55 protein-coding genes, 1 other RNA gene and 2 pseudogenes (1 of these 58 only partly in view) are annotated in these 57365 nt (G+C 46.7%); 26 read left to right on the forward strand and 32 right to left on the reverse strand.

What is annotated here, in order from left to right:
• Positions 1-497: the 3' portion of a nucleotide 5'-monophosphate nucleosidase PpnN gene (gene ppnN / locus D908_RS01595; RefSeq protein ID WP_005527408.1), read on the forward strand. 862 nt of this gene lie to the left of the window's left edge; only the last 497 of its 1359 coding nucleotides appear in the window; the start codon falls outside the window, past its left edge; its stop codon occupies positions 495-497.
• A gap of 123 nt (positions 498-620) precedes the next feature.
• A complete protein-coding gene (gene xni, locus D908_RS01590; RefSeq protein WP_005527410.1) occupies positions 621-1400 on the forward strand; it encodes a flap endonuclease Xni in 780 nt (259 codons plus the stop codon).
• A gap of 31 nt (positions 1401-1431) precedes the next feature.
• On the opposite strand, the gene D908_RS01585 is transcribed toward xni, so the two are convergent.
• From D908_RS01585 to pomA, 6 genes are all read right to left on the reverse strand, one after another.
• Positions 1432-1818 (reverse strand): DUF423 domain-containing protein, encoded by a 387-nt coding sequence (locus D908_RS01585; RefSeq protein ID WP_005527413.1) that lies wholly within the window; start codon positions 1816-1818, stop codon positions 1432-1434.
• A gap of 13 nt (positions 1819-1831) precedes the next feature.
• Positions 1832-2761: a transcriptional regulator GcvA gene (locus tag D908_RS01580; RefSeq protein ID WP_005527415.1), complete on the reverse strand. Its 930-nt coding sequence runs from the start codon at positions 2759-2761 to the stop codon at positions 1832-1834.
• Between the two features lie 188 nt (positions 2762-2949).
• The gene (locus D908_RS22360; RefSeq protein WP_167733116.1) at positions 2950-3123 is read right to left on the reverse strand and encodes a hypothetical protein; all 174 of its coding nucleotides are present in this window, start codon (positions 3121-3123) and stop codon (positions 2950-2952) included.
• A 36-nt stretch (positions 3124-3159) separates the two neighbouring features.
• Positions 3160-4611 carry a tRNA uracil 4-sulfurtransferase ThiI gene (gene thiI, locus D908_RS01575; protein ID WP_000668910.1) on the reverse strand — a complete coding sequence of 484 codons (1452 nt, stop codon included), beginning with the start codon at positions 4609-4611 and terminating at the stop codon, positions 3160-3162.
• A gap of 188 nt (positions 4612-4799) precedes the next feature.
• Positions 4800-5759, reverse strand: coding sequence for a flagellar motor protein MotB (locus tag D908_RS01570; RefSeq protein ID WP_000340818.1), 960 nt, complete (start codon positions 5757-5759; stop codon positions 4800-4802).
• Between the two features lie 11 nt (positions 5760-5770).
• A complete protein-coding gene (gene pomA / locus D908_RS01565; RefSeq protein ID WP_261799699.1) occupies positions 5771-6484 on the reverse strand; it encodes a flagellar motor protein PomA in 714 nt (237 codons plus the stop codon).
• On the opposite strand from pomA, the gene D908_RS23105 reads away from it, so the two are divergent.
• The 4 genes from D908_RS23105 to dxs all read left to right on the forward strand — a co-directional run bounded on the left by D908_RS23105 (position 6393) and on the right by dxs (position 9926).
• Positions 6393-6602 carry a hypothetical protein gene (locus D908_RS23105; RefSeq protein ID WP_315972153.1) on the forward strand — a complete coding sequence of 70 codons (210 nt, stop codon included), beginning with the start codon at positions 6393-6395 and terminating at the stop codon, positions 6600-6602. The two genes, pomA and D908_RS23105, sit on opposite strands and share 92 nt — an antisense overlap.
• Positions 6603-6849: 247 nt before the next feature.
• Complete coding sequence (gene xseB / locus D908_RS01560; RefSeq protein WP_000157118.1) at positions 6850-7092, forward strand: exodeoxyribonuclease VII small subunit; 243 nt, start codon at positions 6850-6852, stop codon at positions 7090-7092.
• Positions 7093-7141: 49 nt separating this feature from the next.
• A complete protein-coding gene (gene ispA, locus D908_RS01555) occupies positions 7142-8026 on the forward strand; it encodes a (2E,6E)-farnesyl diphosphate synthase (protein WP_005527419.1) in 885 nt (294 codons plus the stop codon).
• A gap of 19 nt (positions 8027-8045) precedes the next feature.
• Positions 8046-9926, forward strand: coding sequence for a 1-deoxy-D-xylulose-5-phosphate synthase (dxs, locus tag D908_RS01550; protein WP_005527421.1), 1881 nt, complete (start codon positions 8046-8048; stop codon positions 9924-9926).
• A 100-nt stretch (positions 9927-10026) separates the two neighbouring features.
• Here dxs and truC read toward each other — a convergent pair whose 3' ends face one another.
• On the reverse strand, positions 10027-10761 hold the full coding sequence (truC, locus tag D908_RS01545; protein WP_005527423.1) for a tRNA pseudouridine(65) synthase TruC: 735 nt from the start codon (positions 10759-10761) through the stop codon (positions 10027-10029).
• Positions 10762-11073: a YqcC family protein gene (locus tag D908_RS01540; RefSeq protein WP_000898504.1), complete on the reverse strand. Its 312-nt coding sequence runs from the start codon at positions 11071-11073 to the stop codon at positions 10762-10764. It lies immediately after the preceding gene.
• Between the two features lie 88 nt (positions 11074-11161).
• On the opposite strand from D908_RS01540, the gene D908_RS01535 reads away from it, so the two are divergent.
• Complete coding sequence (locus D908_RS01535) at positions 11162-12199, forward strand: DUF3549 family protein (protein WP_005527425.1); 1038 nt, start codon at positions 11162-11164, stop codon at positions 12197-12199.
• Between the two features lie 3 nt (positions 12200-12202).
• Entirely contained in the window at positions 12203-12505 is a 303-nt protein-coding gene (locus tag D908_RS0120010; protein ID WP_000578709.1) for a DUF3301 domain-containing protein, read from the forward strand.
• On the opposite strand, the gene D908_RS01530 is transcribed toward D908_RS0120010, so the two are convergent.
• Positions 12462-12989, reverse strand: coding sequence for a GNAT family N-acetyltransferase (locus tag D908_RS01530; RefSeq protein ID WP_000150760.1), 528 nt, complete (start codon positions 12987-12989; stop codon positions 12462-12464). The genes D908_RS0120010 and D908_RS01530 overlap by 44 nt on opposite strands.
• Positions 12990-13848: 859 nt before the next feature.
• On the opposite strand from D908_RS01530, the gene D908_RS01525 reads away from it, so the two are divergent.
• Together D908_RS01525 and D908_RS01520 are read left to right on the forward strand one after the other, a co-directional pair.
• Complete coding sequence (locus D908_RS01525) at positions 13849-14148, forward strand: hypothetical protein (RefSeq protein WP_005527428.1); 300 nt, start codon at positions 13849-13851, stop codon at positions 14146-14148.
• Positions 14145-14594, forward strand: coding sequence for a YaiI/YqxD family protein (locus D908_RS01520; RefSeq protein ID WP_000708223.1), 450 nt, complete (start codon positions 14145-14147; stop codon positions 14592-14594). The genes D908_RS01525 and D908_RS01520 overlap by 4 nt, the downstream gene beginning before the upstream one ends.
• A gap of 75 nt (positions 14595-14669) precedes the next feature.
• Here the strand turns inward: D908_RS01520 and D908_RS01515 are convergent, their stop codons facing one another.
• The 3 genes from D908_RS01515 to D908_RS01505 form a co-directional block, all read right to left on the reverse strand.
• On the reverse strand, positions 14670-16256 hold the full coding sequence (locus D908_RS01515; RefSeq protein ID WP_000098857.1) for an AbgT family transporter: 1587 nt from the start codon (positions 16254-16256) through the stop codon (positions 14670-14672).
• Positions 16257-16479: 223 nt separating this feature from the next.
• Positions 16480-16605 (reverse strand): type B 50S ribosomal protein L36, encoded by a 126-nt coding sequence (ykgO, locus tag D908_RS01510; protein ID WP_000866542.1) that lies wholly within the window; start codon positions 16603-16605, stop codon positions 16480-16482.
• Positions 16602-16859 (reverse strand): type B 50S ribosomal protein L31, encoded by a 258-nt coding sequence (locus D908_RS01505; RefSeq protein WP_000643439.1) that lies wholly within the window; start codon positions 16857-16859, stop codon positions 16602-16604. Before D908_RS01505 ends, ykgO begins: the two co-directional genes overlap by 4 nt.
• Positions 16860-16991: 132 nt before the next feature.
• Here D908_RS01505 and tsaA point away from each other — a divergent pair, with 132 nt between their 5' ends.
• The 5 genes and pseudogenes from tsaA (at position 16992) to D908_RS01480 (ending at position 20893) form a co-directional block, all read left to right on the forward strand.
• Positions 16992-17687: a tRNA (N6-threonylcarbamoyladenosine(37)-N6)-methyltransferase TrmO gene (gene tsaA, locus D908_RS01500; protein ID WP_005527436.1), complete on the forward strand. Its 696-nt coding sequence runs from the start codon at positions 16992-16994 to the stop codon at positions 17685-17687.
• A 225-nt stretch (positions 17688-17912) separates the two neighbouring features.
• The gene (locus D908_RS01495; protein ID WP_005527439.1) at positions 17913-19628 is read left to right on the forward strand and encodes a proline--tRNA ligase; all 1716 of its coding nucleotides are present in this window, start codon (positions 17913-17915) and stop codon (positions 19626-19628) included.
• A gap of 116 nt (positions 19629-19744) precedes the next feature.
• Positions 19745-20390 (forward strand): annotated as a pseudogene (locus tag D908_RS01490) (tellurite resistance TerB family protein).
• Between the two features lie 102 nt (positions 20391-20492).
• On the forward strand, positions 20493-20696 hold the full coding sequence (locus tag D908_RS01485) for a YaeP family protein (protein ID WP_001267018.1): 204 nt from the start codon (positions 20493-20495) through the stop codon (positions 20694-20696).
• Positions 20697-20701: 5 nt separating this feature from the next.
• Positions 20702-20893, forward strand: coding sequence for a DUF4250 domain-containing protein (locus D908_RS01480; protein WP_001046697.1), 192 nt, complete (start codon positions 20702-20704; stop codon positions 20891-20893).
• 103 nt (positions 20894-20996) lie between these two features.
• On the opposite strand, the gene purL is transcribed toward D908_RS01480, so the two are convergent.
• Positions 20997-24890 (reverse strand): phosphoribosylformylglycinamidine synthase, encoded by a 3894-nt coding sequence (gene purL, locus D908_RS01475; protein WP_005527446.1) that lies wholly within the window; start codon positions 24888-24890, stop codon positions 20997-20999.
• A gap of 308 nt (positions 24891-25198) precedes the next feature.
• Between purL and mltF the strand changes: the two genes are divergently transcribed.
• The gene (gene mltF / locus D908_RS01470) at positions 25199-26779 is read left to right on the forward strand and encodes a membrane-bound lytic murein transglycosylase MltF (RefSeq protein WP_000200279.1); all 1581 of its coding nucleotides are present in this window, start codon (positions 25199-25201) and stop codon (positions 26777-26779) included.
• Positions 26780-26955: 176 nt separating this feature from the next.
• The gene (locus D908_RS22970; RefSeq protein WP_000946178.1) at positions 26956-27090 is read left to right on the forward strand and encodes a hypothetical protein; all 135 of its coding nucleotides are present in this window, start codon (positions 26956-26958) and stop codon (positions 27088-27090) included.
• Positions 27091-27132: 42 nt separating this feature from the next.
• On the opposite strand, the gene tadA is transcribed toward D908_RS22970, so the two are convergent.
• The gene (gene tadA / locus D908_RS01460; RefSeq protein WP_005527448.1) at positions 27133-27645 is read right to left on the reverse strand and encodes a tRNA adenosine(34) deaminase TadA; all 513 of its coding nucleotides are present in this window, start codon (positions 27643-27645) and stop codon (positions 27133-27135) included.
• 44 nt (positions 27646-27689) lie between these two features.
• Between tadA and D908_RS23250 the strand changes: the two genes are divergently transcribed.
• Positions 27690-27779, forward strand: a complete 90-nt coding sequence (locus tag D908_RS23250; protein WP_390622366.1) for a flagellar motor protein MotB — start codon at positions 27690-27692, stop codon at positions 27777-27779.
• On the opposite strand, the gene D908_RS01455 is transcribed toward D908_RS23250, so the two are convergent.
• From D908_RS01455 to D908_RS01435, 5 genes are all read right to left on the reverse strand, one after another.
• Positions 27767-29326, reverse strand: a complete 1560-nt coding sequence (locus tag D908_RS01455) for an AbgT family transporter (RefSeq protein WP_000070918.1) — start codon at positions 29324-29326, stop codon at positions 27767-27769. The genes D908_RS23250 and D908_RS01455 overlap by 13 nt on opposite strands.
• Before the next feature lie 445 nt (positions 29327-29771).
• Complete coding sequence (locus tag D908_RS01450) at positions 29772-30185, reverse strand: type IV pilus modification PilV family protein (RefSeq protein WP_005527450.1); 414 nt, start codon at positions 30183-30185, stop codon at positions 29772-29774.
• Positions 30175-31512: a hypothetical protein gene (locus D908_RS01445; protein WP_005527452.1), complete on the reverse strand. Its 1338-nt coding sequence runs from the start codon at positions 31510-31512 to the stop codon at positions 30175-30177. The genes D908_RS01450 and D908_RS01445 overlap by 11 nt, the downstream gene beginning before the upstream one ends.
• On the reverse strand, positions 31509-32099 hold the full coding sequence (locus D908_RS01440) for a PilW family protein (RefSeq protein WP_005527454.1): 591 nt from the start codon (positions 32097-32099) through the stop codon (positions 31509-31511). Before D908_RS01440 ends, D908_RS01445 begins: the two co-directional genes overlap by 4 nt.
• Complete coding sequence (locus D908_RS01435) at positions 32080-32592, reverse strand: pilus assembly FimT family protein (protein ID WP_000554589.1); 513 nt, start codon at positions 32590-32592, stop codon at positions 32080-32082. The genes D908_RS01440 and D908_RS01435 overlap by 20 nt, the downstream gene beginning before the upstream one ends.
• 96 nt (positions 32593-32688) lie before the next feature.
• Between D908_RS01435 and D908_RS01430 the strand changes: the two genes are divergently transcribed.
• Positions 32689-33132 carry a type IV pilin protein gene (locus D908_RS01430; protein ID WP_000425222.1) on the forward strand — a complete coding sequence of 148 codons (444 nt, stop codon included), beginning with the start codon at positions 32689-32691 and terminating at the stop codon, positions 33130-33132.
• Between the two features lie 94 nt (positions 33133-33226).
• Here D908_RS01430 and dnaJ read toward each other — a convergent pair whose 3' ends face one another.
• The 3 genes and pseudogenes from dnaJ to grpE all read right to left on the reverse strand — a co-directional run bounded on the left by dnaJ (position 33227) and on the right by grpE (position 37334).
• A complete protein-coding gene (gene dnaJ / locus D908_RS01425) occupies positions 33227-34372 on the reverse strand; it encodes a molecular chaperone DnaJ (RefSeq protein WP_005527458.1) in 1146 nt (381 codons plus the stop codon).
• A 199-nt stretch (positions 34373-34571) separates the two neighbouring features.
• Positions 34572-36478: pseudogene (gene dnaK, locus D908_RS0120025) on the reverse strand (molecular chaperone DnaK).
• Between the two features lie 253 nt (positions 36479-36731).
• Positions 36732-37334: a nucleotide exchange factor GrpE gene (gene grpE / locus D908_RS01420; RefSeq protein ID WP_000064041.1), complete on the reverse strand. Its 603-nt coding sequence runs from the start codon at positions 37332-37334 to the stop codon at positions 36732-36734.
• Positions 37335-37479: 145 nt separating this feature from the next.
• Between grpE and nadK the strand changes: the two genes are divergently transcribed.
• The 3 genes from nadK to bamE all read left to right on the forward strand — a co-directional run bounded on the left by nadK (position 37480) and on the right by bamE (position 40675).
• Entirely contained in the window at positions 37480-38364 is an 885-nt protein-coding gene (gene nadK / locus D908_RS01415) for an NAD(+) kinase (protein ID WP_000742833.1), read from the forward strand.
• Between the two features lie 128 nt (positions 38365-38492).
• Entirely contained in the window at positions 38493-40157 is a 1665-nt protein-coding gene (gene recN / locus D908_RS01410) for a DNA repair protein RecN (protein ID WP_005527460.1), read from the forward strand.
• A 158-nt stretch (positions 40158-40315) separates the two neighbouring features.
• Positions 40316-40675: an outer membrane protein assembly factor BamE gene (bamE, locus tag D908_RS01405; protein WP_001160912.1), complete on the forward strand. Its 360-nt coding sequence runs from the start codon at positions 40316-40318 to the stop codon at positions 40673-40675.
• Between the two features lie 152 nt (positions 40676-40827).
• Here the strand turns inward: bamE and D908_RS01400 are convergent, their stop codons facing one another.
• The gene (locus D908_RS01400; protein ID WP_032467771.1) at positions 40828-41151 is read right to left on the reverse strand and encodes an RnfH family protein; all 324 of its coding nucleotides are present in this window, start codon (positions 41149-41151) and stop codon (positions 40828-40830) included.
• 2 nt (positions 41152-41153) lie between these two features.
• Positions 41154-41588, reverse strand: coding sequence for an SRPBCC family protein (locus tag D908_RS01395; protein WP_000815878.1), 435 nt, complete (start codon positions 41586-41588; stop codon positions 41154-41156).
• 183 nt (positions 41589-41771) lie between these two features.
• Here D908_RS01395 and smpB point away from each other — a divergent pair, with 183 nt between their 5' ends.
• Complete coding sequence (smpB, locus tag D908_RS01390) at positions 41772-42257, forward strand: SsrA-binding protein SmpB (protein WP_005527465.1); 486 nt, start codon at positions 41772-41774, stop codon at positions 42255-42257.
• A gap of 68 nt (positions 42258-42325) precedes the next feature.
• Positions 42326-42692: a transfer-messenger RNA gene (gene ssrA, locus D908_RS21135) on the forward strand.
• Between the two features lie 106 nt (positions 42693-42798).
• Here the strand turns inward: ssrA and D908_RS01385 are convergent.
• The 5 genes from D908_RS01385 to D908_RS01370 all read right to left on the reverse strand — a co-directional run bounded on the left by D908_RS01385 (position 42799) and on the right by D908_RS01370 (position 52612).
• Positions 42799-46071, reverse strand: coding sequence for a type I restriction endonuclease subunit R (locus D908_RS01385; RefSeq protein WP_005527468.1), 3273 nt, complete (start codon positions 46069-46071; stop codon positions 42799-42801).
• 70 nt (positions 46072-46141) lie between these two features.
• A complete protein-coding gene (locus D908_RS01380; protein ID WP_005527470.1) occupies positions 46142-46426 on the reverse strand; it encodes a restriction endonuclease subunit S in 285 nt (94 codons plus the stop codon).
• Positions 46414-47565, reverse strand: coding sequence for a restriction endonuclease subunit S (locus D908_RS0120030; RefSeq protein WP_005527472.1), 1152 nt, complete (start codon positions 47563-47565; stop codon positions 46414-46416). Before D908_RS0120030 ends, D908_RS01380 begins: the two co-directional genes overlap by 13 nt.
• On the reverse strand, positions 47555-49153 hold the full coding sequence (locus D908_RS01375) for a type I restriction-modification system subunit M (RefSeq protein ID WP_005527474.1): 1599 nt from the start codon (positions 49151-49153) through the stop codon (positions 47555-47557). The genes D908_RS0120030 and D908_RS01375 overlap by 11 nt, the downstream gene beginning before the upstream one ends.
• A gap of 147 nt (positions 49154-49300) precedes the next feature.
• Positions 49301-52612 (reverse strand): DEAD/DEAH box helicase, encoded by a 3312-nt coding sequence (locus D908_RS01370; RefSeq protein WP_005527476.1) that lies wholly within the window; start codon positions 52610-52612, stop codon positions 49301-49303.
• A gap of 348 nt (positions 52613-52960) precedes the next feature.
• On the opposite strand from D908_RS01370, the gene D908_RS01365 reads away from it, so the two are divergent.
• Positions 52961-53644: a VC0807 family protein gene (locus tag D908_RS01365; protein WP_005527478.1), complete on the forward strand. Its 684-nt coding sequence runs from the start codon at positions 52961-52963 to the stop codon at positions 53642-53644.
• A gap of 67 nt (positions 53645-53711) precedes the next feature.
• Here the strand turns inward: D908_RS01365 and D908_RS01360 are convergent, their stop codons facing one another.
• Complete coding sequence (locus tag D908_RS01360) at positions 53712-55328, reverse strand: NAD(P)/FAD-dependent oxidoreductase (protein WP_005527480.1); 1617 nt, start codon at positions 55326-55328, stop codon at positions 53712-53714.
• A gap of 238 nt (positions 55329-55566) precedes the next feature.
• Between D908_RS01360 and fdxA the strand changes: the two genes are divergently transcribed.
• Positions 55567-55890, forward strand: coding sequence for a ferredoxin FdxA (fdxA, locus tag D908_RS01355; protein WP_005527482.1), 324 nt, complete (start codon positions 55567-55569; stop codon positions 55888-55890).
• Positions 55891-56067: 177 nt separating this feature from the next.
• Here the strand turns inward: fdxA and D908_RS01350 are convergent, their stop codons facing one another.
• Both D908_RS01350 and D908_RS01345 read right to left on the reverse strand, forming a co-directional pair.
• The gene (locus tag D908_RS01350; RefSeq protein WP_005527483.1) at positions 56068-56802 is read right to left on the reverse strand and encodes an RNA methyltransferase; all 735 of its coding nucleotides are present in this window, start codon (positions 56800-56802) and stop codon (positions 56068-56070) included.
• A 136-nt stretch (positions 56803-56938) separates the two neighbouring features.
• Complete coding sequence (locus D908_RS01345; protein WP_005527485.1) at positions 56939-57337, reverse strand: ACT domain-containing protein; 399 nt, start codon at positions 57335-57337, stop codon at positions 56939-56941.
• Between the last annotated feature and the right edge of the window lie 28 nt (positions 57338-57365).

Consider the following 57365-nt stretch of genomic DNA (forward strand, 5'->3'; position numbering starts at 1 on the left):
AGAGTGAAGCTTACTTCCGTTCTTTGGATAAGTTTATCACGGATACTTTGGGTGAAGTCGCTCGCAAACACTACAGCATAGTGATCGATAATCCCGCAGAAGCGGCACGTATCATGAGTAATGCTATGCCATTGGTTCGCCAACATCGTAAAGATAAAGAAGATGCTTACAGCTTTAACTGGTCATTGAAAATTGAACCAGAGTTCCAGCTTCCCTTTGAACCAAACCATGAGAGCATGGCGAACTTAGATTTGCATTTGAACCAACGCCCAGAAGTGTTAGCCGCAAATCTGCGCAGAGCTTTCTCAGGTGTTGTCGCGGGTAACGTTAAAGCGGAAGGGATTCGAGAAATTGAACGCCACGGGCCTTTTGAAATGCATGGCGATCCCGTACTGATGAAAAAAATGGATCAACTGCTCAATGATTTCGTGGCACAAAACCGTATGAAACTTCCCGGCGGCAGTGCTTACGTTCCCTGCTATAAGATCGTTACCTAAGTCTAAACCAATCCCCAACCAACTTGATGTGTAGGTAAGATGGGGATCGCTTGGGTAGTAATCTTGTCGGATTTGATTACAATAAGGGCCTTACAAGCCCTTATTTTTTGCTGATTTTTGGTTATGTCTCTTCATCTTGTCATTATCGATGCACTTAATTTGATCCGCCGTGTTCATTCGGTGCAGCCTGATCCTAACGACATTGCCAGAACGGCAGAAACTACTACACGCACTCTGCAACGCATCATTAATGAAGCGCAACCCAGTCATATGATTGCGGTTTTTGATCACCATCTATCTGATCGTGGTTGGCGAGCTGAGTTACTCCCCACATACAAAGCCAATCGAAAACCCATGCCAGAGGTTTTGCAGCAAGGGCTAGAAACGATTCAAGATGCTTGGTGGCAATTGGGGATTGATTCACTGCTGTCAGAAGGTGATGAAGCGGATGATTTGGTCGCCACTCTGGCTTGTAAAGTAGCCGCTCATCAAGAGAAAGTCACGATTATCTCGACGGATAAGGGTTACTGTCAGTTGCTCTCCCCAACCCTACAAATCCGCGACTATTTTCAGCATCGCTGGTTAGATGAGCCCTTCATTACTCAAGAATTTGGAGTGACACCAGCACAATTAACCGACTATTGGGGATTAGCGGGCGTAAGTTCAAGCCAGATTCCCGGAGTTGCGGGTATTGGCCCTAAAGCGGCGAAAGAGATTTTGACCCAATTTGCCAATATCGAAGAAGCGTATGCAAGCCCTGAGCTACCCGAAAAATACCGGAAAAAACTCGAGCCACAGATTGAAATGGCGCGCATCTGTAAACAAGTCAGCGCCTTAAAAACGGACATCGAGCTGGGCTTTAACTTGCAAGATATCCGTTTTAACTCTCCATCGGCTGACTAAATCAGCGCCTTATTGGGTATAACCGAAAAGACTACTGACTTTTCAACGCCGCGTAACTAAACCAGCCCCAACCCAGCATAAACATCAGTCCCCCAAAAGGTGTGATGGGACCGAACCATTTCACACCAGTGAGTGCTAAGGCATACAAACTACCACTAAAGCAAATAATACCGACGAGAAAAAACAGTGCTGCACGGCAAAAGCCTTTTTGTGCAGCAGGTTGAATCGGCAGCAGCAATAACACACCACATAACAACAGTGCCAAGGCATGAATAAATTGGTACTGCACTCCGGTTTCAAACACACCGAGCAGATAAGGTGTCAGCGTCTTTTTTAGACCATGTGCGGCAAATGCACCTAGCCCCACCGCAATACCCGACAAAACACCACCGATAGTGAGTAAATACTTACTGTTCATCCTCTACCTCATGCTAGCTAACTGAATGATCATGCCCGTGCTGCAAGATATCCACTTGCTCACTGCGCGCCTTTTTCAGCATCCAATCACGGAAAGTAGCAATCCGCCCCATGTCTGCCTGCTTTTCGTGGCACACCACGTAAAAGGCGTTATTGGTCATTAACACTTCATCAAACGGAGCAATTAATCGCCCTGCATCAATTTCTGGTTGTGCTAAAACGTTATTGCCTAGTGCAACGCCTTGCCCGTGTGCGGCCGCTTGCAACACCATGGTTGAGTGGCTGAAAATCGGCCCGTGGTTCACATTCACATTATCCAGACCATTCTCTTTAGCAAATTGTTTCCAATCTTTACGAGAGGTATCGTGCAGCAAGGTATGGAAAGACAAATCTCGCAAAGTTTCCATCGGTTTGTTTCCGAGCAGCAAGGCTGGTGAACAAAGAGGGATCAAAAACTCCTGATACAACTTATCGGCACGTAAACCTGGCCAATTGCCTCGACCGTAATAGATCGCCACATCCACATCATCAGTCAGCGAGCCTTCATCCATATCCACTGCCTTGATACGCACATCAATATCCGGCTCTTGTTGGTTGAAATCAGCCAAACGCGGTACCAGCCATTGAATCGCAAAACTTGGCGGTAAACTAATGGTCAGCGCCCCTTTTTCACTGCGCTCAAGTAATTTATCCGTCGCCTCAGCTAATGAACTAAAAATATCTTTTATGTCGAGGAAGTAACTTTGTCCTTCTTCAGTCAGTAGCAAAGAGCGATTACGACGTCGAAATAATTTCAAGCCTAAAAACTCTTCTAAGGCTTTGATTTGATGGCTAACTGCGGCCTGTGTCACAAATAATTCTTCAGCGGCTCGGGTAAAACTCAAATGGCGAGCGGCCGCTTCAAACACTTTTAACGAATTGAGGGGGGGCAATCTTCTGGACATAGAGATACTCGGTTCAAGATTAGTTTTTTTAATCTGAAACATTATAATTTGTCCGTTGCTAACCGACCAGAGAAAATCTATATTTCACCGCGCAGCAGCGGCCTGAACGGCTTGATTTCTTTGTAAATCAATAGGCTTAGTTGTTGCGATGTTGTGTTTGCAAACTCGAAATTCGAGTTAGGTAGTTTCTACCATCTGTTTTGTGCAGTTATCCCTGCCACAAAACAAATACTTCCTGTATTTATTTTTGACCTGTCTGTCAAATTTTTAGCACCGCCTGTTGGCGGTGTTTTTTTATCTGCATTTTCTGGCTCGACCAAGTAACCGGAGAATGTGAAGCAAAAAAAACGCAGAGCCTGCATAACAAACTCTGCGTTTTCATCAACTCATGATCGCGCTTATGGGCGATAAACTTTCACGTTGCTAAAACCTTGCTCTTGCAGGTAGAGCGCTTGTAAGCGGCTCATCACACCACGCGAGCAGTACAGCAAGTAAGTTTTCGACTGATCCAAATCACCGAACTGGGTCGCAAGCTTGTAAAACGGCAGATGCTTCACTTCAACGCCTGCGATCTCAAGTGGACTTTCATCCTCTTCGTCTGGGCTACGAATATCCAGCACAACAGCGTTGCTCTCTTCAGCTGTGTTCACCAGCTCCACTTCAGGCGCTTTTTCGAGTGACTCTTTACCAATCTCACGAATGTCGATTTGGCGTGCGTTGTACACCACTTGATCAAGCAGAGCAAAATCGAATTTGGCTTCTTCTTCTTCCAGCTTCTCTTTAACTGCTTTCACGGTTGGACTTTTTGAAATCACACCACAGAACTCAGGCATAGTTTTCGCGAAATCTTCAGTACCGATTTCACGCGCCAGACGGATGATATCTTCTTTATCCCAGTTAATAAGTGGGCGCAGAATCAAAGTGTCAGTCACATTGTCGATATGGCGTAAGTTAGTCAGGGTTTGGCTAGACACCTGACCCAGCGCTTCACCAGTCACTAACGCCTGAATACCAAACTTCTCTGCCACCATACCTGCTGCGCGCATAAACATACGTTTCAGCACAACGCCCATTTGGCCATCATCGATTTTCTCTAAAATTTCAGCCACAACAGGCTCGAAATCGATCGCGATGAAACGTACTTTGGCGGATGACCCGTATTTTTGCCACAAGTAGTAAGCGGTTTGCTTAACGCCAATCTCGTGGGCTGGACCACCAAGATTGAAGAAGCAGTAATGCACTTTTGAGCCACGTTTGATGTGCAGATAGCTCGACACGCCTGAGTCGAAGCCACCAGAAATCAGGCTCAACACATCTTCTTGTGTGCCTAGAGGGAAACCGCCCAAACCTTTATGGCGTGCAATCACTTGGTTCAGCAGTTCATCAACTACTTCCACTTGCACAGTCACGTCAGGATTGGTCAATTTCACCTTAGCACTGGCTACGGCTTGATTGAGGCCACCACCAACATAACGCTCTAGCTCGATAGAGGTAAAATCATGCTTACCACGACGTTTCGCACGCACCACGAACGTTTTGTTTTCGATATTGGCGCGATTCAGCTCCAGCACTTGCTCATAGATGTTATGCAGATCGGTAAAGGTTGACTGCTGCACTTCCAAAATTTGCTGAATACCCGGTGTGGTGGTCAGAATTTCCAGCACTTCGGCATAGTACGTGTCGCTGTTTGCCGTCACTTCAATATGATCGCGACGATTGAATACCGCCACCCCTTGTGTGCGGGCTTTCACAATAATTCGAATATTGCTTTCAAGGATCTTTGTGAAACGCTTACGTACCGATTCACTTTTCACAAAAATTTCCGGATGGGGTTTGACGATAAATTTCATAAGCTTATTCGCAATCTAGATGAACGATGTGGCGTTTGGCTTCAACCAGCACTGAAATATCAAGCCGTTTGGGGCATTCACGCTAAAGGGGCGGCATTATACACGATTCAGCCGGAGAGAGAAAAGCCTGTAAAAAAGGCAAGTCATTCGACTTGCCTTTGTGAATCACTTCTCACCTAAGAAGCTCGCTATTGGTTCGCGGGTGCACCAAGCGAAGGCACTTCATCGCTGTACAGCGGATCACCTTGCAAAATACTGATTTCAACGCGGCGATTCAGCGCACGTTGTGCTTCGGTATCATTTGGACCAAGCGGTTGAGTATCCGCCATGCCTCGTACCTGCAAACGTTGGTGATCAAACCCTTTAACTTTTTCCATCTCCTGCGCCACAGAAACTGCGCGCTGCGCGGAAAGATCCCAGTTCGAGCGATAGAGCTCTGAATCCAGTTTTTGGTTATCCGTATGCCCTGTCACTCTTACTTTGCCGGGAATGTCTTTCACCAGATCAGCAATTTGACGCACCAGTGGGCGGAATTTCGGTTGCAGGAATGCAGAACCTTCAGGGAAAGCCCCTTTCTCTCGGATCCGGATATCAATCTGCTGCCCCAAGTTTTCCACTTCAATCGCGCCTTGTTCGATCTCTCGAGATAGGGCTTTTTTGATGCTTTCAGCTACCGTTTCCATCTGCTCAGACATGGCTTTGGCTTGCTGCTGTTGCATTTCCGATTGAGTGTTTTGGTTATCTTGAGTCGAACTCTCTGCCGATTGACCGCCCGTTAACTTACCGGAATCGCGTTGATTACCACCAGCGCGATCAGAATCCCCTTCTTGGAAATCAAGTGTCTGCTGGGTGATGTCAATCGTCTGCTGCATAATGACATCGATCGGCGTCGGCTCTGGGCGTCCTGGTCGAAACTCTTGCGCAATAATACTGGTACCCTTTGGAATATCTTTCACCTCCAAACGGTTTTGCACACCAAACGCAAACTTCATCGAACCCGCAATCTGCTTAAACTTCAGTACATCCATCTCTGAAAACGAGAGCAGAAGTACGAAGAAGCACATGAGAAGCGACATCAAATCGGCAAACGTCCCCAGCCAAGCCGGTAAGCCGGGAGGGGGGCATTTACATTGTTGTTCGTCATCCATAGTGGGCTCCGCTACTCTTTATCAACATCAAGAGCACGCTTACTCGCGTTGAGGTAGTTCTTCAAATAACTATCGATAACCCTTGGGTTTTGGCCATCCTGAATGGCTAGAACACCATCCATAATGAGACGGCGGTTTAGTGTTTCCTGATCGCGACGTAGCGCGAGCTTGTCCGCAATCGGGAAGAAAATCATGTTAGAAAGTACCGCACCATAGAGAGTGGTCAACAGAGCTACCGCCATCGCAGGGCCGATTGATTTCGGGTCATCCATGTTAGAAAGCATGGCTACCAGACCAACCAGTGTACCGATCATCCCCATCGCAGGTGCCACGTCACCAAAGGCGCGGAATACTTGGGTACCCTTACTATGACGCTCATCAGTCAAGGCAATATCTTTTTGCAAGGTCGCGCGTACCACATCAGCATCATGGCCATCCACCAGCAGGTCGATGCCTTTTTGCATAAATGGATTCGGGATTTCCATCTCTTCCAATGCCAAAAAGCCGCCTTTACGCGCCGCATCAGCCATTTCAACGATTTTTGCAATCAAATCTTCCGGTTCATCAGCCTTAAACATGAAGGCTTTGCTCGCAATTTTACCGGCACCAAAAAACTGCCCCATGGTGAACTTCATGAGTACAACGAAAACCGATCCCCCGACCACAATCAGGATCGAAACAACGTCAACGAACATCATCAAGCTGCCGCCCAGCACCATCGCCATAATAACGAAAGCTAAGCCACCAATAAGACCAATCAGCGTTGCTAAATCCACGAAGCACTCCTCAGGCTACACATTCGAGATAATGAAAAGCTTACCTTCATTATCGGCAACAGAATAAATTCTTTAATGAAATTGTCAGAATAGACGGCGAAAGCCTCACTCAAGTGTATACGTAAAACAGGCCAAGATGCACCTGCACCGCGCAGAGTTTTTACCCTTCTATTTATAACTTTGTGGGCTTTTTTCCATTTCGTTATCCAACACGGTAAAAAAGCGTTCTATTTCTGACAAAATCGCTTGGTTAAATTTGACCAGCCAAGCCCCCTGAGGTAACTTTCGTGCATCTTAAGTAAGGCATACAGACTATGGCGAGTAAGAAACCAGAAAACATGACCTTTGAGTCAACGATCGAAGAGCTGGAACAGTTGGTTGAACAACTGGAAAGTGGCGATCTAGCACTGGACGAAGCACTGAGAAAATTTGAACGCGGCATATCGTTAGCCAGAGCAGGCCAGCTAAAGCTGGATGATGCAGAGCAACGAGTGCGCATTTTACTCAGTAATAGTGATGATGCTCCGCTGAGTGACTTTAACGACTTACCGGAGTAAGCAACTCCCGGTAGCCATGGCCTGAATAACTGATAAAGACGAGTGCCCTATGATTGAGGCGTTATCCTCATACCAACAGCGAAATAATCAGCAACTGGATCTGTGGCTGAACCGTATCCCTTTTCAAACTTTGCCTTTAATCGAGGCAATGCGCTATGGGCTACTTCTCGGCGGCAAGCGAGCTCGGCCATATTTGGTTTACATTACAGGTCAGATGCTCGGCTGTGAGCTAAGCGAATTAGACACTCCTGCTTCTGCGGTTGAGTGCATTCACGCTTATTCACTGATCCATGACGACTTACCTGCGATGGATGATGATGAACTACGCCGCGGCAAACCAACTTGTCACATCGAATTTGATGAAGCGACGGCCATTTTAACGGGTGATGCCTTACAAACTCTGGCGTTTACCATTTTGGCAGAAGGCACTCTTTCTCCTGCTGGCGAAACACAGCGCGTAGCCATGATTCAAGCCCTCGCTGAAGCGTCGGGCGCACAAGGCATGTGCCTTGGACAAGCGTTAGATCTGGCTGCGGAAAATCGCTTAGTTTCACTGGAAGAACTGGAAACCATTCATCGCAATAAAACTGGTGCTTTGATGCGCTGTGCGATCCGTTTAGGCGCACTGTCTGCAGGCGAAAAAGGCCGAGCTATTTTGCCGCATTTGGATCGCTACGCCGAAGCAGTTGGGCTCGCTTTTCAGGTACTAGATGACATTCTCGATATCATCAGCGATACAGAAACCCTTGGTAAACCGCAAGGTTCTGACCAACAATTGAATAAAAGCACCTACCCTGCTCTCTTAGGCTTAGAAGGAGCACGGGAAAAAGCACATACTCTGTTACAAGAAGCGCTTCTGGCATTAGAAGCAATTCCCTACAATACTGAGCATCTGGAAGAGTTCGCCCGATATGTCGTCGAGCGCAAGAACTAAACAATAAGCGCGCATACTTATGACTCTTGATATTTCAAAATACCCAACACTGGCTCTGGCTAATACGCCAGACGAACTGCGCAGCCTTCCAAAAGAAGTGCTGCCTAAACTGTGTGACGAATTACGTACTTATTTGCTCAATTCAGTGAGTCAATCTAGTGGTCACTTGGCATCCGGCTTAGGCACCGTTGAGTTGACGGTTGCGCTGCATTACGTCTACCACACCCCTTTTGACCAATTGATTTGGGACGTGGGTCATCAAGCTTATCCACACAAAATTCTAACCGGTCGTCGTGATCAAATGCCGACCATTCGCCAAAAAGACGGGTTACACCCTTTCCCTTGGCGTGAAGAAAGCGAATACGACACCCTATCTGTCGGCCATTCTTCAACCTCGATCAGTGCAGCGCTTGGTATGGCGATCTGCGCGGGTAAAGAGGGACAAGACCGTAAAGTGGTCAGTGTGATTGGTGATGGTGCGATTACTGCCGGTATGGCGTTTGAAGCAATGAACCATGCTGGTGATGTTCACCCTAATATGCTGGTGATTCTCAATGACAATGAGATGTCGATTTCAGAGAATGTGGGCGCACTGAACAATCACTTAGCACAAGTGCTCTCTGGCAGCCTATACACCTCAATTCGTGAAGGTGGCAAAAAAGTGCTGTCTGGCATTCCACCGATCAAAGAGTTGGTTCGCCGCACTGAAGAACATTTGAAGGGAATGGTTGTACCAGGCACTTTGTTTGAAGAGTTTGGCTTTAATTATATCGGTCCTATTGATGGCCATGACGTACTGGAACTGATCAAAACCCTGAAAAACATGCGTGAGCTGAAAGGGCCACAGTTCCTCCACGTGATGACCAAAAAAGGCAAAGGCTATGCGCCAGCGGAGAAAGATCCGATTGGTTATCATGGCGTACCTAAATTTGACCCTAACCACCACAGCTTGCCAAAAAGCAACAACACGCAACCGACCTTCTCGAAAATCTTCGGCGATTTCCTGTGTGATATGGCTGCGCAAGATCCTAAGCTGATGGCGATTACACCTGCAATGCGTGAAGGGTCTGGCATGGTTCGTTTCTCAAAAGAGTACCCAAGCCAATACTTTGATGTGGCGATTGCTGAACAGCACGCGGTAACACTCGCGACAGGCATGGCGATTGCGGGCTATCACCCGATTGTGGCGATTTACTCCACCTTCTTGCAACGTGGTTACGATCAGCTGATCCACGATGTGGCGATCATGAACCTTCCGGTAATGTTTGCTATCGACCGCGCTGGAATTGTTGGTGCTGACGGCCAAACTCACCAAGGAGCGTTTGATTTGAGCTTTATGCGCTGCATTCCAAACATGCTGATCATGGCTCCGGCTGACGAAAACGAGTGCCGCCAAATGCTTTACACTGGCCACCAGCATCAAGGCCCAAGTGCAGTACGTTACCCTCGCGGCAATGGTATGGGCGTTGCTTTAGAAAGTGGCTTTGCTGCATTAGAAATCGGCAAAGGCCGCTTAATGCGTGAAAGCACAGCCAATGCTGGTGAAAAAGTCGCGATTCTAAGTTTCGGTACTCTATTGTCTAACGCTTTAGAAGCGGCAGAGAAACTCAATGCGACTGTGGCCGACATGCGTTTTGTCAAACCACTGGATGAAGCACTCATCAAACAACTCGCACAAACTCATGATGTACTGGTGACATTGGAAGAGAACGCAATTGCAGGCGGTGCAGGAGCTGGCGTGATTGAGTTTATGATGAAAGAAAAACTCATTAAGCCAGTACTCAATCTTGGTTTGCCTGATGAATTCGTTGTGCAAGGCTCACAAGAAGAGATGCATGCTGAGCTAGGGTTAGATGGTGCTGGTATCGAGCGCGCGATCCGCGACTATCTCGCCAAATAACGCTTGCGCCCTGCAACCCTAAGTTGCTTGGTATAAATCATAAAGAGAAAAAGCCTTCATGATGAAGGCTTTTTTATTGGCTTATTGAGATTAGAAATGGCTAAGTGTTGATAAGCAGCGACTCTTGCCAACCAAACTCACTAAGCAATCCTCGCCACACTTCATCCAAGCCTGAGCGAATGACTAAAGGCTGCTGAGTGTAAGGGTGAACAAATCGTAACTCACTCGCATGCAGCATCAGACGTTGCGCAGAGAAGTGTTCACGAAACAGTCTGTTATGAACTCCATCGCCATGGGTAGTATCACCCACAATCGGGTGACGCAGATGCGCCATGTGACGACGCAACTGATGTTTACGCCCAGTCTTCGGTTGCATCTCCATCAGGCAGTAACGCGTAGTGGCAAATTTTCCGGTCGAAATGGGCAGTTCCACTTTCGCCAGCGGGCGATAAGCCGTAATCGCCGACTGCGCCTCTTTATCTTGCTTGGCAAACTTATCTGCGATTTTGTCCAACTCTTCTTTGAGTGGGTAATCGAGTACATCCGCTTCTTCAATCCAACCACGCACAATCGCATGGTAGGTTTTTTCCATTTCATGATTGGCGAACATCGGCATCACTTCAGAAGCGATTTGGCTAGAGAGCGCAAACACCAACACACCGGAAGTTGGGCGATCCAAACGATGCAACGGAAAAACGTGCTGACCAATTTGATCTCGCAGGGTTTGCATCACAAATTGGGTTTCATGTTTGTCGAGCCATGAACGATGTACCAACATGCCTGCGGGTTTATTGACCGCCACCAAATATTCATCTTGATAAACAATTTCCAGCATTTATTGGCACACCTTGTCGATTTGCAGGATCACCGCGAGTACCGCTTGATGATTGGGTTGCGTTTTCCACACTTCAGAAAAATAAGGCTCTAGCGCAAAACCACGTGGTACCGCATTTTGTGCGATCGCCTGTTTCATCTTGGGCAAAAAAATCCACTGTAACCACTCATGAGGAAAGAGGGAATCAACAGCAAATGGCTCTTGGCTGGCGAGCGCTTGCGGTGCAGGAGGCGTCGTTTGCCACAATTGCGCATCACGCAATGTGGATTCCAACTCATCGAGTAACTTCACCAATTCGGAGTTGAACAACATAATTCGTCCGGTTTATTTCTATGATGGCCTTGAAAAAGTGCCATAGAGTACCATTTATTGGAGAAAGAAAGTTAGGATCAATTTCCGCATGGACACTATTCGTACCCTCACAGCACTGCTTCAAAATAGCGGCTGCCAATACCAAATTTTTGATCTCGGTCGCCGAGTGCAACCGATGGATAGTCGCCAATTTGCCCAAGTTGAACAGGGCCAACAAGCGTACCCTTTTCCTGTCCAGCGTCATGCACAGTTAGCCATTGTGTATTGGAATGAACAGCGTCAACCTTGGATCTGGATGCTCAAATTTGCCTTGGATGAACGTGGTTTATTGCAGCAAGCCGATGTGGGGCAATTTATTCAATATTTGCTCGAAGCGATGGGCAGTCGACTCAATCAATCTTTGACTGAGGAGCAGCAACAGAAGCTCGCCAATAATCCCTATACTTTCAAACCCAGTGAAGACAAGCTCGCGATGCTACATAGCCAGATCCGCGCGCAGCTCTCTCTCTCTTGCAGCCAATATTACGAACACGCTCAGCACTATTTCTCTGGCGGTTTGGGCTGGGACAAGTGGCACACAGTGGGATTACAAGGCATTACCGATATTTGTGCCCGTTTAGAGCAAGAGCAAAATGGTGTGTTGATCCGCAAAGCACTGACTCATTTACCTACTCAACCGCTCTACGCCGTGTTGGGTGCATTAGAGCATGTGAACTTACCGGAAAAACTCGCGGAACGCTTAAGTGAACTCGCTCGTGCCGAGATCAATGCCGACGATCCCGACCTATTTTTGCTCGCCGCTTTGCTGCGTGCCTTAGCTGGATCGCCATCAGATTTACTTGATGCTACATGCAATTCCATTCTCGCCTCGCCTGCGCTTTGCCACCAAGAAGTGTTAATTGCACTCGCGGGGCGCAGTTGGATGAGCTTGCAGAATGCAGGACGTGCACAACGTTTCTTGATCCGTTTAGCGCAAACTCAAAATCAATCGTTATTTAACCAACTCTTTGCGGATGTGGTCATGTTACCTGCGCTGCGTGGAGTGATGCTGCCTTTGCTGCATGCCAGCCCCTCACCGGAATTGGCACACGCACTGGAACAGTTACAACAGATGACGCGAGGATAAAGCATGATTGGCGATTTACTCTTGATACTGGCGCTCTGTTTTGCCGGATTTCTGTTTTGGCAGCAGCGCCATCAAGCCGAAATCGCCAAACAAGCGATTCAGCGCCACTGCGATCAGCTTGATTTGCAACTGCTCAACGTGGCATTCGGCCAGCATAAAGTGAGAACGCCTTCAGGAGGCTGGCGTTGGCACACCATTTATCTCTTTGAGTTTTCATCACTCGGGGATGATTGTTATCAAGGCAAGTTAGAAATGCAGGGATTTAGAACAGTACGTTTTGCTCTGCCACCTCATCGGATGGGTTAAGTACATCGGCCGTCCAGACAAACTGGCTGCAAGGGCCAAAAAACTCATCAATATCGGCACGGTGCTCAAAGCCCAACTTTTGCAAAATGGCTCGTGCCGCTTCATGTTGGGCTTTTATGGTAGCAACCACTCGTTGCAAGCCAAAGCGTTGGCACACATTAGGGAAAAAAGCATTCAGTGCTTCACTGGCTAATCCTTGCCCCCAATACGCTTTATCAAATAAGAAGCCGAGTTCAGCGCGTCCTTCACTCTCAAATTCAATAAAGACATGTCCCATGTACTCGCGGTTATAGTTGTCGAGTACCGCCATGGCGTACAAAGAAGAATCATGCAACACCCGTTGAAAAAGCTGCTTGGCTGCAGCTACCGTGGTGGGACCGTTCATCTGCGAACGGTTTTTGGCGCAGTAATTGAGCACGAGAAAATCAGACTCAAACGCCTCGGTATAAGGGATAAGTAGCGTTCTTCGCGTCGCTATGGTCACGGACATTCCTTGTAGAACAAAATCAATCGAAAGTGAAAAAGCGCCTTTCCCTATAAGAAAGGCGCTGTTTATTTTTCACCTGAACTCAATCAAGTTATCTCATCCAAATACTTGGTAATGTGAGATATAGCCTGCTGACATTGTTATATTAATTGTGTTTCTAGAGAACCCGTTGTGCGCTCATTTTATGGTTGGCAAACATTAGGTAAGCCTTGTTGACGCGGGTTCGAATACCCGAAAGGAAGATTAAGGAAAGCCCCGACAAAAGATGTCGGGGCTTAATCTTACTCGCAGCATCCGGCTACTTGAGCGTGCTCCTTGCATCATCCTTAACTGGCTGATCCTTTCAGCGAACTCCGAGCATCGCCGTCCTAGCGGTGTCCTCTCATCCTGATGCCGAATATCCTATTCAGCCTTCATCACTTGTTCCTTGAGCGGTGTCCTTGCCATCGTCCTGATGGTGTTCCTTCTCACGTCCCTAGAGTGTCCTGAATCTTCCTTACAGCTCACGTCTCTGTGGGCTGACGCTATCCTTGGCGTTTCCTGCTTCCTGCTCGTGGCTATCCTCGCCACTTCTCATCCTGAGAATCACAGTCCCTAGGTCATTTCCTTCGACAAGAGACAATTTACTCGTTTTGATTTTTCATGCAAGCCACCAAGAATGGAAGAGCATCTAAAGCTTGCCATCAAAATTAAATAATCCATTAAGTTCAACAACATAAATCGATTACATTGATATTCCCGCATCATTTTACTGCCTTGTCTTACATAAGATGTAAGCGATCTCTCACAAACGATTACCCCTTTTGCTCGCCTAACTTTCTCAGTAAGATGAGGCAAACCGTAAAAAGGAACCATTATGCTGACCAAAGACGTATCTCAAGAGCTGGAAGAGATCCTCAATAGCCTCAGCCAACAAGGCAAAGAGCCTTCCGTAGCGCTCGTAAAAGCACGCTTAAAAACGCCTGTGCCTATGCCTGCCATTATCGCCACCATAAAGAGCTGGAAAAATACGCAGCGCATCCCAAAAGTGGAAGTCGCCGCCATAAATACCAATAACAACCTTGAGCAACGTATTGAAGTGTTAGAGCAGACTATTTTGCAACTTACTGCACGTATTGAAGCGCTCGAAGCCACTACCAAAGGAACTCAACAATGAAAATTTGGGTTGATGCCGATGCATGTCCGAAAGTGATCCGTGAAACGCTGATCCGCGCAGCCGAGCGCACTGGAGTTGAATGTACTTTTGTGGCAAACCATCTCATCCCATTACCAAAACGAGACAATATTCGGGCGTTGCAAGTCTCTTCTGGGTTTGATATTGCCGACAACGAAATCGTAAGACGCACAGAAGCGGGCGATTTGGTGATCACCGCGGATATTCCCCTCGCCGATGAAGTGATCAGCAAAGGCGGTTTGGCGCTTAATCCACGCGGTGAGCTGTACACCAAAGAGACCATCAAAGCGCGCCTGAATATCCGTGATTTTATGGATACCATGCGCGCCAGCGGTATTCAAACTGGTGGCCCTGCCGCACTTTCGCAGACAGAACGCCGCGAGTTTGCCAATCATCTGGATCGGATTTTGGCTAAGCGTTCCGCTTGATCCCCCACAGCCCGAAACCATGCGCGATAAAAAAGCCTGCGATATTCGCAGGCTTTTTCGTATTCAGAGAAAACTCTATGGTGTGTAGTACGTGGCTGCGCCAGGGCCAACTGGCAGACCTAACACAAATACCCACACGTAGAACAGTAAACTCCAACCCACCATAAACACCACTGAATATGGCAACATGGTTGCGATCAGTGTACCGATACCAAGGTTTTTCATATAACGCGTCGCCACCGCCAGAATCAAGCCAAAGTAGCTCATCATCGGGGTAATGATGTTGGTCACTGAGTCACCGATACGGTATGCAGCTTGAATCACTTCTGGTGCGTAACCAACCAGCATCAGCATTGGTACGAAAATCGGTGCTGTTACTGCCCATTGTGCTGACGCAGAACCAATCATCAGGTTGATGTAACCACACATCAAAATGAAGGCGAAGAACAGCATTGGGCCAGTCAGTCCGATGTCTTTCAGGAAATCTGCTCCTAATACCGCCAGCACTTGGCCAAACTTAGTCCAGTTAAAGAAAGCCACAAACTGTGCTGCAAAGAAGACAAGTACAATGTACACGCCCATTGAAGACATGGATTTGGACATCGCATCGATCACATCGCGATCGGTTTTCATCGTACCTACCACACGGCCATACACATAGCCTGGGATAGCAAAAAACACGAAAATAAACGCGACGATACTCTTTAAGAAAGGCGAACCAGAAACTTGGCCATCTGCACCACGCAAAATGCCATCGGTAGGTACAATCGTCCAAGCCAGCAAACCGCTCACAACCAATATCGCAATACCGGCATAAGCTAATGCTTTTTTCTCAAGTGACGTCAAAACGCCCATTTTATCTTGGCTTAGATCGTCACTGGCTTCTGCCACATCGTATTTGCCCAGTTTTGGCTCAACGATTTTTTCAGTAACGAAAGCACCTAAAATTGCAATCACAAAGGTAGATGCAGCCATAAAGTACCAGTTGACTTCAGGACCTACGCTGTAGGTTGGATCAATCATGCGTGCTGCTGTTTCGGTAATACCCGATAGCAGAGGATCAACCGTACCAATCAGCAAGTTAGCCGAGTAACCACCGGAAACACCCGCAAACGCAGCAGCCAGACCCGCTAATGGGTGACGTCCTAACGAATGGAACAACATCGCTGCCAGTGGAATGAGTACGACGTAGCCTAATTCAGACGCGGTGTTAGAGATGATGCCTGCAAACACAACAGTGAAAGTCACCATGCGCTGTGAAGCACCCATAACCAAACCACGCATCGCTGCTGAGAGCAAACCAGAGTGCTCAGCAATCGCCACCCCCAGCATCGCGACCAACACTGTTCCTAAAGGAGCAAAGCCGACAAAGTTTTTCACTAAGTTGGTCACGATCAGTTCCAGACCGTCCGCATTTAATAAGCTGACAACGTAGATCATGCCATCTGCAGAGCGACCTTTCGCACCTTCCGGACGAGGGTCAACCACCGAGAGCTCAAAGTATCCAGCGATACCCGAGGCAACCAGCAGTACGACACAGAAAATGGCAAATAAAGTGATGGGATGGGGTAATAAGTTCCCCAAATATTCGACACCATCTAGAAAACGGGTAAATAAAGGTTTCTTAGGTGCGTTTTGATTTATTGAAGCAGATGAACTCATCTGTTCCCTCCTTGTCTTGATTCCTATGCATTTGTGACAAAAATGTCAAAAGCGCGCGAAGAGTACTCGACAAGAAAGGTAAATTAAAAAGCAAAGATGTTACAAAATTTGTCTAATTGAACAATATTTATCCGAAATTTAAAAAATAACCAGATGATCATATCAATGAACAAGCATCTGGTTAGAAAAATATCTCGCTACGAATCGTTTATCCAACAATCAATTAACGCTGAACCGCTTTAAAACGAGGGTTAGATTTGCAGATCACATACAAACGGCCACGACGTTTGACAATTTGGCAATCTGGATGACGATTTTTTGCGCTTTTTAGTGAACTGAGAACTTTCATTTGGATTCCTTAGCAAACTGGCCAAAACGACGAGCAAAGTTAGCAACGCGACCTTCTTTCTGTACCACGCGCTGTTTACCGGTATAAAACGGATGAGACTCAGAAGAAACTTCAATAGTGATATAAGGGTAGGTCTTACCTTCCCACTCAATAGTGCGATCCGTTTGCAAAGTAGAACCTACAACAAAGTAGTGATCGACGGTCGTATCGTGGAACACCACTTTACGATAATCAGGATGAATGCCTGCTTTCATCTTAAAACTTAACCTCAATTGTTATGTTATAACATATTAATTAATAATTATTCTCAAGGTTATTTGCAAGCGATTTTTACGCCTAGCTATGCTATTTTTGCGCTCTCAATACCCATGCTCACAGATAAAAACATGTATCTCATTGAACCAGTTGCCATTATTGAAAGTCCGTACCAAGAAAAATTTGCGGTACCACGACAGCCTCGTTTAGTGCCGAGCGCCACCGCTCGCCTCAAACTACTGGGTGAATGCAACTGCGCAGAGGCCATTCGCGGTATTGAGCAATTTAGCCATGTATGGCTGCTATTTTTGTTCGACCAAAACCTAGCCGCAGGTTGGAAACCCACTGTGCGTCCCCCTCGCCTCGGTGGTAATGAACGAGTGGGTGTTTTTGCCTCACGTGCCACCTTTCGTCCCAATGGCATAGGTATGTCAGCGGTTGAATTGCGTGGTGTGAGCAAAGAAGGCGATCAGTATTATCTCGAACTCGGCAGCGTTGATTTAGTCAATGGCACACCAATTATTGATATCAAACCTTACATCCCCTACTCCGATTCGATTTCGAATGCGCAAGGCGGTTATGCAGAACAAGGGCCCGAACGCATTGCAGTAACATTTAGTGAACAAGCTCAGCAAACGCTAAACGCTCACCCAGAAGGGCGCATCCGCCGCGCAGTGATCAGTGAAGTGCTGGCACAAGATCCACGCCCGGCTTACAAAAAAAATAGTGCTGACGACAAGTTGTATGCTGTGAATTTGTACGATTGGAACGTGAAATTTACTGTTACCAATGAAGCAATCGTTGTCAGCGCAATTGAACGCTTTTGACAAAACCATTTGGCTGATATTATTAGCGCCCAAATTCGCTTTATATACCCAAACTACTTCGAGTGGCAGGTAGGCGGCAAGTGAGTGACCCCCCATGAGCATAGACAGACTATGTGATTGGGGTGAACGAACGCAGCCAACACCGCTGCAACTTGAAGTAGGAAGGGGATAACGTTACTCCTGTTAAAGCGATCCCTTAAACTTTGATGAAACGGATACCATAGAATGCGTACCAGTAAATATCTTCTTTCTACTCTGAAGGAGACTCCAAACGACGCAGAAGTCGTGAGCCATAAGCTCATGTTACGTGCAGGTATGATCCGTAAGCTGGCTTCAGGTCTTTATACTTGGCTGCCTACTGGTCTGCGTGTACTGCGTAAAGTCGAAAACATCGTTCGTCAAGAGATCGACAATGCAGGTGCAATCGAAACCTTGATGCCGGTTGTGCAGCCGTTTGAACTATGGGAAGAGACAGGCCGTTCAGAAAAAATGGGCCCTGAGCTACTTCGCTTTACTGACCGCCATGAACGTCCGTTTGTATTAAGCCCAACAGCAGAAGAAGTGATCACCGCTCTGGTGCGTAACGAAGTCAGCTCTTACAAGCAACTTCCACTGAACCTGTACCAAATCCAAACCAAATTCCGTGACGAACGTCGTCCACGTTTTGGTGTGATGCGTGCACGTGAATTCTCAATGATGGACGCTTACAGCTTCGACATCGACAAAGAAGGTCTGCAAAAGTCTTATGACGCAATGCACGCGGCTTACTGTAAAGCTTTCGATCGCATGGGTCTGGATTACCGTCCAGTACTGGCAGACAGCGGTGCGATTGGTGGTAACGGTTCACAAGAGTTCCACGTTCTAGCGGAAAGCGGCGAAGATCTGATCGTATTCTCTACCGAATCAGACTACGCAGCGAACATCGAAAAAGCAGAAGCACTGGCACCAGCAACTGAAGCGGCAGCGCCGACTCAGGAAATGACACTGGTCGATACACCAAACGCGAAAACTATCGCGGAATTGGTTGAACAACATGGTCTACCAATCGAAAAAACAGTGAAAACGCTGTTTGTAAAAGCGTCTGATGCAATCGATGCGCCTATCGTTGCGCTGATCATCCGTGGTGATCACGAACTGAACGAAATCAAAGCAGAAAACCTGCCAGAAGTGGCATCGCCACTGGAAATGGCGGGCGAAGAAGAAATTCGTGCACTGATCGGTGCTGGCCCAGGTTCATTAGGTCCTGTTGGTCTGAAACTGCCATTCATTGTTGACCGTACCGTCGCAGTGATGAGCGATTTCGGTGCTGGCGCGAACATCGACGGTAAACACTACTTCGGTATCAACTGGGGTCGTGACGTTGAACTCGGTAAAGTTGCAGACTTGCGTAACGTAGTAGAAGGCGATCCAAGCCCATGTGGTAAAGGTACGTTGATGCTAAAACGTGGTATTGAAGTAGGTCACATCTTCCAACTTGGCACCAACTACTCTGCCAAAATGAACTGTGGTGTACTCGACTCGAACGGTAAAAACGTCATCCTTGAGATGGGTTGTTACGGCATCGGTGTTTCTCGCGTAGTGGCTGCGGCAATCGAACAGAACCATGACGATTACGGCATCATCTGGCCAGACGCGATTGCACCTTTCCAAGTGGCTATCGTTCCAATGAACATGCACAAATCTGAGCGCGTTCAGGAAGCAGCTGAGAAGCTGTACGCAGAGTTGACTGCGGCAGGCATCGAAGTGCTGTTTGATGATCGTAAAGAGCGTCCGGGCGTGATGTTCTCTGATATGGAACTGATCGGCGTGCCACACACAGTCATCATTGGTGACCGCAGCATGGATGAAGGCCACTTCGAATACAAAAATCGCCGTAATGGTGAGAAAGAAGCAGTGGCGATGGAGTCCATCATCGACTTTATCCAAGCCAAACTGGCTTAATGCTTAGTCACATTCGCTTACAAAGGCTGCCTTCTGGCAGCCTTTTTATTGTCTGTTATTAATATTAGATTCATTTTTCTCCACCTACACTGAGTCAAAACCAGAGGAGATAGCCCATGGATCTAAAATCATTACTCAATCAGGCACTGAGCTCAGACATTGTAAAAAAAAGGCAGTGAACAGCTGAAAACCTTAGGCCAAGATAAAAGCCAACTCGGTACTTTGGGAGCGGGAGCCTTGGGTGGCGGTCTGCTTGGCATGTTACTTGGCTCTAAAAAAAGCAAAAAATGGGGAAAAAGTGCTTTAAAAGTCGGTGGAGCAGCGGCGCTCGGTGCGCTCGCCTATAAGGTCTACAACGATTGGAATGCCAATCAAAAGGGGAATACAACACCAACACCTTTTGATGAAAACAACCCTCGCCATGAGTTGATCATTTTAAAAGCCATGATTGCCGCAGCTAAAGCGGATGGACATGTCGATGATCAGGAGATGGCGCGTATCCAACAAGCGATTGAAGAATTGGGCTCAGATAACCAAGTACAACAATTGGTTGAACAAGAGCTACGCAAGCCACTGGATCCCGCTGAAATTGCTCGATTTGCGCAAAATCCAGCCCAAGCCTCTGAACTGTATCTGGCTTCATTGCTGATCGCCGATGAACAGAACTTTATGGAAAAAGCCTATCTCAATGAACTTGCTAAACAACTAGGCTTGGATGATCAATTGGTCGCACAACTGAATTTACAAGTCACTGGTCAGTAATTGGTCAGTCATACGAGTTCCTTGAGCCAACGCAAGCTGCTGGTTTTGTATTTCACCGTTCTCTGTGTATATTGAGACCAGTTATCATTTGAGGACAAACCCATGCGAGTTTACGACTGTTGTGAATTGGTACGAGAGCTTTACGCACAAATTGGTAGTGGTGATCAAGGCTATGTGCCTAAAGCCATCAGCTGCGCTGTACGTGCATTAAACGAGATTGCGGCTGATACCGCCCTACCACTTGCAACACGAGAAAAAGCGGCGTTTGCGGCGGCCAATTTGCTGATTTCGGATTTTGAGGATTAATCACAATGAATCTAGCTAATTTTGCCACTATGGATCCCATCATGTTGATGAGCATCATTAACATGAAACTGCGTGACGACTTTAGTGGCGATCTGGATAAACTCGTCAGCTATTTCGATATTGATCGCAGCGCGTTGGAAGCCAAGTTAGCGAGCGCTGGCTTTGAGTTTTTACCGCAAGTCGGCCAATTCCGCTAAGCCAACAGGTATAGCAAAGCGCCCTTTATCAAATCAGTGCTGACAAAACGAAAAAAGCGCAGAGAAACTCTGCGCTTTTTGTTTGTCCTTAAGGTTAAATCAATTAACCAAGGTATTTGCGAGCATTCTGGAACATACGCATCCAAGCACCGTTTTCGCCCCAGTTATCTGGGTGCCACGAGTTAGCTACAGTACGGAATACACGCTCAGGGTGCGGCATCATAATCGTCACACGGCCATCTTGGGTGGTTAAACCGGTAATCGCATTCGGTGAACCGTTCGGGTTGCTTGGGTAAGCTTGCGTTGGCTGACCAAAGTTATCCACGAAACGAATCGCCACTGTGCCAGATTGCTCAATCGCTGTTAAATGTTCTGCATTACGCACTTCCACACGACCTTCACCATGAGAAACCGCAATCGGCATTCTTGAACCTACCATCTCGCTAAAGAATAGCGATGGTGACTTTTGCACTTCCACTAAACTAAAGCGTGCTTCAAAACGCTCAGATTCGTTACGGACAAAACGTGGCCACAACTCAGCACCTGGGATCAAATCACGCAGGTTAGACAACATCTGACAGCCGTTACACACACCGAGTGACAAAGTATCTTTACGTTGGAAGAACTGTTCAAACTGCTCACGCGCTTGTGCATTAAACAGAATCGATTTCGCCCAACCTTCACCAGCACCCAGTACGTCACCGTAAGAGAAGCCACCACAAGCCACCAAACCTTGGTAAGCATCCAGCACCGTTTGTCCGGTCAGAATATCACTCATATGAATATCGACGGCATCAAAGCCAGCACGATCAAAGGCCGCTGCCATCTCAACGTGTGAGTTCACGCCTTGCTCACGCAAAATCGCCATTTTCGGACGCGCACCTTTTGCGATGTAAGGCGCAGCAACATCTGACAGCACATCATAGGTTAAGCTGGCATTCAAACCCGGGTCGCGGTTATCTTGCTTCGCCGCAAACTCTTGATCCGCACAGGCTGAGTTATCACGCAGCGCTTGCATCTTATGGGTCATTTCCGCCCAGATAGTACGCAGCTCAGTACGAGAGCGCTCAATCAAGACTTCTTCACCACGAGTGATCAGCAAGCGATCCGAAGCTTCTACTTCACCAATCACGTGTGTGCACGCTTCTAAGCCATGAGCAGCAAGCGTTGCCAGAACAGAATTCAGTTCATCATTTTTCACCTGAACAACAGCGCCAAGCTCCTCGTTGAACAGTGCCGCCAGTGCATCATCACCCAAGGTTTCAATATTAGCTTTGATACCGCAGTGACCCGCAAAGGCCATTTCCGCCAAAGTCACCAATAAACCACCGTCGCCTTTGTCGTGATAAGCCACCAGCTTGTCGTTACGCACAAGAGTTTGTAGCGCATCGAAGAAGCCTTTGAGCTGCGTCGCGTTATCAACGTCAGCCGGTTTATCACCCAATTGTTTGTAAACTTGCGCTAATGCAGTTGCGCCAAGACGATTTTGACCATTGCCCAAATCAATTAAGACTAAGCTGCTATCACCAAGATCAGTGCGTAGTTGTGGGGTCACGGTCTTGCGAATGTCTTCCACACGCGCAAAGGCGGTGATGATCAGTGACAGCGGAGAAGTGACTTCTTTTTGCTCGCCATTTTCCTGCCACTTGGTTTTCATCGACATCGAATCTTTACCGACTGGGATAGTGATACCCAGTGCTGGACACAACTCTTCACCTACGGCCTTCACTGCTTCATACAGACCGGCATCTTCACCCGGATGGCCCGCTGGAGACATCCAGTTCGCAGAGAGTTTAATGCGTTTCAGATCGCCAATATCGGTCGCCGCAATGTTGGTGATAGCTTCACCCACCGCTAAACGTGCTGATGCACCGAAGTCCAGCAGTGCAACCGGTGTACGCTCACCCATAGACATGGCTTCGCCGTGGTAAGAATCAAAACTCGCTGCCGTTACCGCGCAGTTAGCCACTGGGACTTGCCATGGGCCCACCATTTGATCTCGTGCGACTAAACCCGTGACTGAACGGTCACCAATGGTGATCAAGAAAGTTTTTTCTGCCACCGCAGGTAAACGCAGTACACGATCCACGGCTTCATTTAGCTCAATACCAGAACGCTCTAAGGCTGGGCTTGAAACTTTCAGCGTGTTCGCATCACGATGCATCTTAGGCGGCTTGCCAAGCAGAATATCCATCGGCATATCGATTGGCGTGTTATCAAAGTGGCTGTCTTCCAGCGTTAAATGACGCTCTTCCGTCGCTTCACCAACCACAGCATAAGGTGCGCGTTCACGCTGGCAAATCGCATCAAACAGCGGCATATCTTCCGCAGCAACCGCCAACACATAACGCTCTTGTGATTCATTACACCAGATTTCCAGTGGGCTCATGCCCGGCTCATCATTCGGTACATTGCGCAGTTGGAATTTACCACCACGATCACCGTCATTGACTAGCTCAGGCAGTGCGTTAGAGATACCGCCCGCGCCCACATCGTGAATAAAGGCAATCGGGTTTTTGTCACCAAGCTGCCAGCAGCGGTCGATCACTTCCTGACAGCGGCGCTCCATCTCTGGGTTTTCACGCTGCACGGAAGCAAAATCTAGATCTTCAGCAGACTGACCAGAAGCCATCGAAGAGGCAGCACCACCGCCCAGACCGATGTTCATCGCAGGGCCACCGAGTACGATCAGTTTTGCACCAACCGGGATCTCTTTCTTCTGAATATGCTCTGCACGGATGTTACCCATACCGCCTGCGATCATGATTGGTTTGTGGTAGCCACGTACCTCTTCACCCGCATGTGAAGTCACTTTTTCTTCATAAGTACGAAAATAACCTAGCAGGTTCGGACGACCAAATTCGTTGTTGAACGCAGCACCGCCCAATGGGCCTTCCAACATGATATCCAGCGCATTTACGATGCGGCTTGGCTTACCAAAATTACTTTCCCATGGCTGTTCAAAGCCGGGAATACGTAAGTTAGATGTGGTAAAACCGACCAAGCCTGCTTTTGGCTTACCGCCAATACCAGTTGCGCCTTCATCACGGATTTCACCGCCTGAACCTGTCGATGCGCCTGGCCAAGGAGAAATCGCCGTTGGGTGGTTGTGCGTTTCCACTTTCATCAGAATGTGGGCATCTTCATGGTGATAGGTGTACTGACGGCTATCAGGATCAGGGAAGAAACGACCAACAGTCGAGCCAGTCATTACCGCGGCATTATCTTTATAAGCAGAAAGCACATAATCAGGAGTCTGTTCAAAGGTGTTTTTGATCATCTTGAACAGCGATTTATCTTGTTTAACCCCATCAATCGTCCAATCCGCGTTGAAGATCTTGTGACGGCAGTGTTCTGAGTTCGCCTGTGCAAACATCATCAATTCAATGTCATTGGGATTGCGGCCAAGTTTAATGAAATTCTCAACCAAATAGTCGATTTCATCTTCCGCCAATGCCAGCCCAAGGGAAACGTTTGCCTCTTCAAGCGCACGGAGACCGCCTGCCAAGACATCAACCTGACTCATCGGTGCAGGCTCCGCCACACTAAACAGTTGCTGCGCGTCAGTCAGTTCCGCAAACACCACTTCCATCATGCGATCGTGTAGCAAGGCTTTTAGAGTGACAACTTGAGCTTCGGTAAGTGGCGTTTCTGTCTCAACATAATAAGCCGTACCACGCTCTAAGCGCTTGATGCTGCGCAGACCACAGTTGTGCGCAATATCCGTTGCTTTAGAAGACCAAGGTGAGATGGTTCCCGGGCGTGGCGTCACCAATAACAGTAAACCTTGCGGTTCATGTTCTTGGATCGTTGGACCGTAAGTGAGCAGTTTTTCGAGCTTTTCCAACTCTTGCGGATTGAGCTCCGCCTTGAGATCGGCAAAGTGCATAAACTCGGCGTAAATGCCTGTCACTGGGAGGTGTTGTTCACGACACGCGGTGAGGAGCTTGTTAACACGAAACTCTGAAAGAGCTGGGGAGCCACGCAAAATTCTCATGTGCTTAGGTCTCTATGTCCAATTGATTGAGGTGTAATTGGCATAAACTCTTTGAAATACAGCACATTAAACTCTATTTGTTGAATGTATGCCGATTTCACCTCTCTAATGGCTGCGCATTATAGAGGAATTCTTTTTGTGACGTAACACCAAAAGCAACCGTTTGCGTCATTTTTTTCGTTAATTTTGAGTTACGACCCATTTGCACAAATCTTCGAGCAAAATGTCAGCTTAATCAGTGAGGACTTTGCCAAAACCAGCGCCTTTGATATAAAGGCATCTGTCTTAATGAGAGAAAACCCAAATTGATGACTTCTTTTGCATACAAATTCCGCGTTCGTTCGCTTTGCTTAGGCTTATTGAGCCTGCTTCTGGTCGGTTGCCAAATTGACTCTGAGCCAAAAAGTGAACTGGAAAAGATCCGTGAGCGTGGAGTTTTACGTGTTGGTACTCTCAATAATCCACTTTCCTATTACATTGGTCCTGATGGCCCTACAGGTTTGGATTACGAGTTAGCGCGTGAATTTGCCAAAGAGCTTGGGGTAAAGCTGGAAATGAAGCCAGCATATCGCCTATCTAGCCTTTTCCCTGCCTTAAAAAATGGCGAAGTGGATATTATCGCCGCGGGGTTAAGCCAGTCCGAAGAGCGACTCAAAGGTTTCCGTGCCGGACCTGCTTATTATTACGTGTCACAACAAGTGGTATACAAGAAAGGTGAATGGCGACCGCGCAATTTCAAACAGTTAGTTGAAAAGCAGCAAGCGTTATTAAAGGACAACCCAGATTTGGCCTTTTTCAGTGTGGTTGATGACTCGCATTTTGAGCACACATTGCAAGCAAAACAGCAGAAGCACCCGGATTTTCAGTTTCATGTCGACAGCAATTCGGATGTGAATGACCTGCTAAAAAAAGTATCACAAGGTGAGCTACTGTTCACAATGGCGGATTCGGTGGAAGTGTCACTCTCTCAGCGGGTCTACCCTGATTTAGCCGCAGCATTTGAACTGACCGAAGACCAACCGATCTCATGGTTTATCCGTCGTGCAGATGATGAAAGCCTCTACGCCTTGATGATTGAGTTTTTTGGTAATCTCAAACAATCAGGCTATCTCACTTCTTTGGAAGAGAAATATATCGGACATATCGGAACATTCGATTATGTGGATACACGTGCCTTTATCCGTGCACTAGATACTCGGTTACCTAAATGGACACCGCTGTTTCAAAAGTATTCAGCAGAGTTTGATTGGCGTTTAGTGGCCGCACTGGCTTATCAAGAATCGCATTGGAATCCGTATGCTAAGTCTCCCACAGGTGTACGTGGTTTGATGATGTTGACCCTTCCTACTGCGCGCAGTGTCGGAGTCAGCGATCGTCTCGATCCCGATCAATCGATTCGAGGTGGCGTGGAATATCTACGTCGTATGATGGAGCGAGTACCGGATTCCATCTCTGAACATGAGAAAATCTGGTTTGCCCTTGCCTCTTATAATGTGGGCTATGGCCATATGATGGATGCACGTCGTTTAACTAAGATGCAAGGCGCTGATCCGGATTCATGGGCCGATGTGAAAGATCGTTTACCTCAGTTACAACAGAAGAAATATTTTACTCAGACTCGCTATGGCTATGCGCGCGGTGATGAGGCTCGTAACTACGTAGAAAATATTCGCCGTTACTACCAAAGCATCATTGGTCATCTTGAGCAGCGTCAATTGACTGCTGGCGATGACAGTATCGAGGATCTCGCGGTAATCGAGCTTGATGAAGAAAGCTTAGGCGATGATATCAGCACTGACGATATTGATGAGGATGCGGTCAAACTGGAGTCCGAATCTCTCGAAAGCAGTGAATCGAGCGCTTTACCATCTGATGAGAATAAAAAATAGCCACTTGATTTTTGAGAAGAAAACACGTAAATCAATGTGTGAATGAAGTCGCTTTCCTGTTGTCAGAAACAGGTAACATTCGAATGCAATAATAAAGTGATTCATTCAAAAATTATTAGGCTCCCTGACTCTATCGAGCAGGGGTTTTATGTCAGTAAGTAGTAGGAGGGTGTTTTATGTTGAGACGTAAACGTCAATCAAAACTCCTGAACAAAACAGTATCAGCCAATCGTCGTCGCCGTATGTTGGCCAACAGTAAGAAAAAAGTGTTGGCTCGTCATCGTGCTTTCGTTCAGTTGGGCAACTCGTAACACGTCGAATGGCAAACATCGTTGCTGATGTTTGCCAAAGATCTACTGTTCATCTTTCCTTTCTGCATCCCGTTTCGCTTTGATTTCTTTCCGACGACGCTGAAAAAACGCTTGTAACTGAGCGCGGCACTCTTCTTCCAATAGCCCTTTCTCAACAGTGGCATAGTGGTAAGACGCTTGACTGTTAAACAGATCCATAACTGTCCCAGCAGCTCCTGCTTTTAAATCTGGTGCACCATACACAATCCGCTTAACCCGGCTATGCAAAAGAGCTCCTGCACACATGGGGCACGGTTCTAATGTTACATATAAGGTGGTATCGAGCAGACGATAGTTGCTGAGCACTTTTCCCGCTTTACGGATCACTTCAATCTCGGCATGCGCGGTCGCATCATGGTGCGTAATAGAACAATTCCAACCTTCAGCAATAATTTCACCATCACGTACCAATACGGCACCGACAGGGACTTCTCCCAGCTCTTCAGCTTGAGCGGCTAACATGATGGCTCGACGCATAAATTGTTCGTCTTGAGCGGAAAAGAGAGACTCGGACAAAACGACACTCCACAGATTATTCAAAACGGTGATTCTAACGGAGATTGCTGAGAAAACGAAAGCAAGACCAAGAAAAAGCCCACTCGTCTGAGTGGGCTATCAGCTTATCTGATTTTGTTACCTACATGCTGTAGGTGTAAGGTGCTTGGATACCCAATGGAATACCCATCGCCCAATATGCCAGCAAGAATATTGACCAGCCAATCAGCATAGCAATTGAGTAAGGCATCATCATCGAAGCCAATGTACCAATACCCGTTGATTTCACATAGCGTTGGCAGTACACCACCACCAGAGGGAAGAACACCATCAATGGAGAAATGATGTTAGAAACCGAATCACCCACACGGTAAGCCGCTTGAGAAAGCTCTGGAGAGATACCGACAGCCATCAGCATTGGCACTAGGATAGGACCAATCAATGCCCATTTTGCCGAAGCAGAACCCACGAGCAGGTTGACCATAGCCGTAAGCAAAATCATACCCACAATCGTAGCCTGACCTGGCAGGTTCATCGCTTTCAGACCTTCCGCACCATACAGTGCCAGCATAGTACCAATGTTCGATTGGCCAAAAGCAGAAAGGAACTGAGCACAGAAGAAAGACATCACGATGTAAGCACCCATAGTAGACATGGTGCCTGACATCGCTTTGATAACATCGTTACTGTCTTTAAATGTCCCAGCAATACGGCCGTAAACAATACCCGGAATGATAAATAGGATAAAAATCAGTGGCACAATTGATTTCATGATTGGCGCGGTAAATGCCGTGATCTGGCCATCTGGCGAGCGTAATGCTGAATTCTCAGGCCATACTGCTGCAATCAATAACGCAATGCCCACAACCATTGCCCAACCCGCATAGCGGAAAGCTTTTGATTCGATTGCAGTAAAAGAGCCAAGATCTGGAGCAGATTCTGCATCTTCATCCACTTTTGTTGCTGCTAAGCGTGGTTCGATAATTTTATCCGTCACGTACCAACCAATTGCAACAATCACGATAGATGAAAGACCAGTGAAGTAAATGTTGGCCAGAGGGTTAACTTGATACGACTGATCCAACACTTGCGCGGCAGTTTGAGTAAAACCCGCCAGAAGAGGATCGATGCCCGAGGGGATAAAGTTGGCTGAAAAGCCACCTGATACCCCAGCAAATGCAGCCGCAATACCCGCAAGAGGATGACGCCCTGCTGCATGGAAAATGATACCGCCCAACGGAATAACCAGTACGTAGCCTGCATCCGCTGCAGTGTGCGAAACAATCGCGACCAGAATCAGCATAGGCGTCAGCAATTTTACTGGCGTAACATTAAGCATTTTTTTCAGGCCTGTAGTAATGAAGCCTGAAGAGTCCGCTACACCTACCCCCAGCATAGCAACAAGTACAATTCCGAGAGGCGCAAAACTGGTAAATGTGGTCACCATATTGGCAAGAAAATGAGCCAGTGATTCGCCGGTCAGTAGGTTTTTAATTTCTAAAGCTTGGCCCGTGCGCGGGTTAATCAAATCAAAGCTTAAGTTTGATAAGAGTGCAGAAGAAACCCAAACGATAACTAACGCCCAGAAGAATAGAATTGCAGGGTCTGGGATTTTGTTACCTGCCCGTTCAATAAAGTTTAAAAAGCGATCCATCCCACTTGGCTTAGCCGATGGTGCTTGATTGATAGATTGGTTACTCATAGTAAATTCCGTAATGTGATGTTGCTGCGTGAGACCTTATAAGCTTGGTCTTCTGTAGCCGTTTCGAATATCCGTGTGAGCTTGGTTAATCAGTCACAGTGAAACGGCAATTTTTCACTTGGCATTGTATAGAAACGCCCTATCCAAAGCACAGAGTTCGTTCTTTTTTTTACATATTTAGAGACATATTTTGCAAAAATAGAAAACCAAAGACACACACTCGAAACATTAACGACAAATCAACATATACATTTAAGAAACGAATTTGCAAAAACTGAGATTACATGGATCGATGAACCTATGATTTGCAGAGAGGAAGAAAGGGATGATGGAGAAGTAAAAAACCTTCCCCAAGATATCTAAGGAGTAAAGAATGGCGACCGATTTCCACCTAATAGTTTCTGTAAACTTAGACTCAATCGAGCAGAATAAGAAAGAGAGTTCGTTAATCGAACTCACTGTGTTTAGAGATCATGGTTTTCAGCTCAACAGACTGAGTTTCACCATGGCGATCTTGCCATAAAGCTTCTATATGAACTGTCTTAAGTGCTCCCGACAGAGTTGCAGCTGGCACAGACCACGACAAGGTATACAAAGGATGTGAAACATCATTCCCAGAGACAATATTGGTATCAAAATTAGCCGCAGACATAGTAGGTAGAGCGGAAGAAGCCCCACGAGTACGAAACCATTCCAATTTCTGCTCGGCAAGGTTCAAAGCTTCGATACTGTGCATGGCGTAATCGGCACGTTGCTCAATGTACGCTTGCAATTTAACCAACCCAAGAGCCCCCACTCCAATCAGCACAAAAGAAATCATCACTTCAATTAAGCTAAAACCACGTTGCTTATTGCGCATTCCAACTTCCTTCTTGCCATTTAGGAGGAAGAGAGCTATTTACAAACGACTTCATAATGTCGGAGTTAAATTTAAGATTAACTGAGTTTTTAAATAACGCACTCTGATTTCGAGCATCCAAAACCATGCCGCCTGTAAAGTTAAATGAGCCTTCCATATACATTGTAGCTAAGGCTGCATCGCCATCTAAATATGTTCCATTTATTGCTTCGAGTCCAGTTTTAAAATCATTGGGTGTATGTTTTAGAGTACCGATTAATGCTGGGTCAAAAGCTGCATTACTCCACTGATCTTTTATCGGTGTATAAGTACTATTTACATGCACAAATACACCATTGACATTAACAGTACTTCTCCCACCGACAATTCCATTATGTACAACAAGAAGGACTTTCATGCTTGGATGAGTAGTACTACTTAATAAATGAGCAAGATTCGTATCAAACTCGCAGGGGCCATCAACCCAAATTGAATTACTTCCATTAGTTTTCAAACCAACTTGATTGATTTTCGTATAGCAGTCACTGCCTTTAGTTGTGGATATTTTAGTGAAATTATTTTTCGGATCATCTCTCACTTGCTTCCAATCCGATACTTCTTTACCAAAAAAATCTTTAAATGGAGATAAATCTGTATCACGTTTTGCATCAAGCTCAACACCATTACTAATAACAGCCCCCTCTTTCCCTAAGTAATATCCTGATGCAGTTGCATTATTTGTAATAAAACCTGATCCACACTTTACTCCATTTTTATAATTACTGCCTGGATTAACACCTGATGCATAGTCTAAATCACTGTTAGTAAAACCTCCGCCAAAATATGCTTTATCTCTGACAACCATTGAAACGCACTCATAATACTCAGAATTATCATTTCGTCTTAATTCCCCCGGTTCAGGAGAAATTGTAACCGCAGCATTCACAACTAAATTTGATGCACTACGAAGAGCCCCAGCCCCTCCTCCAGAAGCAGGAATAACAATATTTTTATTGAGCTTTGTATATCCTATTTCACTAATTATTTTTGTTGTAGGGTTCGAAGCTACCAATGAAACATAATCGAACTTTATGTTATGGGTCGCTATGTTACATTCTGGTATTAAAGATGCTGTAGGAATCGCACTATCGAGAATAGATTTAGTGTAAACACACTCCAACCCCCCCTCCGCCAGCCAATGTTCTTGCCTCGCTTTAACCTCATTCTGTGCACGCTTAATTTGATAAAATAAATTCTTATATGAACCCAAAGTCACAACTAAAGCTATAGAAAGCAGTATAGAGGTAATCAGTAGAGTGGCTAAACCTTGTTGATATTTACGTATCATTGCCAATTCCTTTGCTGAACTTGTAATGAAATTGCGTGAGAGATTGCTGGTTCATTTTTTAATTCAGCAGTCATCGATATAGAAATAAATGAACTTTCTATTGAAGATCCAGATAATAATGCTCGACTAATATCAAATTGAGTCACTTTAATTTGCTTAGGATCAAATAGGTCGAAACATCCACTGGCAGCTGAAATAACATTTAAAGGTGATGTAGAATCCTTTTGGCAATATTCCAGCATATTATTATTTAGTTGATATACCGTATTGCTCGCAGCACTCGCTGTTTTTCGATAGACATAACCAATTTTATTGGGCTGATGGTAAAGAACATTTGGAGAACCAGAAAGCATCATAGAATTCGTAGCAATGCCATCAAAACCTGCTCGCTGAATATCCTCTTTCATCTGCTGCATCACACTACTCATTTGCTGTAATAGCATAATTTCTTTACTACGCTGTGCGGCAGCTTTCTGGTTAGAAAGAAACACAGCCCCAACAATTCCCAGTGCTATTGCTCCTACCAAGGCTGCGATCATAAATTCAATGAGCGTATTACCTTGCTGTTTAGCACTTTTCAAAGCCATATTTTGCCTCACTCTCAGTGCATACTTTTATCCGTCCAGCTCGATTATGAACCGTAATTTTTATCGGATTCGTATCCGATTCAGATTGCTTAATCGCTATACTGCCCGCTTCTTGCGGATTCCCCATTACATGATCAAATTTCACGCTAGTTAAAGAGTTCGTACTCGACACCACCAAATTCCGATATCGATTACCTTGCAGTTCAGCAACCGTATTAGCTGTCGTAATTGCGGCAACATCAGATACACTCGCAAGCAATAACTTCCAATTCCCTGTAGATGATGGAAAGCCTTGGATGTGAACCCATAAGTCTTGGTTTCTCAACACTGATTCAGATTTAGCTTGAATCAAAAAACCCTGTAATTCATTGGCTAAATTAGCCATTTTTGTTTGTTGGCTAACGTTTGAAAAACTCGGGGCGACAAAAAGCAGCAACGCTGTTAACACAGCAACTGTGATTAGAAGCTCCAGTAAGGTAAAGCCGCGATGCATTTCCCAAAATCCTTTGCAAACAGTGAGATGATGGTGAATCAACTTGCATAGATCCTAACAGCTAACAAAAATGGTGTTGTTTTATAAAGAGAAGTAATGGAAATGATTCGAAAAATTTTCTGCAAGCCAAGCTGTACTTGGCAACAAGGTATGACATTGATCGAATTAATGATCGCGGTTGTGATTGTGGGTGTATTAGCGGGCATCGCTTATCCTGCTTATACCAACTATGTCAAAGAGGGTCATCGTAAGCAGGCGATGGCGGATATGGCCAAAATTCAGCTCTACTTAGAAGAAAAATATAACAATGGTTATACAGCTACAGGCATCGTCGATGCGCAGAAGGTATGTAATACGTTTTGCAGCGTAGACAGCGATCGCTACAAGATTGTCGTCGAGACAACAGCCACTAGCTATGCGATTACAGCAACCCCGCAATCCACCAAAGGACAGAATAGTGATAAATGCGGCGGTAATACCTACACATCCCTCACGTTAAATGAGAAAGGTACAACATCACCCAGCGCATGTTGGAAATAAAAAATCCGTGTATAAAATCATCATTAAGTTATTTACTGAAATAAGAAAAGACCAGCAAGCTGGTCTTTTCTTATTGTTACTGATTGAATTTTGATTAACTGGTTAGGTCATCAAAAAACTTCTTCACACCATTAAAGAAGCCTTCAGCTTTCGGTTTATGTTTAGTCGCCGCTTCGCCACCGCAAGACTCTTCAAACTCTTTCAGCAGCTCTTTCTGGCGAGCACTCAAATTCACTGGTGTTTCTACAACAAGTTTAACAATCAGATCGCCCAGCGCTGCAGAGCGAACGCTTTTCACACCCTTACCACGCATGCGGAACATGCGGCCAGTTTGGGTTTCAGCGGGCACTTTCAAGCTCACGCGACCATCCAGTGTTGGAACTTCCACTTCGCCGCCCAGAGCCGCCATCGCGAAGCTAACAGGCACTTCACAATACAAGTTATTGCCATCACGCTCAAAAATGTGGTGCTCTTTGACATGAACTTGTACGTACAAATCACCTGCTGGTGCGCCCATTTCTCCGGCTTCACCTTCGCCAGCAAGACGAATGCGATCACCAGTATCCACGCCGGCTGGGATTTTCACATTGAGTGTCTTGGTCTTTTGCTTGCGACCTTGACCATGACAGACGTTGCAAGGGTCTTTGATGATCTTGCCTTTACCATGACAAGTTGGACAGGTTTGCTGCACCGCAAAGAAGCCCTGACGCATCTGGACTTGTCCATGACCATGACAGGTTCCACAAGTTTGTGCTGAAGTGCCTTTTTTCGCACCAGAACCATCACAAGCATCGCAGTGAACCAAAGTTGGGACTTCAATTTCTTTCGAACATCCACGAACCGCTTCTTCAAGGCTCAGTTCCATGTTGTAACGTAGGTCTGAGCCACGTTGTGCTCTTGGACCACCGCCACGGCGACCACCACCAAAGATGTCACCAAACACGTCACCAAAAATATCGCCAAAGTCAGCACCGCCACCGCCGAAGCCGCCGCCACCAAAACCACCAGCGCCTTGTTCAAACGCCGCATGCCCATATTGGTCATAAGCCGCTTTCTTCTGCGCATCGGTCAGAATTTCATACGCTTCTTTGACTTCTTTAAACTTTTCCGCTGCACCAGCATCACCCGAGTTGCGATCCGGGTGGTATTTCATCGCAAGGCGTTTGTATGCCTTTTTAATATCACGCTCGGAGGCGTCACGGCCTACGCCTAATACTTCGTAAAAATCACGTTTTGACATGTTCTCAGTCACCAATTTGTTACTGCCAACGGCTAAGCCGCTCGGTGGGTATCGATATAGATAAGGGGGATCCAATTGCCTTTATCTGTAGCGACACGCTTCAAACAGACGGGCGTAAGAGTTTCCTCAAACGCCCGCTGCTTCAAAGTTCAATAAGAACTCAGCAAACCGCACGCATTATTTCGTGCGGTATGACTAATTACTTCTTATCGTCGTTAACTTCTTCAAACTCAGCGTCAACTACGTCATCTTCTTTTGCAGAAGATTGACCAGCGTTTGCACCTTGTGCTTGAGCTTGTTGTTGTGCGATTTCCATCAGCTTCTGTGCCGCAGCCATCAGAGCTTGCACTTTGGCATCGATTTCTGCTTTGTCTTCGCCTTTCTTCGCTGTTTCCAAGTCGTTGATCGCAGCTTCGATTTTCTCTTTCTCATCCGCTGGCAAAGCTTCGCCCGCTTCAGTGATTTGTTTGCGAGTCGCGTGGATCATCTGGTCAGCTTGGTTACGTGCAGTTGCTAACTCTTCGAACTTTTTGTCCGCTTCTTTGTTCGCTTCTGCTTCTTGAACCATTTTTTCGATTTCAGCATCGCTCAGACCGCCTGAAGCTTGGATCGTGATCTTCTGCTCTTTACCAGTCTGTTTGTCTTTTGCTGAAACGTGCAGAATACCGTCCGCATCCAAATCGAAGATAACTTCGATTTGTGGCATACCACGTGGTGCAGCGTTGATACCCTCCAGGTTAAATTGACCCAGAGATTTATTGTACATCGCTTGCTTACGCTCACCTTGCAGTACATGGATAGTTACTGCGCTTTGGTTATCTTCCGCCGTAGAGAACACTTGGTTCGCTTTGGTTGGGATAGTGGTGTTTTTCTCGATGAGCTTGGTCATCACACCGCCCATGGTTTCGATACCCAGAGACAGAGGCGTTACGTCTAGCAGCAGAACGTCTTTTACTTCACCCGCAAGAACACCACCTTGAACCGCAGCACCTACCGCTACCGCTTCATCAGGGTTCACATCTTTACGTGGCTCTTTACCAAAGAATTCAGCAACTTTCTTCTGAACCATTGGCATACGAGTTTGACCACCCACAAGGATTACGTCAGTAATGTCGTTCACAGAAAGGTCTGCATCCGCCAGAGCAACTTTCAGTGGCTCCAGAGAACGTTGAACCAGATCTTCAACCAGCGCTTCTAGTTTCGCACGAGTCACTTTAACGTTCATGTGCTTAGGACCAGTCGCATCCGCCGTGATGTATGGCAGATTTACGTCAGTTTGCTGTGCAGAAGAAAGTTCGATTTTCGCTTTCTCAGCCGCTTCTTTCAGACGTTGCATTGCCAGCGGGTCATTACGCAGGTCGATACCTTGGTCTTTTTTGAACTCGTCAACCAGGTAGTTGATCATACGGTTGTCAAAGTCTTCACCACCTAGGTGAGTGTCACCGTTGGTAGACAGAACTTCGAAGGTTTTCTCGCCTTCAACTTCATCGATCTCAATGATAGAGATATCGAATGTACCACCACCAAGGTCGTATACCGCGATGGTGCGATCGCCGCCTTGCTTATCTAGCCATAAGCCAGAGCTGCTGCTGTTGGTTCGTTGATGATACGTTTAACTTCTAGACCTGCGATACGCCCAGCATCTTTGGTTGCTTGACGCTGAGCATCGTTAAAGTAAGCAGGAACAGTGATAACCGCTGCAGTTACTGGTTCACCGAGGAAATCTTCCGCGGTTTTCTTCATTTTCTTCAGAACTTCAGCAGAAACTTGAGGAGCCGCCATTTTTTGGCCTTTCGCTTCAACCCAAGCATCACCATTGTCAGCCTTAACAATCTTGTAAGGCATAATTTTGATATCGCGCTGAACTTCTTCGTCTTCAAAACGACGACCGATCAAACGCTTAATTGCAAATAGCGTATTTTGTGGGTTAGTGACTGCTTGACGTTTTGCAGGTTGACCCACCAGAGTTTCACCGTCTGTATATGCAATTACAGAAGGAGTAGTACGCTCACCCTCTGCGTTTTCGATTACGCGAGGCTTGTCGCCGTCCAACACAGCAACACATGAGTTTGTAGTACCTAAGTCAATACCAATGATTTTACCCATCAGGCTATCTCCAAAAAAATTCTATGTTCGATTTGTATACCCCTAATGTGGGGATGGAGAATCGGGTTTCAACCCCTACTCACAAACCAAAACGGGCTTGTTTGCTTCTCGTATGCCCCTTAAATAAGGTCTTCAAAAACCATTTCAAGGGTAAAAGTGAAAAAATTTCAGATTTATTGTGTTTTGGGCATAAAAAAGCGAAGCCAATTGACTTCGCTCTTCATTTTCAGATTTGATAATGGCTAAGAGATGGTTATTTAGAAACCATTACCATCGCAGGACGCACCACTCGGCCATTCAATTCATAGCCTTTTTGCATAACAAACATCACTGTATTTGGCTCATGCTCGGCGCTTTCTTGAATCGACATGGCTTGGTGGAATTCTGGGTTGAACGCTTCACCGTGTGGGTTAATCTCTTTCAAGCCAAACTTCGCAATCGTATCAACGAAAGTTTTGTGCGTCAGTTCGACACCTTCCAATAGAGGCTTGATTGCTTCAACTTCGCTATCCGCGGCTTGAATCGCACGCTCAAGGTTATCAATCACTGGCAGCAGCTCTTCAGCAAAGCGACTCAGTGCGAATTTACGCGCTTTATCCACTTCTTGCTCGCTACGGCGACGCATGTTTTCTACTTCAGCACGCGCACGCAGCACATTGTCTTGCTGCTCTTTTACACGCTCTTCGCTGACGAGAAGTGCTGCTTCCAGCTGAGCAATTTTTGCTTCTTTCTCATCAAGCTCATCCGCAGCTTGGTTCCAGTCGATATCTGCATCTGTACCTACAACTTCAGCTTCTGTTTCAACCGCTTCTTGTTGCAGCTGCTCGTCTTTGTTTTTGATCTCTTCGTTGCTCATGATATCTCCAAAATTCACTTCATACTGGTCAGGAGAAATCGTCTAATCGTCGATTTCCCAACACAAAAATTCGCATAAAAGCACAACTTGCCCTTATTATGGGGACGATGAATTCTGATTCAAGCCTAAATCGGTTGGAAACCCTATGAAAAAGCCATTCAACGTTCTTGCCATCATCGGCAAACCGCGAGATCAACAAGCAATTCAAACGCATAAAGAAATTTATCATTGGCTGACTTCACTGGGTTATTCGGTGTTTATTGATGACCGTTTACGGGAAATTTTGACCGATTTACCCGAAGAGCATTTTGCGAGTTTGATTGAACTAGGCAAAAAAGCCGATTTAGCCATCGTTGTCGGTGGTGATGGCAATATGCTTGGTGCGGCACGTGTATTATCGCGTTTTGACATCTCAGTGATTGGGGTAAACCGCGGTAACTTAGGCTTTTTGACCGATTTAAACCCAGAAGATTTTCAACTCCGCTTACAAGAAGTTCTCAACGGCAACTATTTACAAGAAACCCGTTTTCTACTTGAAGCAGAAATTCATCGCCACGGACAAATCAAAAGCCATAATGCAGCCTTGAACGAAGCTGTGCTTCACCCCGGAAAAATCGCTCATATGATTGAATTTGAAGTTTATATTGATGATAACTTCGCTTTCTCTCAGCGCTCCGATGGCTTAATTGTTTCCACCCCAACAGGTTCTACAGCTTATTCACTTTCCGGTGGCGGCCCTATCCTTTCGCCAAGCTTGAATGCGATCACCTTAGTTCCTATGTTTCCACATACACTCTCATGCCGGCCACTGGTGGTCGATGGAAATCGCCGCATTAAGCTTGTTGTATCCCCAGATAATCGCGGCACTCAAGAAGTCAGTTGTGATGGGCAAGTTTCACTCCCGGTATCTCCTGGTGATGAAATTCATATATATCAAAGCCCTAACGTGCTTAAACTGATTCATCCTGAGGATTACAGCTATTATCACGTGCTACGAACAAAACTTGGATGGTCCAGCAAACTGTTTTGATTTCGCTCACAGATTTCACTCATTGAGAGGAAAGGCCGCTAAAAAATTTACCTGTGTGACTTTACTGTATAAAGAAACAGTATAAACTGTTTAAACATACAGTATTGGTTAATCATACAGGTGCAAACATGCTGGCTCATTTGAGTATCAATAACTTCGCTATCGTAAAATCTCTGCAACTGGAATTATCAAAAGGGATGACCACCATCACTGGTGAGACTGGTGCAGGTAAATCCATCGCGATCGATGCTTTGGGTTTATGCCTAGGCGGACGAGCTGAAGCCAGTATGGTTCGTCAGGGTGAAGATAAAACTGAAGTCAGCGCGGCATTTCATCTAGATAACAATCTGCTTGCTAGCCGCTGGTTAGAAGATAATGAGCTACTCGAAGGTAAAGAGTGCATCCTGCGCCGTATCATCACCAAAGATGGGCGTTCAAAAGCTTTTATCAATGGCAGCCCTGTTCCGCTCTCTCAGCTCAAAACATTGGGACAACTCCTAATCAATGTTCATGGACAGCACGCGCACCAACAGCTGATGAAGCCGGAATATCAGCTCAGCATGCTTGATCAATATGCAGGTCATACAGACTTGCTCAAAGCCACGCGTCACGCCTACCAAAATTGGCGTCAAGCAAGCAATCTGCTCAAACAACTGCGTGACAATAGCCAACAAAACCAAGCTCAGTTGCAGCTTTTGGAATACCAAATTAAAGAACTCAATGAATTAGCTCTCGGTGAAGAAGAATTTGTCGAGCTCGAACAGGAACACAAACGCTTAGCCAATAGCGGCGATCTAGCACTTAATTGCCAACGCGCTATTGAGTTGCTCAACGAAGGCGAAGAAGTAAACGCATTAGGTCTATTACAAAGCGTTAGTCATACGCTGATCGATCTGGCTGAAATGGATAACAAGCTGACAACGCTCCCTTCTATGGTGGCAGAGGCACTGATTCAGCTTGAAGAAACTTACCATGAACTGCGCAACTATCTGGATTCTATTGATGTCGATCCAGAACGTATGTCATATGTTGAAGAACGCTATTCCAGAGTCATGTCTCTGGCCCGTAAGCACCATGTACTTCCAGAAGAGCTGTATCAGCATCATCAAGCGCTGCTACAGCAGATCGCTCAGTTGGATTGTTCTGATGAAAAAATGTCAGCACTGGCGAGTGAAGTGGAAGTGCTCTACCAAACTTTCGTGACTGCTGCGGACAAGCTGCATAAATCACGCACTCGCTACGCGAAAGAGCTAGATAAGCTGATAAGCCAAAGTATGCATGAACTCAGCATGGAAAAAGCCCAATTCAAAATTGAGGTAATGCAAGATAACGCGCACTCTTCACCTTTAGGTTTTGATGCTGTGACTTTCTTAGTATCTACTAACCCCGGACAACCACTGCAACCGATCGCCAAAGTCGCATCTGGTGGTGAACTATCACGTATGTCGTTGGCAATCCAAGTGATCACTGCGCAGAAAGTCGATACTCCAAGCCTGATTTTTGATGAAGTCGACGTGGGTATTTCAGGTCCAACCGCTGCGGTTGTCGGTAAACTATTACGCAAATTAGGTGAATCAACTCAAGTACTGTGTGTTACCCACTTACCGCAAGTTGCTGGTTGTGGACACCATCAACTGTTTGTCGCCAAACAAACCAAAGCAGGCAAAACTGAAACTCAAATGCTCAAATTGGATCAAGAACAGCGAATTGCTGAACTCGCACGCTTGCTTGGAGGCAGCCAAATTACCGAATCAACACTAGCCAATGCAAAAGAGCTACTGATCGCAGCCTAATTTCATATTGCATCGCTGCATTTTTTGTTCAGCTTTGCAACCAAATTCAAAATTCACAGTCTCAATAGGCTCAGAGCACGATCGAGGTTTTTACATCTGCTCTGAGCTTGTTTATTATCAGCCAAGTTTTTAGCCCTGAGGGACAGAGAGTTTTAACAATGCAGTTTACTAAGTGGTTCATCGCCCTTCCCCTTGCCGTCACCGCCTTATCCGGCTGCTCTTTATTAGAGCGTTTGGTGTATCGAATCGATATCAATCAGGGTAACTATGTCGATCAACAATCGGTTGATCAGCTCAAGTTTGGCATGAGTAAAGAACAAGTTCGTTTTGTTCTCGGCTCACCTATGCTGGTTGAAAATGGATATCCAGATACTTGGTATTACATTTATCACCACACCCAAGGCCATAACGATCCCGTACAGAAAAACCTGATCGTGAAATTTAATGACGGTGGCAAACTTGTTAATGTCGCGGGAGATTTCCCTGCGGGAGACTCTTTCTTCGAAGGCGTCAACTAAGCGCACTTTGCTGAGTTAAAAAAGAAAAGGCTTTAATCAGCCTTTTCTTTTTGGTGCGTATTTTTCAAAGCAGGCTGTTTTGATAGTAATAAAAAAGCCACCAACACAATGGTAGCCTTTAGTAGGGTTAAAACACTTAAAGTTCCTTGACCTTATTCTTCATCGGCCACATTAGCTTGAGCAGCCGCTGCTTTGGCTTGTTCCGCACGCTTACGGCGAATCTCTTTCGGGTCAGCCAATAGCGGACGATAAATCTCAATCCGGTCTTTATCACGTACCTTTGCGTCCAACTTCACATTGCGACTAAAAATACCCACTTTATTGACTGCCTGATCAATCTCCGGGTACATCTGCAAAATGCCAGAAGTCCGAATGATCTCCTCAACTGTTGCGGATTGCTCGACGACCAACTTGAGCACACGCTGCTCATGCGGCAGTGCATACACTACCTCAACCTGAATCATTTCACTGTTCATCATTACACTCCATACACCTGTTTTGCACGGCGGGTAAAGGCATTCACCATATTACTGGTCAATTCGTTAAAGATTTTTCCAAACGCTAACTCAATCATCTTGCTGGAAAACTCAAACTCTAGACGCAATTCAACTTTACAAGCAGCCTCGTCTAATGGCGTAAAAAACCATCCACCCCGCAGAGTTTTGAACGGCCCATCTACGAGACTCATACCAATAGAAGATCCAGGTATCAACTGGTTAGAGGTGGTAAAGGTTTTGCTGATCCCCGCTTTAGATACATCTACTGATGCCACCATATGAGAATCACTTTGTTCTAGCACACGAGAACCCGAACAACCGGGCAAAAACTCAGGATAGCGCGCCACATCATTGACCAAATGAAACATCTGCTCTGCACTAAACGAGACCAAGGCAGAACGACTCACTTGTTTCATTTTCACTCCTTACCACGACTCAAACAGCTTGGGAAAACGGATTGTACTTTCATCCCCCCTGCACCTCAAGCCGTCAGTCACGCACAACACGATACAGCGCTTGAGTCACAGCGCAGATAACCGTATGCTACGGCAAACAAAAGCGTTTCCTAACCGCTGACCAAACCGTATAATGCGCCCACTATGACGAAAAAAAAATCCAATACCAAAGCGGGTAGCAACACTATCGCGCTGAACAAAAAAGCTCGCCACGAATACTTCATCGAAGATGAATTTGAAGCTGGCATGGAGCTACAAGGCTGGGAAGTCAAATCACTTCGCCAAGGTAAAGCCAACATTGCAGAAAGCTACGTCTACATCAAAGATGGCGAAGCCTTCATTTCCGGTATGACCATCATTCCGTTGCAGCAAGCCTCCACCCACGTGGTAGCCAACCCTACCCGTATCCGTAAGCTGCTACTTTCACGCCGCGAGCTGGACAACCTGTTTGGCCGCATCAACCGTGAAGGGATGACGCTAACCGCATTGTCACTCTACTGGTCTCGGTCGTGGGTCAAAATCAAAATTGGCGTAGCGAAAGGTAAGAAACTACACGACAAACGTGAAGATCTTAAAGAAAAAGAGTGGCAACGCCAAAAAGATCGAGTGATGAAGAGCGCATTGCGTTAATAGTAACCACTTGAAAAATGGGAGCTAGACAGAAGCACGTATTCTGGTACTATGCACCCGTTACCTCTGGGGCTGATTCAGGATTCGACGGGAATTTTGCAGTCTGAGGTGCATGCCGAGGTGCGGTAGGCCTCGTTAACAAACCGCAAAAAAATAGTCGCAAACGACGAAAACTACGCACTAGCAGCTTAATACCCTGCTTAGAGCCCTTCCTCCCTAGCTTCCGCTTGTAAGACGGGGAAATCAGGAAGGTCAAACCAAATCAAGCTGGCGTGGATTCCCCCACCTGAGGGATGAAGCGTAAGATTTAATTCAGGTTAGCCATTCGTTAGCGTGTCGGTTCGCAGGCGGTGGTGAAATTAAAGATCGACTAAGCATGTAGTACCAAAGATGAATGGTTTTCGGACGGGGGTTCAACTCCCCCCAGCTCCACCAAATCATTAAAAAAGACACCCTCGGGTGTCTTTTTTGTTATCTAGAGAACAATCGTCGACAACGTGACATTTATTGCTGTCGTTTTTATCGCTCTGGTGCTTGTTGGCTAGCGCTGCGCGATGGAATGCTTCTTAAAATTCTCCGCCTGCTCTAGCACGTTCTTGTATACCTCATCATTTGCTACTGGTGGGAAACCAAAACGGTGTAGCAAAAGAATCAGATCGACTTTCAATTTGGCTTTGATGTCATCACGATTACTCCAATCTGGATATTGTGCGGTGTCATCTACCACGACCTTCATCTCCTTGGCTAACTCAAGCATTCGGTGATCGTCGTAAGTAAAATGATACTTCTCGCACATGTGCACCAAGATATCGAGGAACGCCTTCTCTTCCATATCGATACCGAACTCTTCAAACGAAGCCATTTCAGTTTTGATGTCGTAGATCATGTCGGTCATCATCTGACTAAAGTTGTCGAACTCTTCACCATTGAGCACATCGTTTTCTTTGCGCTCGTTGTACTGGTCCACCAGCGCCTTGAAACGTTTTGAAAAATCGATCCCCTGCAACTGGTTCACCTTCTTAAAATCGCTGATGGCCTTTTCGAGCATCTTTTGCAACAGCTGCATCTTGGTGTTCGGCAGTTTGATTTTGTTGATGCGCTCCATGTACTCATCATCAAAAATGTCGATGGTTTCTGCTTGGTCATCGCCCAGAGTGAAGATTTCCTCTACTCCTTCGGCACGCAATGCCTCAGCAATCATTTCACGCACACGCTTATTCATCTGCGCTGTATCGGGGGCGTTACCTTTGGTCAGCTTGAACACGATTGAACGCACCGCAATGTAGAAATGAATGCGTTCGCGTTCATCCTGTGTAATGTCCTCACTGCCTACGCAAATGTCGTACGCCGCTTTTAGGCGCTTCACTAAGCCCATAAAACGCAGCTCAATCTTCTTGGTTTGCAGCGCAAACTCGGCAGCTTGGTTTAAGCACTCCAACTGCTTAACCGGTTCGCCACTGAAGTAATCACGACTGTCGAACGTGTGAAACATCTGCGCCAGCAAGTGAAGATGATTACGCACCTCAATCAATGACTGACGGATATCCTCAAAATTGGATTTATCCGCTTTGGAGTACATCGCCAGCGCCTGATTCATGCGTGATTTAATGCCGATGTAATCGACCACCAGCCCTTTGTCTTTCTCTTCAAATTTGCGGTTAACCCGTGAGATGGTCTGGATCAGGTTGTGCTTTTGTAGCGGCTTGTCGATGTAGATCGTATCCAGCTCCGGCACATCAAAGCCGGTTAGCCACATATCGACCACGATGGCGATTTTAAAATTCGATTTCGCGTTCTTAAACTGCTTATCCAGCTCCTTGCGGTAGTCCTTGGTCTTGAGCAAGGCGTACATCTCGGCTTTGTCATCTTGGCCGCGAGTCATCACCATATTGACCATCGGCAGCGGCATTAACTCTTCTTTGTCTTTCTCGGTTAGCTCGACGCCATCAATTGCCTGCTTTTCCTCGAACCACTCAGAGCGCAGCACTTTCACGTTTTTGTAGAACTCATAGGCAATTTCACGGCTGGCACAGACAAACATCGCTTTGCCTTTAATCGTGGAGCCTTCCGCAACACGCTTTTCATAGTGAGTCACAAAATCTTTGGCCAGCTCGGCAATGCGGTCAGGGTCACCCAAAATCGCGTTCATATTGGCCGAGGCTTTCTTACTCTCATCAATCTGGTGTTCGTTGGCCCCAAGCCGTTCGCATTCCTCGTAGTATTTTTCGATCTCTTCCAATTTACTGTTATCGAGAATCACCTTGGCCGCACGGCCTTCATACACAATGCGTACCGTAATGCCGTCATTGACTGCTTCAGTCATGGTATAGGTATCAATCTCAGGGCCGAACACATCCAACGTGGCGTCAATCGGCGTTCCGGTAAAACCCACATAGGTGGCATTGGGCAGAGAATCATGCAGGTACTTAGCAAAACCATAGGTTTTCTTGATGGTGCCTTTTTCCTGATCGATGGTGATTTTCAGGTCGAGGTTAATCTGGCTGCGGTGCGCTTCATCGGAAATACAGACCACGTTGCAGCGGTCCGTCAGCAGTTTGATGTCTTCGGTAAACTTGTGAATGGTGGTGAGGAACACACCGCCACTGGCGCGCCCTGCCAATTTATCACGCAGATCCTGACGGCTGGAGACAGGTTGAATGACGTCATCGCCAATGTAGGCGGTGGCCTTACAAAACTGCTTGGAAAGCTGATCATCCAAGTCATTACGATCGGTGATCAGCACAATGGTTGGGCTTTCAAAATCGACCGACTTCATCAACAGGCGCGCCAGAAACTGCATGGTGTAGCTTTTGCCACAGCCCGTTGCGCCAAAATAAGTACCGCCTTTACCGCTGCCACCCATGTTGTTGCCGCTAGCATCTAACTCTTTGCGTTCTTTTTTGATGTTGTAGTAAAGCTTACGGGCGGCGTAATACTGCGGGTAACGGCAGCACAGCTTCTCCTCTTTTTTGCTGGTATCAGGGAAGAAGATGAAGTTTTTGATCACATCCAACAGGCGGGTTGGGTGAAATAGCCCTTGGAGCATAGTATAGAGAGCGTTGATGCCCTCTTTCTCAGTTGATTCATGGCCGGTGATTTTGCGCCATGCGTAGAAAAATTCGTAGGCGGAAAACACGTTGCCCATTTTATTGTTCACGCCATCACTGATGATGCACAGCGCGTTGTAAACAAACAGCTTGGGAATATCGCGGCGGTAGCGGTTGTGTAACTGATCCCACGCATTATAGGTGGTGGCGGCTTCTTCACGTACCGCGGATTTAAACTCAAACACCACCAGCGGCAAACCGTTGACGTACAAAATCGCATCCGGTTTGCGCTTTTGCTGATCTATCCCTTCGATTTCTAGCTGATTGACTAAACGGTAGCGGTTATTGTCAGCCTCGATAGTATGAATGCCATCAACAAACATTGCCGCCAGTTTTTGGGGCAGCGCCTCAATATCCAATAGTTGAATATGAAGATCTTTTTGCGTGTGATCCGCACGCTTGAAGTAGAAGCCATTACCCAGCCAATGACAGAAGGTTTTGTTGCTCTGGTACAGATCACTCGCGGGCAGGGTTTGCACTTGGCGGAGAATGGTTTCAATCTCGCCGCTCGTGATGCCGTCTGCCTTGTACTGCTCAGCAAGGTAATGGCGCAGGTCATCGAGGATCAACACTTCCGCCTCATTCGCGCGCGGTACATCGCTGCCAACATAATGCGGGTACACCTGCTGGCCGGAGGTGGTGTGGTGCTCACCCAGTAAGCTGATGATGGCCTGTTCCAGTTTTGCTTCTGTGAATGTATGGCTCATGGCGTCCTATCTTTCTGGTTGTTCTGTTGGGTTACAACTCGCTGCTGGCGTTAAAAACGGAAGGTGATAATCACCTTTCGTTTTGTTGTTCTGCGCTGACGGCTTCCTGTTCGACTGCCAACTCGACTTCATCAAGGCGCAGTTCGCCAGAGATCAGTTTGGGGAGCAAGGTGTCGCGGAGTTTGGTTAGAGAATCCACTTCGTTGCGACTTGCGACCTTTTTATCAGCGAATGATTTAAAGGTCGCTTCAATATGGTTTGCGATAGTTAAAGGTGGCAATACTACTTGTTGTTCTGAAAGAATTTTTCTGCTCAGTTCCGTTTGTCCAGTACTGCCTTCGCCTAGACGCTCCACTCTATTTTCAATTGAAAGCAACAATTGCCCAAAGGTATACATAGGCAGATGTCGCTGTTCACGCGAACTAGTGTGACGTGTGAATCAACTACTGTTGGCTCAGGTATATATGTCACTTGGGCCATTCGGCCTAGGGTTCCTACGCCTGTTGAGTTTACTAACACATCGCCTAGTTGAACTTCGCGGCCATCAACCTTCCTCAGTTCTGGGTTGTTTCTGCGGGCAAGGTCGTAGTTCACTTCATGGTTTCGTATACATTTCTGGTTGATAACTTTAATGCCACCTTCCTCAATGTACTTTGGTGATATTCCGCGGCGTAGTTCGACGCACATATCACCAAGCATTGTTACCTCCCACCCCTTCGGCACCCAGCCCAGCTCACTTTCTTCAAACGCATCAGGGAACAGTTGGCGCACATCGTCCGGCAGTGGATTGAAGCCTTCACTTTCACGCACCGCTTGGCGCGCCTCGGCGCGGTGTTGCAGTTCGTCGGGGATTGGGTTGCCTGCATCCAGCGCGTTATCCATCACAGGGTCGAAATCGACGAACCATGACTTAAACAGCGCCTGCGCCATTTGCTCCAGCGTCTGGTTGATTTGGCGGTTTAGGGTGATTTTGTTGTCGAGACTCTCGAGTAGGTTTGCAATGCCAGTTTGAACACTTACTGGTGGTTTGGAAACCTCGAAATCCTCAATCATGCCCTTTGTAAGCGCATTTCTTGTAGCGCCCGCACTAGCAAGATTGAGCAGTAGTTTTTGTGTTTTAGGGCTGGCTAGCAGGTAACGCAAAAATCTCGCGTCAAATTCTGCTGCATTAGGTCGGATTATTGCTACGTGCTGGTTAACTCGAGCAGGCAAAAAATCACTTGGTGCCAAGCAAACACGCGCAACAGAGTCTCCTGTAATGTTGAGTAATACATCGTTCTTCTCTACTTCAACATTTTTGAGCTTCGTTGCTGCAATATCGTCGATATATACCAGACCACTTTCACTGAAGCCTTCGTTATAAATGTTTTGGCTGCGAATTAAGCAGACATCACCAAGATCCAGATAAACGCTGCTTCCACCTTTAGGTGTGGCACCACTACCAATTTTCTTGCAGTAATCTCCCAGTTTAACGATCGGCCAATCACTCCCCATAACCCAACGCCTCCATATTGGCGCGGATCGCTTTGTCGAGGGCTTCGGCCTCGTCCATTTGGCGATACAGAGTCTGGGTCAGCTCAAGCATTTTGGTTTCAAACGCAATGCCGTCATCTTCCAAATCCGCTGCGCCCACATAGCGCCCCGGTGTCAGCACAAAGTCATTGGCTTTGATATCGCTAATGGTCGCCACCTTGCAGTAGCCTGCAACGTCTTCGTAATGCTCAACGCTGATTTCGTTGGCGTTGATGCGGCGGGCCAGTTCAGTTTCGTCACAGCGCCAAGCATGAAACGTGTCGGCAATCTTGGCTATATCGTCACGGGTCAGCTCTTTGTGTACACGGCTGACCATGGTGCCCATTTCACGGGCGTCGATAAACAGGGTTTCACCGCTGCGATCACGGTAGCCATATTTGGGGTTGGCCTTCTTGTTTTTGGTCATAAACCACAGGCAAACCGGAATTTGCGTGGTGTAGAACAACTGCCCCGGCAGGGCAATCATGCACTCGATGCGGTCATCCTCAATCAACTTTTGGCGGATTTCGCCTTCGCCACTGGTGTTGGAACTCATTGAGCCATTGGCCAGTACAAAGCCTGCGGTGCCGTCTTCAGAGAGTTTCGACAGCATGTGCAAAATCCACGCGTAGTTGGCGTTGCCTGTTGGCGGGGTGCGAAAGCCGTTAAAGCGCGGATCGTCGGTCAGCTCGGCATCATTACGCCAATCTTTGAGGTTAAACGGCGGGTTGGCCATGATGAAATCAGCTTTGAGATCAGGGTGCTGATCGGCAAAAAAGGTGTCCGCTGGGCGCTCGCCAAGGTTGCCCGTGAGACCACGGATCGCAAGGTTCATTTTCGCCAGTTTGAAGGTGGTGGTGGTCAGCTCCTGCCCGTAAATGGCGATGTCTTTACTCTTGCCCTGATGGCTTTCCACAAACTTTAAACTTTGCACGAACATACCGCCTGAGCCGCAGCATGGGTCGTAAATTTTGCCTTGGTAAGGTTCGAGCATTTCAGCCAGCAGAGTAACGACAGACTTTGGCGTGTAGAACTCGCCGCCACCTTTGCCTTCGGTTGCCGCAAAACGCCCAAGAAAGTATTCATAAACACGGCCGACTAAGTCTTCTTCAGTCATGTCGCATTCGTTGGCAAGCGTATCAATGTTTTCAATCGCATCAATCAGGGAGGCGAGCTTTTTAGTCTCCAGCCCCATGCGCGAGAAGTAGTTATCCGGCAGTGCGCCTTCAAGCGCTTTGTTTTTGCTTTCAATCGCTTTTAAGGCGCTGTCGATGATGAGGGCTATATCATCTTGCTTGGCGCGCGCTTTCACAAAGAACCAACGTGCATTGTCTTCAAGGAAAAACACGTTGTCTTGCTGGTAAAATTCCGGCATTTCAACAAATGCTTCCATCCCGCCTTCAATCAACTGTTGACGTTTGGCTTCAAATTTGTCGCTGATGAATTTGAGGAACACAAGGCTAAGTACCACGTGCTTGTATTCGGACGACTCGACACTGCCACGCAGTTGGGTTGCGGTATCCCACAGGGTTTCTTCAAAACCTTTCTTATTGGTTGGTGCTTTGGCCATAATTCTAATTTCTATACTACTTTTGGTGAGCTGTGCTGTTGTTTGCCACTCAGGAGGCACGATTATATAGGAAGCTGATGCGGTGAAAATGATTTGGCTGCGATTTTAGGCGATAACGCCTCAAAATGAACCACCGCAGCCAGCCGATTAAGCGAGTGCTTCCTCTGGCGTATCAACCACAGTGCTCTGGTAAAGCTCCGGTGTTTCTAGGAGTGCATTGGCTTGGCAGAAGTGATCCAACCCTGCCCAAATCTTCTTAGAACCGACGATATAAACCTGTTTTTTCGCCCGAGTGACCGCCACATTCAGGATGTTGGCTTTGCTCGCAGCCCAGTAAGCGGAGCCTTTGGTCGATTCGGAAACCCCCAGCACAAAGATCACGGCTTTTTCTTCTTTGCCTTGGAAAGTGTGCACGGTACCAATGCGGCCCTTGCTCCACTTTTTCACCTCTTCCTCTGAGATCCCTAGCTGCGTTAAATAATCCGGTAGAGCTTTGCGTACACCATCGGCGACTTTTCTAAATGGGGAGATGATGTACACATCCGGTAAGGTTTGAGTAGCTTGGTAATGGGCAAACAACATCTTCGCCACACAGCGGCCTTGGTTAGGGACATAATGCTTGCCATCCGTTTCACCGGAAACATCAAGCCACGCACTTTGCCCCCAGACGTGGTGCGCGACGCCTTCCGGCGATTCATTACCGTGGAACATTTTTTCGTTATAAGCCACTTTATTGGCGATGCTGAACATGGGTTCATCACAACGGCGATGTACACGCAGCGGGCTTCCCAACCACTCACCTTTGGCGATCATCTGCGTGCCGTAACGGTTGACTCGGTCGGCCAGCCTTTGCACTGAGGTTTTGGTCGGTGACCATGTGCGCCACTCTTCTTCGCCCAGCATCTCTTTGGCAAACCCTTCCACAAATTCAGGTGGAATGGTGAAGACGGGTTCAATTTGCAGTGGATCGCCAACCACAACCACTCGCTTAGCGCGATAAAATGCGCCAACGGCTTGTTGCGGTGAGGCTTGTCCAGCTTCATCCACAAATAACCAGCCAATATCTTCTTTGTCCAATTTAGAGAACTGACGCGCCACCGAAGCAAAGGTGGATGAGACTACAGGAATAAACATAAACAGCCACTGCCACATCACCTTGCTTAATTTAGGATCAGCAATTTTATTGGCTAATACTCGATTGAGATGGTACAGCACACCACCATCCGAACTCGACAAGCTAAACTGATCATACATGCTGGCAATCCATACTTGATGAAGCTCTATCGCTTTCGTTGTGAGATCGGCTCGCTTCTGGTTTAGCTCCACTCCGTGACCAAAGGCGCTGCGCTGCATGTCCGCATTTTCTAAGTCGGCTACGCCATCATCAAACGTGACATCGTGGTATTTGGATTGAAAATCTCGACACTGCTCAATCTGCCTTTCTAATTCCGATTTGAAGTTAGCGACTTTGCGTGTCATCAAGCTTTTTTCTTTACAGAAATGCACATAACGCGCGTGCATTTTGGTTACGCGTAACCTTGCGAACCAAAACTCTGGTAAGAAAAACAGTAAGTAAGGCAACTGTTTATTCTTCAAACGGCTAACAAATGTATCCAACTGAAGGCAGCGATACTCTAAGCGTGCCAGCTTTTGCTCATAATCCTGCAGGCAACGTTTCTTCGACTCAATGAACTGTAATTCTTTCAATTCAGTCAAACACTGTTTTAGCTCTTGTTCTGCTTGGATAAATTCTTGCTGAGCACTGCTAAAGGCTTTATGAACGTCCACAGATTTATTGGCTTGTGCTTTTATGGACTCAAAAAGGGTTTGGTAACCTTCCGCACCGATCTCTACATCAAGATTTTCCGGTTTCAAAAAGAACAGGCTGTCATTAACGACTTTGCGATTCGTCTGATTACCAATCGCTGCCGCCATTACGCCCCAACAATCTTCTTTTGGTTTCAAGCTCTTAAGCTTTACCTTGCCTTGATTATTCTTGGGATAAACATGCTTTGTTGCTAATTTTTGGGCGGCGGTTTTAAAGAACTCGACACTTTGGTAACGCTCACCCAATGCCTTGGATTGAGGTAACTCTTTGGTGATATTTTCTACTGCGGTGTTATTGCTTGATACCACCACCATCTCGTATCCGGTCAATAGAGGATTTAACACCGGAATGGTTACATTCTTATCTGCAATCTCCGTTTTCATGATAGAGGAGACCGAATCGGCAATCGAGCTGAGATTGGCAATGGCTCGCGCACGACACACCAAGTTATTGGCAATAATGTCGCGCAGCATGGTGGTTTTACCGGTTCCCGGAGGCCCATTTACCGAGTAAACACCTTGGTCGGTAAGCTCTTGGTAAAGCGTGTTGATCGCAAATTGCTGCATCAAGCTCATTGAATATTTATCTTCACCTAACCAACGACCTTTCGGGGTCATATCCAGTGATAGATGTTTGCGGATCAGCGATTGCCCCTCTTTCGATAACAGATCGCTTTCCCGTTGTGGAACATCGCCAAGGTAAGCTGCCAACGCAGAATCTGCAGCAATTTCACCTTTGCGTAATTGTTCAATGACTCGCTCAATATCTCGAATATAGAAACTGTTTAGGATCGCTATCGTCGGCTTAGCAGAACTGCCACTCGCTTGAGGAAGTTCAGTAACGTCAGGTTGAGTGGTGTTTTCTTCCCTATATTTTTCAATATGCTGTGAAAGATCGGACAGATCGGGTAACGCACTCAAACTGTAATCAGGAAGTGCTGGTTTAGGCTCATTGGGTCGGTGCTTTTGGCGCACTAATTCAATCAGCATAAAAGGAATGGGTTTATCCGATGTGGGTTGAAAGTTTGCCCATTCTCCAATTAGCTTGGTAAATTCCAGCAGTTCATAGGTAGTCAATACATTGAGGTACTTACGCTCATGCTTGATGTTGTTCGCAACGATACAAACCTCTTTCAACTTCTCGCATAGCTCTTGGCTTTGGTTATCGAAGTCTCTGAGTTTTAACTCATGTAACTGCTTGTTTTGCGTTTTGCCAATCGCCCATGGAGCGGTTGAGATTTGTGTTTTCTCTAAATCAATCTTGCCATCTTGATCCACTTCAAGAATGACTGAACAAGTCCACCCCGAATCTGAATTTCGCTCATCGTTGTCTAATGCGTTTTCTGCATCATTCGGAAAATACTGCTTACCCGCCTCAAAGATTTCTGAACGATGAAATAAGCCTAAGTAGACTTTATAGGTGTAACACTCGGTCGGTAAGTATTTCTCCGAGGCTCGACGAATATGGCTACGGTTTATCCACGGCAAACAATCCGGCACGCTTAACTCTTGCGGGGAATCGTAATGGATCGCCCCATTCCCTTTCTTCGAAATCTTTCCCAGATCTGCTGAATTAAAAAATTCTATTTTGTGCCAATACTCAAGAATATTAAGCGATTGATTTGGATTCATTTTTAATGCCTAGCCTGATCGTTATTTGGGTGAAAGCTTTTACCTGCCCGTGGGGGAGGTGATTAAATTAGGTTCTTACCTCACCTTGGGAAATCAGCTCTCACGGCCGTGATATAGGCGGCATTGTATTAAATAAGCAATTTTTTGCACTGAAATAACATTATTTTTGTTCAGTCATTAACAAAATAAAGGGAATGCTATTTGGTTATCAACCTGATGAAAATATTGGATTGCCTCCTTAATCCCCCAACACCTGCTTACAATTAACCCAGCCAGCCGCCATCAATGAGCTTGAGTCAAACCGCTTCATTCGTATACTGAGCGCTCAGTTAATAGGAAGTTGTTCGTATGAAATCCAACCAAAGCTTATTCAGTAATGTGCTGATCAACATTGTTATCCCTGTGGTGATTTTGAGCAAAATGAGTGGCGAAGATAACCTAGGCCCAACGTGGGCATTGGTGGCGGCTTTAGCCTTCCCACTGCTGTTTGGTGTTTACAGTTTTATTCAAGAGCGCAAAGTTAACTTTTACTCAGCGCTGGGCATGGTAAGCGTGTTGCTCACCGGTGGCATTGGCTTGCTGCAACTCGACCCTGCTTATATTGCGATTAAAGAAGCCGCGATTCCGGGGCTGATTTTCGTGATTTTGGTAGTGGGTAACTTGATTGGTTATCCGCTAGTGCGCAAAATGCTGCTCAATGAAGATATTGTCGATCACGACAAGCTGCACGGCGCGTTAAGCACGCCAGAGAAGAAGGCGGAATTTGAGCGTCGGGTGAATGTCAGCTCTTATCTGATTGCGTTTTCGTTTTTTGTTTCAGCCGTACTCAACTATGGTCTAGCGAAGTGGATTGTCAAAAGCCCTGCGGGCACTGAAGCCTTTAACGAAGAGATCGGTAAGATGACGGCGCTAAGTTTCCCGGTGATATCACTGCCGGTGACCATTTTGATGATGGGCGCGCTGTTCTATCTGTTTAGAAGCCTGTCTAGCATTACAGGTCATAAGATGGAAGATTTTCTGCGTAGCAAGTAATCGCTTTACATCAATCTACCAAGATCAAAAAAGGGCTCAACTGAGCCCTTTTGTTTTATTGCAAGTCTTATTCGCCTGCGAACTGCGCCACCATATCACGCGCGACCGCTTCCGCGACTTTGATGCCGTCAATCCCTGCCGACAAAATACCGCCCGCATAACCGGCACCTTCACCGGCTGGGTAGAAGCCTTTCAGGTTGATGCTTTGGAAATCTTTGCCGCGCTTGATGCACACCGGTGAAGAGGTACGCGTTTCTACGCCCGTTAGCAAACCATCTTCTGAGGCAAAGCCTTTGATTTGGCGATCAAACGCCGGAATCGCTTCACGAATCGCTTCAACCGCAAAGGCAGGCAGCGCTTTGGAAAGATCCGTCAGCTTGATACCCGGTGTGAAAGAAGGCTGCACGTCACCCAGTTCACTTGGGTTACGGCCTTTCAGGAAATCACCGATTTTCTGCGCTGGTGCATCGTAAGTTTCGCCGCCCAGTTTATAAGCATTAGCTTCCAGTTCACGTTGCAGACGAATGCCCGCCAGCGGATCGCCTGGGTAATCTTGCTCAGGCGAAATGCCGACTACAATGGCGCTGTTGGCATTACGCTCAGCACGCGAATATTGGCTCATGCCGTTGGTCACCACGCGGCCTTCTTCAGACGTTGCCGCCACTACCGTGCCACCCGGACACATACAGAAACTGTACACCGTGCGGCCATTTTTACAATGGTGTACCAGTTTGTAGTCTGCGGCTCCCAGAATTGGGTGGCCCGCACTTGGTCCAAAACGCGCTTCATCAATCATGGATTGCTTGTGCTCAATTCGGAAGCCGACCGAGAAAGGCTTGGCTTCCATGTACACGCCGCGATCGTGCAGCATCTCAAAGGTATCACGCGCGCTGTGACCCACCGCGAGCACGACATAACGAGATTTGATCTCTTCACCGTTCGATAGCGTCACGCCAGTGATTTGACCATCTTGACTATGGATGTCATCGACACGCGTGCTAAAGCGAATTTCGCCGCCCAGTTCGATGATTTTCGCGCGCATTTTTTCAATCATGGTCACCAGTTTAAAGGTACCGATGTGCGGCTTACTCACATACAAAATCTCTTCTGGCGCGCCCGCTTCAACAAACTCGGTGATCACTTTGCGGCCGTAGAAGTTGGGATCTTTCACTTGGCTGTACAGCTTACCATCAGAAAACGTACCTGCACCGCCTTCACCAAACTGCACGTTAGATTCGGTATTCAAAGTACGCTTACGCCAAAAGCCGAAAGTATCTTTGGTACGTTCACGCACTTCTTTACCGCGCTCAACAATGATCGGATTAAAGCCCATTTGTGCCAGCACTAAACCAGCAAACAGGCCACAAGGACCAAAACCAATCACCACTGGGCGCTCAGGTAGGTTTTCAGGTGCTTTGGCGACAAATTTGTAGGACATATCCGGAGTTGGGCGCACATGCTGATCTTTGCTGAACTTGGCGAGCAGCTTTTCTGGGTTCGCCACTTCAACATCAACGGTGTAAATCAGTTGGATATCGTTTTTTTTACGAGCATCGTAGCCACGTCTAAACAGATTGAAAGAGAGGACTTGCTGAGCAGGAATTTTCAGCTTGGCAGCAATGGCATCAAGCAGCGCGCCTTCCTCATGGTTGAGGGGCAGCTTAAGTTCAGTTAAACGTATCATGGGATGTCTCGTGGGTCATGGGTGTCTTAGCCTCACCACTGGCGTGGCGGCTCACAATGGCGCGCATTTTACGAGAATTCGCTTTCTCTGTCATATTAAAAGCTCAGATCAGGCTGGAAATGGCAACCATCGAAACGGCTTGGGTTGAATTTTAGCGGCGGCGCAGTATCATCGCCGTTCTTGATTTTTGCGTACACTTTGTGTGTGCGAAACGGCTAACTAGATAGAGCGAATTGTCATGGCTTTTGTCGTCACCGATAACTGTATCCAATGTAAATACACCGACTGTGTGGCGGTGTGCCCCGCGGACGCGTTCCATGAAGGGCCGAACTTTATGGTGATCAACCCTATCGAGTGCATCGACTGTGGGCTGTGTGTGCCGGAATGTACCGCGCAAGCCATTTTTCAGGAAGACGAATTGGTGGGTGACCAACGGATTTTTATCGAGCTCAATGCTGAACTGGCCGAGCATTGGCCAAATCTGACTGAAGTGAAACCAGCAATGGAAGATGCCTCGAAGTGGGATGGCGTGCCGAACAAACTGGATATGTTGGAAAAGTAAAAACCAGCCGCGATCTTGAGCGCGCAATTCCTTGAGACAAAAAGCCTTGAAATAAAAAGCTTTGAGATAAAAAGCCTTGAGATGAAAAAAGCGTCGGACAATCCGACGCTTTTTTGTTTTAGATATATACCTTTCCTACTTGGAATTGCCGCTTCAAGTAGGAAGGAGACAAGTCGATTAGCTGTGCTGACGGCGAATATTATCGAGAATGATCCCCGTTGCCATCGCAACATTGAGTGACTCTGCGCCACCAAAGGCCGGAATGGTGATTTTGTCTGTCACGTACTGCGCAGCTTGCTCACGGATACCGTGTGATTCACTGCCCATCAGCAAAATTCCTTCTGCTTTAAATGCGGTTTTGTGCACACTCACCCCTTCCAAAAATGCACCATACACAGGTAAATTCGCTTTGGCTAAATAGTCGGGTAAATCCACTTGGCTCACTTGAACACGACCAAAACTGCCCATCGTAGCGCTGATGGTTTTCGGGTTGTAGGGGTCGGCGCAATCTTGGCTGGCGATGATATGTTGAATGCCATACCAATCTGCAAGACGAATAATCGTGCCCAAATTACCGGGATCGGAAACGCCATCTAACCCAATCATCAGCCCTTGTGCTTTAGGTACTTCGATGCGTGGAATCTCAACCACTGCAATCGCAGCGTTGTTGCTGACCAAGGTACTGACTTTGGTTAAATCATCCAACGCGGCTTCAGTACTCTCGTAACCAGCCAAAACGTTGGCGTGCTCAGCGAGAAACTCAGCGGTAGCAAAAATATTTTGAACCTTGAGAGTACTACTAGCAAGTTCTAGGACGTTTTTCTCACCCTGAACCAGAAATAAGCCGTGCGCTTTGCGCTGTTTCTTCTGCCCTAAAGCGCGAATCAATTTGAGTTGGGTTTTCGAAATCATTGTGCTGTCCCAGATAAATGCCCGCGAATTATAGTGCAAAGCCCCCATGAGCTAAAGGGGCGTGTGAGGGAGCAAGCAATGACAACTCATGGAAATAGCCTTACAGGGAGTTGCGAGATGACTTTCGTATGAATGGTTAAGGCTGAGCAAACTCACTCAAGGCTTGCAATGCCTGCTGCGCTTTTTCTTTTTGCACGAAAATATGGTCGTGATAATAACCCGCAATCACATTGGCGCTAATACCATGCTCGGCAAGCTTAGCCGCAAAAGCCGCCGTCAGCCCTACCGCTTCCAAACTTGAATGCACGGTTAAGGTAATCAGGTTGAACAAAGCACTACTTTCTAATCCCGCTTGCTGCGCCTTCTCAGCGGCTAATACCAAAGTGAGCCCTTCAGGTTCACGAAAAGTGGCGAGGGGATCTAAATGCAGATAATCACTCAATACACCATTTACGGTACAAAACACATAATCGCCCGCCACCAACTTTGGTGACATGGATTGCAATAGCAGATCTAAGTTTTTGATTCCTGACATTCTTTATTCCTTTTTAATCGATACATTT

It is taken from the genome of Vibrio mimicus CAIM 602 (assembly GCF_000338875.1).
GTDB classification, from domain to species: Bacteria; Pseudomonadota; Gammaproteobacteria; order Enterobacterales; family Vibrionaceae; genus Vibrio; species Vibrio mimicus.

Excerpts from the sequence above, each read along its gene's own strand:
- D908_RS01495 (WP_005527439.1), top strand. The coding sequence starts at position 17,913 with ATGCGTACCAGTAAATATCTTCTTTCTACTCTGAAGGAGACTCCAAAC.
- recN (WP_005527460.1), top strand. The coding sequence starts at position 38,493 with ATGCTGGCTCATTTGAGTATCAATAACTTCGCTATCGTAAAATCTCTG.
- mltF (WP_000200279.1), top strand. The coding sequence starts at position 25,199 with ATGACTTCTTTTGCATACAAATTCCGCGTTCGTTCGCTTTGCTTAGGC.
- D908_RS01570 (WP_000340818.1), bottom strand. The coding sequence starts at position 5,759 with ATGGATGACGAACAACAATGTAAATGCCCCCCTCCCGGCTTACCGGCT.
- D908_RS01440 (WP_005527454.1), bottom strand. The coding sequence starts at position 32,099 with ATGGCTTTGAAAAGTGCTAAACAGCAAGGTAATACGCTCATTGAATTT.
- D908_RS01535 (WP_005527425.1), top strand. The coding sequence starts at position 11,162 with ATGGACACTATTCGTACCCTCACAGCACTGCTTCAAAATAGCGGCTGC.
- D908_RS01450 (WP_005527450.1), bottom strand. The coding sequence starts at position 30,185 with ATGCGCAATAAGCAACGTGGTTTTAGCTTAATTGAAGTGATGATTTCT.
- D908_RS01400 (WP_032467771.1), bottom strand. The coding sequence starts at position 41,151 with ATGAACAGTGAAATGATTCAGGTTGAGGTAGTGTATGCACTGCCGCAT.
- xseB (WP_000157118.1), top strand. The coding sequence starts at position 6,850 with ATGGCGAGTAAGAAACCAGAAAACATGACCTTTGAGTCAACGATCGAA.
- D908_RS01515 (WP_000098857.1), bottom strand. The coding sequence starts at position 16,256 with ATGAGTTCATCTGCTTCAATAAATCAAAACGCACCTAAGAAACCTTTA.
- tsaA (WP_005527436.1), top strand. The coding sequence starts at position 16,992 with ATGTATCTCATTGAACCAGTTGCCATTATTGAAAGTCCGTACCAAGAA.
- pomA (WP_261799699.1), bottom strand. The coding sequence starts at position 6,484 with ATGGCGATGGTGCTGGGCGGCAGCTTGATGATGTTCGTTGACGTTGTT.
- D908_RS01385 (WP_005527468.1), bottom strand. The coding sequence starts at position 46,071 with ATGAGCCATACATTCACAGAAGCAAAACTGGAACAGGCCATCATCAGC.
- bamE (WP_001160912.1), top strand. The coding sequence starts at position 40,316 with ATGCAGTTTACTAAGTGGTTCATCGCCCTTCCCCTTGCCGTCACCGCC.
- D908_RS0120030 (WP_005527472.1), bottom strand. The coding sequence starts at position 47,565 with ATGGGGAGTGATTGGCCGATCGTTAAACTGGGAGATTACTGCAAGAAA.
- D908_RS01375 (WP_005527474.1), bottom strand. The coding sequence starts at position 49,153 with ATGGCCAAAGCACCAACCAATAAGAAAGGTTTTGAAGAAACCCTGTGG.
- D908_RS01485 (WP_001267018.1), top strand. The coding sequence starts at position 20,493 with ATGCGAGTTTACGACTGTTGTGAATTGGTACGAGAGCTTTACGCACAA.
- purL (WP_005527446.1), bottom strand. The coding sequence starts at position 24,890 with ATGAGAATTTTGCGTGGCTCCCCAGCTCTTTCAGAGTTTCGTGTTAAC.
- dnaJ (WP_005527458.1), bottom strand. The coding sequence starts at position 34,372 with ATGTCAAAACGTGATTTTTACGAAGTATTAGGCGTAGGCCGTGACGCC.
- D908_RS01365 (WP_005527478.1), top strand. The coding sequence starts at position 52,961 with ATGAAATCCAACCAAAGCTTATTCAGTAATGTGCTGATCAACATTGTT.
- D908_RS01395 (WP_000815878.1), bottom strand. The coding sequence starts at position 41,588 with ATGAAACAAGTGAGTCGTTCTGCCTTGGTCTCGTTTAGTGCAGAGCAG.
- D908_RS01480 (WP_001046697.1), top strand. The coding sequence starts at position 20,702 with ATGAATCTAGCTAATTTTGCCACTATGGATCCCATCATGTTGATGAGC.
- D908_RS01435 (WP_000554589.1), bottom strand. The coding sequence starts at position 32,592 with ATGCATCGCGGCTTTACCTTACTGGAGCTTCTAATCACAGTTGCTGTG.
- D908_RS01350 (WP_005527483.1), bottom strand. The coding sequence starts at position 56,802 with ATGATTTCGAAAACCCAACTCAAATTGATTCGCGCTTTAGGGCAGAAG.
- D908_RS01525 (WP_005527428.1), top strand. The coding sequence starts at position 13,849 with ATGCTGACCAAAGACGTATCTCAAGAGCTGGAAGAGATCCTCAATAGC.
- D908_RS01445 (WP_005527452.1), bottom strand. The coding sequence starts at position 31,512 with ATGATACGTAAATATCAACAAGGTTTAGCCACTCTACTGATTACCTCT.
- xni (WP_005527410.1), top strand. The coding sequence starts at position 621 with ATGTCTCTTCATCTTGTCATTATCGATGCACTTAATTTGATCCGCCGT.
- D908_RS22970 (WP_000946178.1), top strand. The coding sequence starts at position 26,956 with ATGTTGAGACGTAAACGTCAATCAAAACTCCTGAACAAAACAGTATCA.
- grpE (WP_000064041.1), bottom strand. The coding sequence starts at position 37,334 with ATGAGCAACGAAGAGATCAAAAACAAAGACGAGCAGCTGCAACAAGAA.
- D908_RS01455 (WP_000070918.1), bottom strand. The coding sequence starts at position 29,326 with ATGAGTAACCAATCTATCAATCAAGCACCATCGGCTAAGCCAAGTGGG.
- ispA (WP_005527419.1), top strand. The coding sequence starts at position 7,142 with ATGATTGAGGCGTTATCCTCATACCAACAGCGAAATAATCAGCAACTG.
- D908_RS0120010 (WP_000578709.1), top strand. The coding sequence starts at position 12,203 with ATGATTGGCGATTTACTCTTGATACTGGCGCTCTGTTTTGCCGGATTT.
- D908_RS01585 (WP_005527413.1), bottom strand. The coding sequence starts at position 1,818 with ATGAACAGTAAGTATTTACTCACTATCGGTGGTGTTTTGTCGGGTATT.
- D908_RS01520 (WP_000708223.1), top strand. The coding sequence starts at position 14,145 with ATGAAAATTTGGGTTGATGCCGATGCATGTCCGAAAGTGATCCGTGAA.
- D908_RS01580 (WP_005527415.1), bottom strand. The coding sequence starts at position 2,761 with ATGTCCAGAAGATTGCCCCCCCTCAATTCGTTAAAAGTGTTTGAAGCG.
- dxs (WP_005527421.1), top strand. The coding sequence starts at position 8,046 with ATGACTCTTGATATTTCAAAATACCCAACACTGGCTCTGGCTAATACG.
- D908_RS01505 (WP_000643439.1), bottom strand. The coding sequence starts at position 16,859 with ATGAAAGCAGGCATTCATCCTGATTATCGTAAAGTGGTGTTCCACGAT.
- D908_RS01360 (WP_005527480.1), bottom strand. The coding sequence starts at position 55,328 with ATGATACGTTTAACTGAACTTAAGCTGCCCCTCAACCATGAGGAAGGC.
- truC (WP_005527423.1), bottom strand. The coding sequence starts at position 10,761 with ATGCTGGAAATTGTTTATCAAGATGAATATTTGGTGGCGGTCAATAAA.
- nadK (WP_000742833.1), top strand. The coding sequence starts at position 37,480 with ATGAAAAAGCCATTCAACGTTCTTGCCATCATCGGCAAACCGCGAGAT.
- D908_RS23105 (WP_315972153.1), top strand. The coding sequence starts at position 6,393 with ATGAGTACAACGAAAACCGATCCCCCGACCACAATCAGGATCGAAACA.
- ykgO (WP_000866542.1), bottom strand. The coding sequence starts at position 16,605 with ATGAAAGTTCTCAGTTCACTAAAAAGCGCAAAAAATCGTCATCCAGAT.
- smpB (WP_005527465.1), top strand. The coding sequence starts at position 41,772 with ATGACGAAAAAAAAATCCAATACCAAAGCGGGTAGCAACACTATCGCG.
- D908_RS01345 (WP_005527485.1), bottom strand. The coding sequence starts at position 57,337 with ATGTCAGGAATCAAAAACTTAGATCTGCTATTGCAATCCATGTCACCA.
- thiI (WP_000668910.1), bottom strand. The coding sequence starts at position 4,611 with ATGAAATTTATCGTCAAACCCCATCCGGAAATTTTTGTGAAAAGTGAA.
- fdxA (WP_005527482.1), top strand. The coding sequence starts at position 55,567 with ATGGCTTTTGTCGTCACCGATAACTGTATCCAATGTAAATACACCGAC.
- D908_RS22360 (WP_167733116.1), bottom strand. The coding sequence starts at position 3,123 with ATGCAGGCTCTGCGTTTTTTTTGCTTCACATTCTCCGGTTACTTGGTC.
- D908_RS01540 (WP_000898504.1), bottom strand. The coding sequence starts at position 11,073 with ATGTTGTTCAACTCCGAATTGGTGAAGTTACTCGATGAGTTGGAATCC.
- D908_RS01370 (WP_005527476.1), bottom strand. The coding sequence starts at position 52,612 with ATGAATCCAAATCAATCGCTTAATATTCTTGAGTATTGGCACAAAATA.
- D908_RS01430 (WP_000425222.1), top strand. The coding sequence starts at position 32,689 with ATGGAAATGATTCGAAAAATTTTCTGCAAGCCAAGCTGTACTTGGCAA.